Genomic DNA, 53,684 nt, shown 5'->3' on the forward strand with positions numbered 1-53,684 from the left:
GCCGGCGAAGTCGAACGCCACGCGACCGTATCCGGTGGCGCTCATGCGGGGGCCTCCCGCCGGGCGTCCTGCCCGGCGTCGCTCTGGTTGATCGATGCGACGATCGCGGCCTTGGTCGCCTCGCCGAGGCAGTCGTCGACGTGCTCTCCATTCCGGCGCCGTTCGAGGGCCCGCTCGGCGAGCGTCCGCCGGTCGAGGGTGACGCCCTTGTGCTCGAGCGTCCGGATGGTTGCCCGGATGAGCTCGCGGAAGCGCTCGTCATCGACCTCGTCTTCGGCGTCGTTCCAGATGCGGTCGTACGGCGACTCAGTGCCGCAGCGCTCGCAGAACACGCCCTTCTCTTCGCTGACTGACCGGGCCGGCCCGTAGCCGATCTCGGTGTGGTCGCGATGGCGCTCGTAGTGCGACTCGAACTCCCGGGTGAGCCCGCCACGCGTCGGGTCCTGCCGCTCGACGCGGATGACTCTGTGACAGGAGTTACACACGTCCGATGCGTCGAGCAGGTGCTCGTGGTAGGCTGGTGCTTCAGTCATGGATTCGCGCAGAAGGGTCCAGGGCGACCGTCTCTCCGGCCCTGTCGTTCCGACCCCCGCGTGCGAGGCGTGGGGTCGCCCGTCGCCGGGCTGTCGTCACCCGTGTGTTGCTTGGCCACAGCCTTAAGTGGTCCATCGACCGCCATTCTGTCGGTCACCCGTCGACCCTCCATTCAGACGACGGCGGATCGGTAGACCGCGGCGAGCAGGAGACGAGGTCCTCGTCGTGGAGCTGGCGGAGCGCCCGGAGGATTGACCGTTCGGGGCGCGCCATCTGGTAGGTGAGTTGGCGGAGGGTCCGGGGCCCGCTCGCGTTGTGGAGTTCGAGGTAGACGAGCGACGCCGTCGGCGGGAGGTCGGCGAGGCGCTCTCGTTTTCGGGTGTCGAGGTCGCTTAGGGTGGCGTCACTCATCGGTCCGACCTCCGTGGCCTTCGAAGAGGTTCCGTCTCGCCCACTTGGCGATGTAGCGACGGTCGGCCGCACGGAGACGACGGTCGCTCCCGACAGCGGAGATCTCTACTTCTCCGCGACCGCCGAGCGGATACTCGACATCATTCATCTCACAGCGGTGGTGTAACTGCGGGACAACGATGTCCACACCCAGAACCCTCGTGTGCGTACTAATCGGGACGTCTCCAACCTGCCCTTTCAGCTCCTCCGACGGAAACTTCGAGCTCATCGACTCGCCCCCACGACGGCGCCGGACTGTCTGCTCCACGGGACCTCCTCACCGCCCTCGTCGACGAGCACCGCCACCGACTCGGCGTTGCGTTCGGCGGCCGCTTCCCGGCGCTCCGCCGGCGTCATCCCGGCCTGATCGAGCCCGTTGCCGCGCTCTTCGAGTTCCTCGCGACGCTCCTGGAGTGCGTCGAGGACGTCCTCGCGAGGGGCGCGACCCTCACGACGGGCCAGCCAGCGCTCGACGCCCTCCCAGTAGTCGACGAGACCGCGCGTCGCGATGCCGCGGATGCGGGCGAAGATGAGCTCGCCGCTCGTGCCGGCGCCGGTGTCGATGTCGATCTCCTCGACAAGGAACCGCGCCGGGTTCTCCCCGAGCCGGCCGGACTCCTCGGCGTTGAGGTTCGGGACCGTGGTCGCCTGCTCGTTGTGCTGGGCGGTCGCCGGCATCAGGCATCACCCACCCAGCGGATGCCGCCACCACCCGGTTCGTAGGCGCGACCGTCTTCCTTGGCGGCCTCGATGAGGTCCCACGGCGACTGGATTCCCTCGTCTTCGAGCTCGGCGACGACCTCCTCGAGGTCGGCCCCGCCCGAGGTCGCCGGCTGGAGCTCGGTGACTGTGTCCTCGAGCAGCTTGATCTTCTGCTTCTGACTCATCGAGCGGCCCGTCTCCTGGACGTCAGCGTCGTAGACGCCTTCCTGGTCGGTGCCGTAGTCGCGCATCGACTCGCCGACGACGTTCGTCGCGAACTGGACGTGCCGCATCTCGATCGTCTCGGAGAACTCGAACTTCGCTGCCGCCTCGGCGATGCGGACGATCCCCTCCAGCTTCCGGAACGTCACCGGGACGGGCGACTCCTCGTCGTAGCCGTTGAGCGACCGGAGATCGGTGAAGCTCTCGTCGAGCCACTCTTTGACGTCGTCGTTCGCGAACACCGGCTCGGGCTGCTGCTTCGCGAGGGCGATCCACTTCCGCAGGAGATCGCGGTCCACGGGCGTCGCGATGGTGTCGGCAGCCTCCTCGTCGACGTCCATCCCAGCCATCTCGCGCTTCGCGGCGTCGCGAGCGTCGAGAATGTGCTGGGTGATCGTGCTGTCCCGGTCCGGATCGGGCTGGTCCGTGAGCGTGAACACGAGGTCGAACCGGCTCAGGAGGTTCGACTCCAGGTCGAACTGGTCCTGGACGTTCTCGTAGGGATCGAACCGGCCGTACTTCGGGTTGCCCGCAGCGACGACCGCGGTCTCGGTCCGGAGGGTCGCGTTGATCCCCCACTTGTTGACGGAGATCCGCTGCTTGCTCATCGGGTCGAGCATCGCCGCCCGGACCTCGGCCGGCATGTCGTCGAGCTCGTCGATACAGACGGCGCCCTTGTGCGCCTTCACGAACGCGCCGGCCTCGAGGGCGGAGCCGCCGTCGCCGAAGTCGTCCTGGACGGCGCTCGCCGTGACGCCGGCGACGGTCGCGCCCTTCCCGCTCACGCCGACGGTGCGCCAGCCGAGGTCCTCAACTCGGTCGATGAGCTTCGACTTCGCCGTCCCCGGATCACCGAGGAGGAGGACGTGGAACTCGCCGCGGTCGTGGGTGCCGTCAGGGTAGACCGTCTTCGACCCACCCACCTGCGCGAGGATGAGCACTCGCTTGATCTTGTCGTTGCCGTAGATCTTCGGGGCGAGCGAGGATGCCGCCACGTCGAGCGGGTCGCCCTCGGCGCCGTTCACGAGCTCGTGGATCTCCTCGCGCTCATCGGGCGTGACGTCGACGTCGGTGTGGTCGGTCTCGTCGACGGCGAGCGCGCCGGCGTCGACGTACGGCTCGAACTTCCCTGTCTTCTCGTTGCCCTGCGTCTTCTGCTCGAGGTGGATCGTCCCGGCGACGGTGACGCGGTCACCGGCGGTGACGACGTCGGCGAGGTCGTCCTCGACGAACACGTCGATCTCGGTGCCGCTTCCCTCGGCGATCTCGGGCGGCGTCGCGAGGCGGAGCTGCTGGGCGTCGACGAACGCCGACTGGTCGAAGTTGACGTCGAACGGGCCCTGTCGCTCACACCCCTGACACTCGTGCGGTTCCTGGAAGCCCGAGTCGGTCTGGGGGATGTAGGAGAACGTCCCGCAGCGGCGGCACTCGAACGCCGCCTCGACGATCTTCGAGTACTGGTCGGTGACCTTCGACACCTCGCCCGTTATCGCCCGGTAGTTGCTCGCCTGGTCGGTCGGGGAGAACCCGCCCGGGTAGTAGGTGTGTTCGGACGGGAGGTTCGACACGCGGACGTGCGCGTTCGCGAGGTCGACGTCGGCCGGGAGGTCGAACGCACGGAGCCCCTCCTCGAAGATCTCCCGCATCTGCCCCGGCTTGTTGAGGCAGTCCTCGGCGATGTCGTGGTCGAACTCGAAGAGCTCGTCGTAGTCGATGACGAGCGACCGCTGTTCGTTCGGGTAGCGCTGGGCGAGGGTGCCGACCTCATCTCGGTACCGCTCCCGGAGGAAGCGGGTCAGCGTCTCGGTTAGCGTCTCGTTCTCCTTTCGTCGGTCGTGGGTGGTGGACATCGTGGGTTTTCGTCCGCGAATAAAGTCCGTCGAACCACTCGGACCGCCGGACGACGTCGGCCAGACGTCGGCCAGAACGACGGCCCAGTGGCTAACGGACAGTTGCTTACACAGCGCTGCTTGTGGTGATCTACAGGGAGTACAAGCGGAGGCGGAATCCCACGAGTGAAGACCGCCATCGCTACCGCACCTCCTCCGTCTCGGTTTTATTCGCGGACGAAAACACGGCGCCGCGTTTCGCCTCGCTGGCGTCGACGGTGAGACTGCGGTTGCCGCTGGCCGGCGTCTTCACCTCGAAGCCGCGGACGTCCGCGGCGAGCTCCATCAGCGTGTAGCAGTGGTCGGCCGACGGCTCGCCGTCGAATACCTCCCACCGGATGTCGTCGTAGTCAAGCGCGGCGACACCGGAGCCACGAGTCGCCTTCTGGAAGGCGTGCTCGCGGACCATCCCGACCTTGTCGTCACGGGTGAGCTGGGCGTAGTCGCGATCGTCGTCGTGTTCGGAGAGCCGCAGCTCGAGTGAGGTGACGTCCTCGTGGAGCTGCTCGATCTCGGCGGTCGCCTCGTCGAGGTCGGCCTCGAGGCCATTCGCCTTCGCGAGCGCTCGCTGCGCGATGGCGAGGGCGTCACGGGCGGAGACGTCATCGTCCTCAGGCATCGCCGACCACCTCGCCGTCGTCGGCGTGCTCGTCGCACGCGTACCGCTTCCCGTAGCGGTTCTCGATGACGACCTCGGCGTCTTCGCGACAGCCGAGCGCTCCGCAGAACGGTCCAGACGAGACCGCCATCTACGCGGTCACCTCCGTTCCAGCCGCTGACGAGCGACTCGCTATTGCGGCATGTGGTGTAACTACCTGACTCTCGACAGGACACACAACCCCACCGGGGTGCGGATCCGCGTGGGATTGTTCAGAAACTTGATAGAGCCAGGGCAGGGATTTGAACCCCGGAAGTCTCGATTACAAGTCGAGTGCATGAACCACCCATGCTCCCCTGGCGCGTGCGGCCGTACTCGGTCCTCCTATGAGTGCGTGTCGCTTTCCGCGAACCCGGCCGGGGTCAGCCGCTTTCGCCGGTCGCGCCGTCGCCCTCGCCGCCGTCGCCCTCGTCGCCCCTATCGCCGTCATCGCCGCCGCCGTCATCGTCGTCGCCGTCGCGAAGCGGCTTCGTCAACTCGACGCGGTGGCGGTCGTAGCCGCGGTCCGCGTAGAACTCTCGGGCGCGGTCGTTGGCCGCCAGCGCCTCCAGCGCCACGCGGTCGGCACCCTCCCCGGCGAGCGCGCGTTCGGCGGCGTCGAGCAGCGCCGCGCCGATTCCCTCGCCGCGCCACTCAGGGCTCACGTAGAGATTGCTCACGGTGCCGCGAACGCCGTCGCGCTCGTAGCCGCCGCGTTCGACCGAAAATCCCACGAACCCGATCAGACCGGGTTCTCTCTCGCTTTCCCCGTTCGGAGCGCGGGCGACGAGCAGTTCGCCGGTGACGGCCGACTGCGCCGCCCACTCCCGGACCGCCGCGCGGTTCGCCTCGGCGCGAAGCGTGGCGCCGTACTCGCGCTGTCCCGCGGCGAGCGCGACCCACATGTCGGTGACTGCGTCGACGTCGTCGGCGGTCGCCGGCTCGATCCGCGCGCCCGTCTCGGCCATGCGGAGGCCTTCGGCTCGGGGCCTGTTGAGGCTGCCGGCCGGGGAATTGTTCGCTTCGAGGCCGAAGCGGATTTCGCGGCGGTTCGCTCAGATCTCGCGGCAGTTCGGGCAGACGGCCTGCCCGTTGGCGGTGACGAGGTCGGGGACGAGCGCGCCGCAGTTCTCGCAGACGCCCTGCGTCGACGACCCGCTCGGCGCTCCCGCGGCGGGGCCGGCGACGCCGCCGTCGCCCTCGACGGGCCCGTCCCGCGAGCCGGCCGTTTCGCGGTCCGGAGACGCGTCCGGGTTCATCGTCGCCGCGGCGGTCCGCTCCGCGTCGGAGTCGGCGGCGGCCGCGGCCGACAGCACGGCCTCTTTCGGTCGGGACTCACCCGTCCCGGTCTCGTCGCCGAATCCGCCCGCTCCGGTCCCCGCTCGCGGCGCGCCCGCGGCGAGCACGTCGCCGTCCGTGACGACACCGACCGCCTCGCCGTCGTCGACGGCGACGACCCGGTCCGCCCCATCCGCGACGAGGCGCTCCTCGACCGCCGTCAGCGAGTCGTTCGGCGACACCGCCGGGAGCGGCGGTCCCATCGCGTCGGCGACGGCCAACTCGGGGGCGTCCGCCTCCGCGACCGACCCGTCGGCGTCCAACAGCGCGTCGAGCGCGTCGCGCGACTCCAGCCGGCCGATCGGCTGGCCGCCGCGGACGACGACCACGCAGTTCGTCTCCTCTTCGACCAGCAACGCCGCCGCCTCCGAGAGCGAGTCCGACTCGCTGACGCCGAGGAACTCGCGGTGCATCACGTCACGGACCGTGGTGTCTGTTCGCATACGCCACGAATTTGCTCCGAGCGGCTAAAAGGTGCCCCCGATACCGTTATGTCGGCACCGGTCGTACGGTTGCGATCGGTTCGCATACGCGCCGGCGACCACGGACAGGTGCGTGCCTCATCCGTCCGCGCCGAGGCCGCGATCGCGCGCGGTGACGGCGACGAGCGTCGGCGGCGGCGCCCCCCACGGTCCGCAGCCACGCTGTGGATCGCCAGCGGGGACGAAAGGGAGCGTTCAAACCCTCGGCCGTTCGAACTGCGGTATGACCATTCCCTCGTTCGTGATCGGGATCGCGGGGGGGACGGGCGCCGGGAAGACGACGGTCTCCCGCCTCGTCACTCGCGACCTCGGCGACAGCGTCACCCGTATCCCGCTCGACAACTACTACCAGGACCTCTCGCACCTCGACTTCGAGGAGCGGCAGGAGGTCAACTACGACCACCCCTCGGCGTTCGAGTGGGAACTGCTGCGAGACCACCTCGAGGCCCTGTTACAGGGGCAGTCCGTCGATATGCCGCAGTACGACTTCGAGATACACAACCGCAAGGAGGAGCGCGTCACGGTCGAACCGACCGACGTGATCGTGTTGGAGGGAATTCTGTCGCTGTACGACGAGGAGATAAACGACATGATGGACCTCCGGCTGTTCGTCGAGACGGACGCCGACGTCCGCATCCTGCGGCGGATCCGCCGCGACGTCATCGAACGCGGCCGCGACCTGGAGGGCGTCATCGACCAGTACCTCTCGACCGTGAAGCCGATGCACGAGCAGTTCATCGAGCCGTCGAAGAAACACGCCGACGTGATCATCCCGGAGGGCGCCAACAGCGTGGCGGTGAACCTCCTCGAAGAGAAGCTCCGCGCCGAGGTCGAGGGCGACGCGGTCAGGAGCTGGGAGCGCGGGAGCCTCGAACAGGAGCTCGGCGAGAAGCGCTCGCTCGACCTCGACGGCGACGACTGAATCGAGCTGTCCGAGTGCGTTCCGCGGCGTCGACGGCGCTCCGCCGACGAACTCGCTCCGCTCCCGTCGACACCGCCGTCGGCGAGGGCTTCGCCCCGCAGTGAGGTCAGTGGAGACGGAGCGACTCGCTCGCGGGGTCGATCTCGACTTCACCGCCGATCGGGATCGGACAGGTCGGGTACGTGTGGCCGAACTCGCAGTCGAAGACGACGGGAGCGTTCGGAACGTACCTCTCGAGGACATCGGCGATCGCGTCGCGCTGGCGCTCTCGATAGTCCTCCCGCCACTTCGGCGGGTGGGCCTCGGCGTGTGAGCGCGCGGCGGCGCGCCCGACGAGCACGCCGTCGAACCGTTCGAGGAGCCCGCGCTCGCCGAGCGCCCGGAGGTTCGCGCCGACGACGGCGGGGTCGGGGACCAGCTCGCTCGTCTCTACGGCGAGAACGGCCCCCTCCAGCGCCTCGGGGTCGGGCAGGTACCGGCCGGCGAGGAACTGCTCGACGAGGACCGCGTGGCAGCCGCCCCAGATCCGACCCGAGACGGTCGCCTCCCCACCTCGCCAGGTCCGGCCGTCGGACCGTTCGATATCGCGCGTGGTCTCGACCGACTCCGAGTCCTCCCAGTCGCCGGCCTCGTCCGTGAAGACCGCCGCCTCGGTCCACTCGCCGATCGAGTCCTCGAAGAGCGCGCGCCGCAGGTACTCCTCGGTGTAGTCGAACATCTCGCCGTCCATCGCGTACTCGAGCAGCGTCGACCCGCCGTAGTACGAGACGATCCCCTGATTCCAGAGGAACAGGGCCAGGTTGGTGTTGTCCGAGTAGCCGTAGAACCGCGTCGGATGATCGCGGAGGACGTCGCCGTCGAGATGCGGGAGGACGGAGATCTGATCGTGCCCTCCAATGTTGGCGATCACGGCCGAGACGTCCGGATCGCGGAAGGCGTCCATGACGTCTCGAGCGCGCGCCTCCGGACTGTCCGCGAGCCACTCCGGGTCGGCGGTCGCGGTGGGGTACTCGACCGGGTCGAGGTCGAAGCCCTCGCGCATTCGTTCGAGACCGAGTTCGTAGACGAACCGAGCGGACTCGGGGGCGTTCGACGCCGGGGCGACGACCGCGACCCGGTCGCCGGGGTCGACGGGCGGTGGGGTGACGAAATCGGCCATGACGGACTCCCCACCGCGGCGCCGGATAATTCTTCCTCGGCCGTGTGAGACCGTCTCGGACGCGTCGGGCGGCCGCCGGGATGTCAGCGTCGCCGGCCGGCCACTCTCTCCTCGGCGGTCTCGGCGCTGACGAGTTCGTAGAGGGTCGCCCGCCCGCCGTCGTCTTTCGGCCGGAGGACGCGGCCGAGCCGCTGGGTGAACTCCCGTTCGCTGCCCGATCCAGACAGCACGACCGCGACGTTCGCGTCGGGCACGTCGACGCCCTCGTCTAAGACGTTCGCGGCGACGACTCGCCCGTAGGTGCCGTCGCGGAAGCGGGAGAGGATCTCGCGCCGCTCTTTCGCGCCCGTTTCGGCGGTTATCGCGGGCAGCAGGAACCGCTCGGAGAGGCGGTATACGAGGTCGGTGTGGGCCGTGAACACGATCACGCGGTCGTCGCGGTGACGGTCGAGGATCGCCGCGAGCCGGTCGACCTTGCGGCTCGCGTTCATCATGATCTCGCGGGCGTCCTGTTTCGCCAAGAGCGCCTCCCGCGCGGCCGGGTCGTTGCCGGAGCGTTTGACCAGTTCCTGATAGTCGCTCCCGCTCGTGAACGTGATCCCGGCGTCGCGGACGTACTCGACGAACGTGCCCTGCTTCTCGTCGTAGCGCTCGCGTTCAGCGTCGGTCAGTTCCACCTCGATCCGCCGGATATCGTAGGCGGCGAGGTGGTCGCCGGCCAGGTCGTCGACGTCGAGCGCGTAGACGCGGTCGCCGATCAGCTCCGCGACCGCCTCGTGAGCGCCGTCGGGGCGCTCGAAGGTGGCGGTGAGCCCGAGTCGGGCGGGCGCGGCGAGCAGTCGCGCCGCGTCGCGGTACCCCTCGCCGCCGAGGTGGTGGGCCTCGTCGAAGACGACGAACTCGAAGGCGTCGCCGACGCCGTCGGCCTTGAGGTACGCCGAGTCGTACGTCGATACCGTGATCGCCTCGCGGCGCTGTTCGCCGCCGCCGAACCGGCCGATCGGCACGTCGAACTCGCGTTCCAACTCGCGTTGCCACTGGTCTAAGAGGTCGACCGTGGGGACGACGACGAGCGTCGGCACGCCGAGTTCGACCATCGCGCGGATCGCGATCACGGTCTTGCCCGCGCCGGTCGGCAGTTCGATCACGCCGCGGTCGCCGGCGTCGCGCCACGCGTCGAGCGCCTCGCGCTGGTACTCCCGGAGCTCGTAGTCGGTGGCGAGCGCGTCCGGCAGCCCGGCCTCGGTCGCGGCGCGGTCGCTCGCGTCGAGGACGCGGTCGTCGACGGAGACGCCGGCCACCCGGAGCGCCCGCCGGAGCTCCGCGTACCGGTACGCCGGCGCGCGGCCGGTCCCCGAGCGCGGGTCGGTCTCGACGCCGGGCAGCGGCGGCAGCGCGTCGGGGTCGAGGTCGGCGTCCGCGTCGACCCGGACCGTGCCGTTCTCGTAGGTCAACCGGACGTCCATCGCCCGACGTTGCCGACCGACTTACAAAGGCCCACCGCCTCGGTCCGCCATGCGCGCGGACGCACTCGACCCGGACCTCGCGGCGGCCGTCGACGAGATCGAGTCGCTGGGGCTGCCGGGCTGGAGCGACCTCTCGGTCGACGCCGCCCGCCGCCTCGAAGACGACCTGTTCTCCGGGCCGCCCGAACCGCCCGTGGCCGATGTCCGCGACTTCGCGTTCGACGGGCCTCACGGCGAGGTGCCCGTCCGGGTGTACCGCCCCGAGGAAACGCTCGGCGACCCGACCGCGAGGAGCCGAGCGCTCGTCCACCTCCACGGCGGCGGGTGGACGCTGGGCACGCTCGACTCGGTCGACGGCATCTGTCGCGAACTCGCGGTCCGTTCGGGTGCGGTCGTGGTCTCGGTTGACTATCGCCTCGCGCCCGAACACCCGTTCCCGGTCCCCGTCGACGAGGCGACCGCGGCGGTCGAATGGGTCGTCGAGACGGCGGACGCGCTCGGCGTCGACCCGGACCGTGTCGGTGTTTCCGGAACCAGCGCGGGCGGGGCGCTCGCGGTCGCGGCGTCGCTCCGGGCTCGCGAGCTCGACGACTCGCCGACCCCGGCCGGTCAGTTCCTCCTGTATCCGATCGCGGGCCGCGACTTCGAGACGGACTCCTACCGGGAGAACGCGGACGGTCCGCTGCTCACCCGGGCTGACATGCGGTGGTTCTACGAGCGGTACCTGCGGAGCCCGGTCGACGCCGCGAACCCCTACGCCGTCCCGCTCCGGGCGTCGGACCTCGGTGACCTGCCGCCCGCGACGGTCGTCACGGCGGGGTTCGACCCGCTCAGAGACGACGGCGTCGCGCTCGCGGACCGGTTCGAGCGCGAGGGGACTCCCGTCCGGAACCGGCACTACCCGGCGATGGCGCACGGCTTCTGTAGTCTCGCCGACCGGGTGCCGACGGCGGAAACGGCGCTCGCCGCGGTCGCGGACGACGTGCGTGAGCGGCTGTAGGGCGGTCGCGGCTCAGCCCTCGACGGTCGTCTTCACGATGCTCACCGGCGCGGTCGACTGCCGGGAGACGCGCTCGGTGACGGAGCCGAGCATCCGCCGGTAGTCGCCGGACCGCGTCTTCGATCCCATCACGGTGAGGTCGACGGTCTCCTCGTCTGCGTACCGAAGGATCTCCTCGTGCGGGACGCCGTACCGCAGCGCGGTCACCGTCTCCACGCCGGCCTCGCGAGCCCGGTCGGCAACCGCGTCGAGGGCCTCGCGACCCGTCTCTTCGAGCGTCTCTCCCGCGCCCTCGGCGCCGTCGACGAACTCGTCGCCGGAGTAGGCGTTCACCACGTCGCTGTCGACGACGTAGAGGACGTGGAGCGTCGCGCCGTAGCGGTCGGCGGCGTCGATCGCGTGGTCGATCGCGCGGTCGACGCCGGGGCTTCCGTCTGTGGGGAGGAGCACGTGGTCGTACATACGCGGCGGTTCTCCGGGCGAGCGAATAAAACGATCGCCGTTTCCCGAACGGTTAACAGGCTGTGTCTCCGCCGAATTGCCATGACAGAGGCCGCGGATCGGATCTTCGTCGACGGGGAGGTACACACGCTCGCGGACCCCGACGACGGCGGCGACACGGTCCACGAGGCCGTCGCCGTGCGCGACGGCGAGATCGTTCGGACCGGGCGGACCCGCGACGTGAAGCGGCTCGCTGGCGTCGCCACCGACGTGGTTGACCTCGACGGGCGCGTCCTCCTCCCCGGGTTCGTCGACGCGCACACGCACCTGACGACCGTGGGACGGTACCTCGTCCACGCCGACCTCTCGGCCGCCGACTCGCCGAGAGGGGCCGTCGACCTGCTGGCCGACCGGGCCGTCGAGGTCGAAGAGGCCGAAGAAGCGGAGCGGGCGGACCCCGACGGAAACTCGTCGGGCGGTGACGGGAACGCGGCCGGCGACGGATGGATTCTCGGCTACGGCTACGACGAGTCGACGTGGACGGAGTCGCGGTACCTCACCCGCGAGGACCTCGACCGCGTCTCGACCGAGCGTCCGGTCGCGGCGTTCCGCGAGGACATGCACGTCGCCGCGGTCAACGGCGTCGCGCTCGATCGGTTCGCGGACGAACTCGCCGACGCGCCGGCGGAGACGGTGCCGACCGACGCCGACGGCGAACCGACCGGCGTCCTCCTCGAAGCCGCCATCGACCCGATCTACCGGGCGGTCGAGCCGGGCCCCGACGAGACGCGCGCGGTCGTCGAGGCGGCCCTCGACCACTGCGCGGCCCGCGGGATCACGGGGTTCCACGACATGGTTCGCGACTCGCAAGCCCCGCGCGTCTACCGCGACCTCGACGCGGCCGGGGAGCTGACCGCCCGCGTCCGGATCAACTACTGGACCGACCACCTCGACGCGGCCCGCGAGGTCGGCCTCGCCACGAACGCCGGGAGCGACCGCGTCGAGACCGGCGCGATCAAGTCGTACACGGACGGGAGTTTCGGCGGACGGACCGCCCGCCTCTCGGAGCCGTACGCGGACGACGACGAGGCGACCGGACAGTGGGTCGTCGACCCCGCGGAACTGCGTGAGGCCGTCGCGAAAGCGACCGAGGCGGGCTTCCAATTCACCGCCCACGCGATCGGCGACGAGGCGGTCGCGGCCGTGTTAGACGCCTACGAGGACGCCTCTGAGACCGATCCGGGAGACGCGCGCCACCGGATCGAACACGTCGAGCTGGCCGACGACGCGGCGATCGAGCGGCTCGCCGAGAGCGGCGTCGTCGCCAGCGTCCAACCGAACTTCCTCAAGTGGGCCGGCGAGGACGGGCTCTACGAGTCGCGGCTCGGCCCCGATCGCACCGCCGAGACGAACCGCTACCGCGACATGCTCGACGCCGGGGTCCGGCTCGCGTTCGGCTCCGACGGGATGCCGATGGACCCGCTGTTCGGCGTCCACCACGCGGTCAACGCCCCGGCCGACGCCCAGCGGCTCACCGTCACCGAGGCGCTGCGAGCGTACCCAACCGGCGCCGCCTACGCCGGCTTCGACGAGGACCGACTCGGGACGATCGAACCGGGCAAGCGCGCGGACTTCGTCGCGCTCGACGCGTCGCCGTGGGAGAACGCCGACGAGATCGACGAGATCGACGTCGCCGCGACCGTCGTCGACGGCGAGGTCGTGTTCGACGACAGGTGACGTTCGGCGGGAGCGACCGCGGAACCCGCAATCGCTGCCAGAAAACAGTAGTTATTAATCATGTAGTTCCAACGCGAGGGTATGACGGAGATTGCCATCGAGTACGCCGCGGGCGACCGGCTTCGCTCGGAAGCGGAGACCGCCCGTCGACTCATCGACGCGTATCTCGGCGACCGGTCCGAGGTCGACCGAGTCACGCTCTCGCCCTCCAGCGAATCGGTGTTCTGCGTGAGCGTCGAAGGAGACCGCATCTGGTGTACCGACCCTCGCGAGTGGATCGACGCGATGGAAGCGGTAACCGCCGCACGGCGACGGCTCTCCGAGCTTTGAGCGCCCGTCGCCCGTCAGTTGACCCGCCCGTCGGCGGCCGACGCGCGGGCGTGAACGAACTCCCGCAGTAGCTTCCCGGCCAGCGCCGCCGACTGCCCGTCGTCGCGGTCGTTCACCTCGACGACGTCGAACCCATCCGCGTGGGGGGCGGCCGCCCGAACGAGGTCGCGAACCTCGCGGGGTTCCAGTCCGAACGGCTCCATCGTTCCGGTTCCGGGGGCGTAGGCCGGATCGAGGGCGTCGATGTCGACGGAGCAGTACACCGACTCGTCGGCGAATGAGTCGCCGTCGAGCGCGTCGATCCACGCCCTCGCGTCCTCGGGTCGGACGACCTCGACGTCGGCGTCGGCCGCGCGCTCCCACTCCGCCTCGGAGCCCGTCCGAGCGCCGACGATCACGGCGCGGTCGACCCCGAGGTCGTCGAGACAGCGGCGCGTGACGCAGGCGTGGTTCATGGGGTTCCCGTCGTACTCCGCACGGAGGTCGAGGTGCGCGTCACAGACGACGAGGGCGTCTGGGTCGACGGCGTCGACGCCGGCGTAGGTGACGGTGTGCTCGCCGCCGACGAGCAGGGGGACGGCGCCGTCGTAGGCGACGCTCCGCAGTTCGGCGGCGAGGTGATCGAGGTACGCCGGCACGTCGTCCCACGGGCGCACGTCGCCCGCGTCGTGGACGCCGAGCGCGGAGAAGCGACTGTCGGTGCGTCGGTCGTAGTCGTCGTAGCTCTCCGAGAAGCGCCGGACCCGGTCCGGTCCGAACCGGGTGCCCGGCTGAAAAGTGGTCGTGGCGTCGAGCGGAGCGCCGACGACCACGTACGAAGCAGCTTCGCGGTCCGTCGTCGCTCCGGGGAACATTCCCGACTACCCGAGGATCTTTCGCTGGCCCTCGTAATCGAGGTACTCGATGTTCTCGTCCGAGGTGAAGTCCTCGCCCTCGGGGATCCGCATCGTGAAGGTGTCGTAGGTGTCGAGATCCATCACCTGAACCTCGTCACCGCTGACGTTGACGACCTGGCCCTGCTTCCGTTCGACGATGGGGACCCACACCTTCGCGTCGACCGGCTGCGAGAGCGAGCGCTTCCTGTCGTCGAAGACGCCCTTGCCCTCGACGCGGGCCTTCGCGCTGCCGTGTTTTCCGGGTTTGGCGGTGCTGTAATGGTTGATCTTACAGGGCACGTCGTCCATCATCACGTAGCTGCCCTCCTGGAGTTCGCGAACCTGCTTCTGCTCTCGCGGCATAAGCGGTATTTCCGGAGGCGCGGGTATAAACGGTTTGGAACGCCGCCGCTCCGCGTGTCGAGACGCGCTCGGGCCGCGCTTGGCACTCGGAGAGCGGCGTCCGCCTCGACGAACGGATCGTGAACGACGCCGCGACCGTGCTCGGTGGAAACACGTAAGTCGAATCCGTTTGGATCGCCCGACGTGTCCCCGACTCTACCTTCCCTCACGCTCGACGCATCGGTTTCGACCGCCGTTTCGGCCGGCAGTCCCGCGTCTCTCGGTCCGGTCGCGCTCCCGCTGACGGCCGGCGGACTCGCGTTCGCCGCAGCGGTCGCGACCGGCGGCCTCATGTTACTCGGAGGGATCGCCGTGTACGCGTTCAGATCGAGTGACGAGCGGGTCGACCGCGTCGCCGACGCGCTCGACGGCGACCTCCCCGCACCGACCGACGCGCCGGTCCGCGAGGGCGCCGACGTCCCGGCGGACGCCGGACTTCACGAGGTCGCCACCCACGACGACGGCGCCCCCGTGTACGTCCCCGTCGTGCGGATCCCGCTGGCGACGACCGACCCCGGCATGGACGGGGTGTACCGCCACGCCGCCGCCGCGGTCGCGGCGCTCCACGACGAGTTTGACGACGCCCACGTCCGCGGCTACGACGTCGATTTCGGACTCGACGACGGGTCGCTGGGCGGGATCGGGCGGACGGTGAAACGAGTCGCGGTCCCGCCGGCGCTCGCCGAACGGCTCCGCGACCCAGACTACGACCATCGAGACCTGCGGGGAGACGTCGCCGAGCGCGACGACGGCGACCCCGGCGTCCCGCCCGTCGACTGGGGCGAGCCGCTGAGCTACGCCGGCGGGGGCGGGTCGGCAGCGGCGGCGACGGCCGCGACGACGTAGCACGGATCGGACTGCTTTCGAAAAGCGGCTTACGGGTCGAGTTCGTCGACGTACTCCTCGGGCTCGTCCTCGTCGTCGACGTTGCCGTCCGGCGGGACGAAGCTCCCCGTGTAGAGGTAGCTGACGAGGAACATGACGACGAACCCGACGCCGACCGCGGCCGTCGTCCGGACGACGAACGGGAAGTCGACGAAGTAGAGCGCGCGGTCCGCGATCGCGATGGCGACGACCGTGACCAGCAGTATCTTCTGTTCGTCGGTCGGGTTGCGGACGAACTCGACCACGTCGTCTTTGAGGTCGCCGAACAGCCCCATCAGTCGTCACCTCCCGTCGTCGCCGTCGCGTCGGACTCGGCTGCCGCCTCGATCACGTCGCTCACGCGGTCGAGCCCCTCTTCGAGCTCGTCGGTCGGGAGTCCGAACCCGATCCGGAAGCGGTTCGGGAAGCCGAACAGGTGGCCGGGCGCGAGGACGACGCTCGCCTCCTCGACGACCGTCCGGCAGAACGACTCGGCGCCGTCGAAGCCGTCGGGGACCGTCACGAACGCGTTGACGCCGACCGGGTCGAGCCAGTCGAGGTCGTGACCGTCGACCCACGCCGCGACGGTCTCGCGGTGCGCGGCGGCCAACTCTCGGTTCTCCCGGAGGATGCCGTCCTCGCGCCGGCCGAGCGCCTGCTTCGCGACGTGTTGGCCGAACAGGCTCGGCGAGATGGTCGTGTAGTCCTTCCAGCGCCACGCGCGCTCGACCACGGGCTCGGGGCCGGCGATCCAGCCGAACCGGAGACCGGCGAGCCCGTACGCCTTCGTGAGGCTCGTCGTCGAGATGCCGTGTGCCCCGTAGCTCGCGACCGGCGACTGCGGGTCCTCGGCGAGCAGGCGGTACACCTCGTCACAGAGGAGGTACGCGTCGCGGTCGACGGCGACGTCGTACACCGCCCGCATCGCGTCCTCGTCGTGGTACCGTCCGGTGGGATTGTTCGGGTTGTTGACGACGATCACCGCGGTGTCGTCGCGGGCCGCTTCGGCGACCGCCTCGGGGTCGAGTTCCCACTCCGGCGGCTCGAGCTCGACGCGCGTCACGTCGCCGAACGCGTCCGGGACGGCGTGGAGCGCCTGATACGTCGGCGTGACGACGACCGCGTGCGCGCCGGAGCCGACGCCCGCCTCGCCGCCGTCGCCGTCGACGGCGTGCTCGTCGCCGAGCAGCGAGAGGAAGGTCAGGAAGTTCGCCTCCTGGGTGCCGCAGGTGAACAGGACCTCGTCGGCGGACCGGTCGTAGCGGTCGCCGACGGACGCCCGGAACTCGGGGTCGCCGTTCGTCGGGATCACGTAGCCGAGTTTCCCCGGGTCGAGGTCGAACCGACTCGCGTCGAGCGACCGGATGCCGCTCTCGGCCAGCATGATGTCGGCCTCGTGCTCGTACTCCGCGAACCAGCGTTCGAGGCCGAACGGGTCGATGCGCATACCCCTCATCGGACCGGCGCGAGGTTAGGTGCTACGGTCCCTAACGGCGGCGGCGAGTCCGAGCGGCACGACCCGGCACGCGGCGGTTCGGGTCCCGGTCGTCTCGCGCCGTCGACCGCGGCCGGCTCCGAGAATCGACGACCGCGGGACCGCGGGGCCGCGATCCCTCGCGACGACGCCACCGCAACGACTTTTGCCACCGATTGCGACCCGGTACCATGGTACTGAACCGACGGCGACTGTTGAGCGCGTTACTCTTCGCGATGGCCGCGCTCGCAGCCGTCGTATTGGCGGAGGTGCTGCGAACCGTCGTCTTCGCCGTCACCCTCGCGTACGTCCTCTACCCCGTCCGCCAACGGCTCGTCCGCCACGGCCTCTCCCGTCGGATCGCGTGTGCCGCGACCACGGTCATCGCCTTCCTCGCCGCCGCGCTCCTCGTGGCCCCGCTCCTGTACGTGCTGTATCAGCGCCGGTCGGAGCTGATCGTCATCCTCGAACGGATTCCCGACGTCGTCCCGATCAGCGTCGGCGACTTCGAGACGGTCATCGAGATCGCGCCGTACGCGGCGGCCGCCGAGGCGTGGGTCCGACAGGTCGCGATCGCCGTCGCGAGCGCGGCGCCCGTCCTCGTCTTGGAGCTGGTCGTGTTCACGTTCCTCGTCTACGGGATCCTGTACCGGCCGGTGGCGGTCGAGACGGCCGTCTTCAGCATCGTTCCCCCGGAGTATCAGGACATTCCGATGCGGCTCCACGAGCGCACGCGGGAGACGCTGTACTCGATCTACGTCCTCCAGGCCGCGACGGCGGCGGCGACGTTCGTCCTCGCGCTCTCGGTGTTCCGGGTGCTCGGGTACTCCTCGCCGATCCTGTTGGCCGTCATCGCCGGCGTCTTCCAGTTCATCCCCGTGGTCGGCCCCAGCATCCTCGTCGTCGGCCTGGCCACCGGCGACTTCCTGGTCGGCGAGCCCGGGCGTGCCGTCGCCGTGCTGGTGTTGGGCCTCGTCATCGTCTCCTTCGTCCCCGACGCGGTGATCCGGACGCAACTCGCGGGCTGGGCCGGCAAGATATCGCCGGGACTGTACTTCGTCGGGTTCGTCGGCGGGATACTCTCGCTCGGCGCGGTCGGGCTCATCGTCGGCCCCCTCGTCGTGTCGCTGCTCGTCGAAGTGATCGACATGCTCTCCGAGGGAGAGGAGCCGCCGGCCGCCGAACCGGCGGTGGAGACGACCGACGCGACGGACTGACCCGCGTTCACCCGCTGCGACCGGTTACCCACCGGCACGACTTTCCCCGCTCCGCTCCTGATCTGAGTAACGGATGGCTTTCACGGACTCTTCCGAGGCAGGCGCCCCCGACGCACCTGAGACCCCCGACGCGTTCACGGGCGCGGCCTCGCTCGCCCCGCGCCGGCTGTCGACGCTCGCCGACCGAGTCGCACAGGGATCCGGGGCCGACGCCGACTCGTCGGCCGCCGTCATCGAGGTCGCCGCGCCCGCGACGGGCGAGCGGATCGGTGCCGTTCCGGCCTCTGACGCCGCCGACGTCGAGGCCGCGGTCGAGCGCGCCCGCGAGGCGCAGGCCGAGTGGGCCGACACGCCCGCGACGGAGCGCGCGCGGATCGTCGACCGGTTCGGCGACCTCGTCGCGGACCGCCGCGGGGAGCTGCTCGACCTCCTCCAGTTGGAGACCGGGAAGTCGCGGCGCACCGCGGTCGAGGAACTGTTCGACGTGCCCACGGGCTGTTCGTACGTCGCCGGCGAGGCGCCCGACGTGCTCGCCGAGGAGCGGCGCCGCGGCGTGGCGCCCGGACTCTCGACCGCGACGGTGACCCGCGAACCGACCGGGGTCGTCGGGGTCATCTCGCCGTGGAACTACCCCCTGACGCTGTCGATGGCGGACGCGATCCCCGCGCTGGCCGCCGGCAACGCCGTCGTCCTCAAACCGGACGAGAAGACGCCGTACGGCGCGCTGCTGCTCGACGAACTGCTGGAGGTCGCGGGGCTCCCGGACGGCCTCTTTCAGGTCGTCACCGGCGAGGGGCCGACCGTCGGCCCGCCGCTGATCGACGCGGTCGACCACGTCGCGTTCACCGGCAGCACGGCGACCGGCCGGGTCATCGCCGAGCGCGCGGGCCGGAACCTGATCGAGTGCTCGCTGGAACTCGGCGGCAACAACCCGCTCGTCGTCTGCGGCGACGCGGACGTGGACGAGGCCGCGCGGGGCGCGGTCCAAGCGTGCTTCTCGAACGCGGGGCAGCTCTGCCTGTCGGCGGAGCGGCTCTACGTCGTCGAGTCCGCGTACGAGGAGTTCCTCGACGCCTTCGTCCGGGAGACCGAGGCGCTGACGCTCGGGACCGGCTACGACTACGACGCCGACCTCGGGTCGCTCGTCGACGCGGACCAGCTGGCGCGGGTCGAGTCGCACGTCGCGGACGCCCGCGAGCGCGGCGCGACCGTCGAGACTGGCGGACGCGCGCGCCCGGACGTCGCCCCGTACTGCTACGAGCCGACGATCCTGACCGGCGTCGACCCGGACGCGACGGTCGCCTGCGAGGAGACGTTCGGCCCCGTCGTCGCGGTGACGCCGGTGCCCGACGAGGCCGCGGCGGTCGCGGCCGCCAACGACTCGCCGTACGGCCTCAACGCGAGCGTCTGGACCGCCGACCGCGAGCGCGGCGCCGAACTCGCCCGCGAGATCGACTGCGGGACGGTGAACGTCAACGACGCGTTCCTCGCCACGTGGGGCGCCGTCGACGCGCCGATGGGCGGGTTCGGCGACTCCGGGATCGGCCGCCGGCACGGGCCGGAGGGAATTCGCAAGTACACCGAGACCCGGACGGTCGGCGTCTCGCGGATCGGACCACTGACCTTCCCGGACCGGATCCCGACCGACTGGTTCGTCGGCGGCGCGTTCGCCGCGCTGCGGGTCGCCGGCCGGGTGCGCCGCGGCGTCGACGCGGTCCGGCGGCGACTGTCACGCCGCTGAGCGACGCTGGCCGGTCGAAATACGAAGGAAACGCTGCGACCGCTGCGGCCGGCGTTACGCGTCGTCGTCGATCAGGTCGCCGAACACCGACGCCGCGGTGTCGGGCACGTCGAAGTCGTGGTAGTGCTCGCCCTTCTCGTTCGAGAGGATGTTGAGCGCGGCCGCGGCGCCGTCGCCGGCGGAGATGGCCGCCTGCCACTCCTCGGCGCGGGCCATCGCGCCGGTGGCGTAGACGCCGTCGACGCTGGTCTCCGTCGAGAGGTCGACGCTCACGGTGTCGTCGTCGTCGAACTCGCAGCCGAGCGACTCGGCGAGGTCGCGGTTCGCGCCCGTCGCGAGGACGACGTAGTCGGCCTCGTACTCCTCGTCCTCGGTCGTCACGGTGAAACCGTCGCCGACCGCTTCGACGCCCGTGACCTTCTCGCCCTGGTGCCGGTCGACGCCGAAGTCGTCGACCTGCTGGCGGGCGGTGGCCATGAACTCGCTGCCGCCGACCGATCCCACGCCGAGGTAGTTGAACAGGTGCGCCTTGTGCATCCACGTCCCGTCCGTGTCGAAGAGGACGGTGTCGAGTCCGTTCTTGCTCGCGAACAGCCCCGCGCTCAGGCCCGCCGGTCCACCGCCGACAATTGCGACGTTCGTCATGGCCCCGATAACGCGGCTGATCGGATAAGCGTTGGCGGAAGCGGGGATCGACGAGACCGGTCGAGAGCGGGGGTTCGCGGGCGGCGACGGTCCGCCGGGCGCGCTCCGGTCGGCGGGCCGGAGTCGAATCGGAATGCAAATACCCGAACGGGGCTAAGAGTATATATCCAAATGACAGAGAGTAACGGTTCCGGCCGGGTTCCCAGTCAGCCGGTCGTCGTTCAGGAAGACTCCCATCAAAACGAGATTCCGGACAACATCGACTCGGAGCTGTATTCGGCGGACAGCCCCACCAACTCGTTCCACGAGTTCACGATCGAACCCGGAGACGACCTCGTCGAAGCGCTCCGTAACAACGGCTACACGGTCGAGTTCAGAGACCGGTAGCGGGCCGGTCGTCCGCTCGCTGCTCCCGTCTCGCGGCCCCGATTCTCGTCTCACTCCGTCGAGCGGTACCCCTTCAGAGCCGGTTTTTCACCGACCGATCGTCACTCCGCGAAGTCGGTGAGCGATCCGGAACCGCTGTCTCCTGACTCGTCGTCTTCCGATTCGTCGTCTCCCGATTCGTCGTCTCCAGGTTCATCGTCTCCCGAATCATCGGTTTCCGACTCGTCCGCGTCCGAATCCCCCCACGGGTCGTCGGGGTCAACCGGTTCGACGGCGCGGTCGAGTTCGGACTCGTCGTACTCGGCGTCCCCGTCGAGCAGCATCGCGAGCCGCTGCCAGCGGGCGCTCTGCTCGTCTTCGCCCTCCGGGCCGACCCGCGCGCCGTGAGTCTTGAAGAATCGGGTGCCGCGGCCGCGCTTGGACCCCTCGCCGGTGTGGCCGTCGAAGACGGCGTCGAACGCGCCCTCCGGTTCGAGGTCGCCGACCGGGAAGTCGTGGGCGGGCTCCTCGCCGCGCTCGCGGGCCTCGGCCCTGATCTCGGCGACCGCGCCGAAGTAGGCGTCCGCGTTCGACGCCTCGCGGGTCGAGCGGGCGCGGGCGGCCGCGAGGGCGGCGTGGATCCCGCAGAGTCGGCCTTTCCACGCGTCCGGCTCCCAGCGCTCGGTGGCGAGTTCCTCGTAGCGCTCGATGGTGAGCGCGACCTCGTCGCCCGCGCGGAGGTCCTCGACGACGTAGAGGTTGAGGCGGTCCCAGAGGTTCCAGGCGTAGCCGGAGCGGGCCAGCTCCCACGCGGCCCACGCGGCGACCTCCTCGTCCGAGCGGCGGACCGCCTTCTGGAGGAGGCTGGAGACGACGTAGCGGCTGTAGCCGCCGTCGGTCTCGTTCGCCTCCTTCTGCTCGCCGAAGTCGTTCTCGCCCGTCGCGTCCGGCGTCGTCTCGGTTTCGAGGCTCCCGTCCGACCCGAACGTCGCCTGTCTGTCGTCGCCGTCGGCCATGGTCTCGCTCCCGGCGGGAACGACTTAACTGCCGCGCGGCGAGGGCGGTCCGGTCGCGACGCGAGCGTGGGCTTCGAGTCCGGCGATCGGGGCCGCGGTACGGCGGATCACACCGGATTTGAAAGGGAACCCTTAAGTCGAATCCGGCGGCTATGTTTCGGTAACCGCCCTTAGCTCAGCCTGGTAGAGCAGTCGACTGTAGATCGACTTGTCCCCCGTTCAATTCGGGGAGGGCGGACTGAACCTCAGCAACCGTGAGCGACCGCGAGCGGTTGGCAGCTTTACTTTCGCCGAGGGATTAACTCGGGTTCGTCGGTCCCGAACCGCTTCTACGTGGGGGTAGCGCTGTCGCTGTCCGGCTTCGTGTTGATCTGGCCGTACTACCCGGCTACGGGCGCGGTTTCGCGTTTATCCGCTTGCTCGCCACGTTCGACGACGCGATCGAACATATGAGGTCGTATCCGACGCCGCTTGATCAGGTGTGGAGGCGATTGGTCCACCCAATCGTCATTCCCATCGGGGTGAAAGGCAGGCGCTAATCCTCCCGAAATCTCTTGACTGGGAAGTACTTCCACACGAGACTGTTAATTTTGGCCTGAATAGGAGACAAGAACGAGACAATAAGCCCCGTCAAAAATGATCCCAATGCGATTGTAGCATAGATCAGCGCTGGAATCTCAGACTCCTGTGTGATACTTAGTGAGAATCCAACATAGAAGGCAAAAACAACCAACGCACCAAGAATCAACGTAGCTCCGAGTAACGCAAAGGTACCTGGCACTGTCTCAGAGTGCTTTTTTATAATGCTCCACACATCTGCGTAGAAGATTCTTAGCGCAGTTGTTCCCTCCGTACTAGCGGGATTGTGTTCGTCTGTATCCCAAGCAAATACTGTCTGACCTTTGCGACGGTAGAGCCACTCCGAATCTTCCATATCGGTAACATGGTTACTGACCACCGTGGTCGAACAATCCATTTTCTCGGCAAGCTCTTCCTGCGTAAATCGCCGATTCGGATTATAATAAAGAAGCTCTGCTATCTCAAAAAAAGTATCCCCCTTTTGCTCGAATTCTTCATGGAATTCTTTTGGAAGTGTTCTCATGAATTCGTATAAGATAACAGGGAATAAAAATCATTGAGTCGGTGTTTACGAGTATTAATACCCCTGTTTATGTCGATAAACGGGTTTAGAAGGCCTGTGAAAGATGTTTCCGGTTTTTACATATGGCTCCTCTCTTACTATTCGCAATGTCAGAAAAAGAAGAAAGTCCGACTCCACGGTCGGAGTCAGAGGTCGATAAGCGAAAGTATAGACACAACAATCGAGCGCAGATTGATCCACGATTGGTCTTGGGAGGTGGTGTGCTCCTGATCCTCGCGGGGCCACTGCTAGTGGTGGCTGTCGACATCCAATCAGCACTAGCCTCAACTCCGGCATTCACAGGCGTGTCTGCTGCGATAATTGCGATACTGTTAGTAACAGCGATAGCCGCAGCAGCACTCGGTTTAGACTAAACTCGCCGAAATCGCTTGATTGCCGCCGACCGCGAGACTGACGCCGCCATCACCCGACTTTTCACAGCTCCCGGCGACGAGTACGTATGAGCGTTCGCTGGCGGCCGATCGCCGTCGTCCTCCTCGTCGTGCTGGCCGGCTGTGCCGGCGCGTCGGTCCCGGATGTCGGCTCCGACTCGCCGCCCGCCGATCTCGAATCACCACCCGACAACCCCGACGGCGTCGACCCAGACGATCCGGACGACACCGCCTGGACGGGCACCGTCGTGCGTGTCGTCGACGGCGACACGATGGAGGTCGAGTTCCCGAACGGCGAGGTCGACACCGTGAGGCTCCTCGGCGTCGACACGCCCGAGACGAGCGCCGAGTCGACGTCGCCCGGCGAGTTCGAGCGGATTCCCGACACCGACGCCGGCCGGGCACACCTCCGGACGTGGGGCGGCGAGGCGTCGGCGTTCGCGGAGTCGGAGCTCGCCGGCGAGGAGGTCACGGTCGTCACCGGCGGCGACCGCCGAGGGGGCTACGGGCGCCTGCTCGCGGTGCTGTACGTCGACGGCGAGGACTTCAACGAGCGTCTGCTCACGGAGGGGTACGCTCGGCTGTACGACACGGAATTCGCGAAGCGGGACGCGTACGCCGCGGCGGAGTCCGAGGCGCGGGAGCGCAAGGTCGGGCTCTGGGGCTTCGAGGAGTCGGGGTGAGCGACTGCGCGGCGCGAACGGGACCGACCGATTCGATCCGCAGACACGCGTTGCGGGCCGATTAGCGGTCGTCCGCGAGTCGGGCGTCAACCCTTCGGAGGGGAACCGATTCCCCCCGCGTCTGCCGGGTCGGGACGTTTTATTCCACCCGTGACCGACAGGGCTCACATGGAGTACACGACGCTCGGCGGGACGGGGGCGACGGTAAGCCGGCTCGCGCTCGGCTGTATGAGCTTCGGTAGCGGTCACGACTGGATGCTCGACGCCGAGGAGGGTCGCGAGCTGGTCGAGCGCGCGATCGAACTCGGAATCACCTTCTTCGACACGGCGAACGTCTACTCGAACGGCGAGAGCGAGGAGATCCTCGGCGACGTCCTCGCCGAGTACGACCGCGACGAGTTCGTCGTCGCCACGAAGGTGTACGGCGAGATGGACGAGTCGAACCCGAACTCCGGGGGCCTCTCCCGGAAGGCGATCGAACAGGAGCTGTCGAACTCCCTCGACCGGCTGGGGATGGACACGGTCGACCTCTACCAGATCCACCGGTGGGACGACGACACGCCGATCGAGGAGACGCTCGCGGCGCTCGACGACGCCGTGCGTCGCGGTGACGTGCGGTACCTCGGCGCCTCCTCGATGTGGGCCCACCAGTTCGCGGAGTCGCTTCACGTCAGCGAGCGCGAGGGGTACGAGCGGTTCGTCACCATGCAGAACCTCTACAACCTCGCGTACCGCGAGGAGGAGCGCGAGATGGCCCCCCTCTGCCGAAAGAAGGACGTTGGGATGATCCCGTGGAGCCCGGTCGGCGCGGGGTACCTCGCGCGCCCCTACGAAGATGACGACGCGACGACCCGCGGCGAACACGAGACGGAGCTCGGCCGTCCGTACCGCGAGGGCGGCGGCGAGGAGATCAACCGCCGCGTCGAGGAGCTCGCCGACGAGAAGGGGGTGAAGATGGCGCAGATCGCGCTCCGATGGGTCGCGGGCAAGGAGGTCGTGGACGCGCCCATCGTCGGCACCTCGAGCGTCGAGCACCTCGAGGACGCGGTCGAGGCGCTCGACGTCGACCTCACCGACTCGGACGTCGAGTGGCTCGAAGAGCCGTACGAGCCGGTCCGCGTCTCCGGACACGAGTAGCGCGGCGCGCCCCCGTTTCGAACGCCGATAGCGGCGCGACTACGCATCGCGGCGATCGCCACGCGGTCGTCACGCACGGGCCCTCGCGTCAGGTCACTCGTCGAAGCGGGCCGCGACCTCGCGTTTCGTCTCCTCGATCACGCGTCGCTCGGCCCGCCGCATCGCCCGCGTCGCCTCGTCGGTGTACGCCACCGAGACGCTCGGAAGCGCGCCCGCGAACGGCCCGCCCAGTACCTCTTCGGGGTCGATTCGGACCTCGAAGGCGAACGCGGATGGGAACTCCCGCAACACGCCGGTGAAGGGGAAGGCGTCCTCGACCAGCTCCGTCGCCTCGTCGCGGTCGAAGGCCCCGAGCGCCGCCGGCCAGAACGCGTCTTCCGGCCGGGCGACGATCGGTCGGAGCGCGTCGCCGAGCCGTCGGCAGCGCTCGACGACGGCCGCCTCGACGGCCGTCGCGGTTTCCGCCGACACGTCGTCCGCGAGCGCGTCGTGGAACCCGTCTTTCGCCACCAGTTCGTCGGCGTACGCGTCGACGGGGTCGTCGCCGCTCGCGTACCGGAGGATCACGTCGAACTGCGCGAGCGCGTCGTCGCGGTAGGCCGCGAGCTCCGGTTCGACGACGCGGCGCTCCAAGGCGTCGGCGCGGCTTCGGAGCCGGTCGACGACCGCGCCGCCCGGGCCGAGCCCGGTCCCGCGGAGCGCCCGCTCGACGCTGAACTCGGCTCTGGTCGCGTCCACGGCGTCGGTGAGGAAGGCGTCGAAGCCAGATCTCGCGGCGGCACGCGTCATAGGTTGAATACGGAGCGACCGGCAAAGTGGCTTCCGCGGCCCGCGACTGCCCCCGGCCGGCCGGTCTCACACCCTGTGTCGCCGTAACACACTTAAGAGCGCGCTCGGTACGGTGTCGTAGTGGCATCCCGACAGGGCGGGTCGGGGGACGCGGAGCCCCTCGGGCCCGGATCGACGGAGCGTCGGACCGCTTCCACGACCGCCGCCGCGAGCCGGCAGGCCGACGCGCGGCCCCGGTCGCCGCCGGAGTCGCCAGCGCGTCGCCGCGCTCGGGCCGGCCGAACCGATCAAAACGCGGAGTATCGATCGGTCGATCCGACACACGGCGGAGACGCCGCCACGCGAACCCCGGAGGACCCGCCGGTCCGCGACCCCGGGCTGTACGCGCTGACGGATCACTTCCGCGAGCGTCTCGAACAGCCGGGTCGGTACGTCTCGACGCGCACCGTGAGCGACGCGATCCGCGAGGGACAGCTCCGCTGGAACAGCACCGACGGGTGGCGGTTCGCCCTGGTCGAGGGCGGCGTGCGCTTCGTCGTCGTCGTGAGCGACACGGAGACGAACTCCCCCGTCGTCGTCACGGGCTGGACCGAGGTCGCCGACCGAGAGGCCGCGCTGGAGGCGACGCGCTGGGACGGCGTCGACGTCGACACCATCGCCGTGCGGGCGGCGCTCTCGGAGTCGGCGTCGACGCCGATCCCGGACCGGATCCGCCCTCGGACCGTGACCCGACCGTTCGAGGTCGGCGAACACCGCCTCGAAACGGCTCCCGGCGACCCGTTCGTGCGCTGTACCGACTGCGGCTGTCGGTTCCGCTCGAAGGAGGGGATCACCTCGCGCCGCTGTCGAAAGCAGTCGCCGGGGCGGTAGTTCGCGACGCTATTTATAAACGAAATCCGACTTTTCACGCGATTTATGAGTGGCGACACGATGCGGCGGCGCGTGCCCCCGAGCGTCCGAAGGATGCGAGGCGCACGCGCGAGGGAGTCGCTGGCGCCGGCGGCGCCAGCGACGAGGCTTTGGAGGCGTTCGGCACCGATCCGCAGTCAACAATTTATACCCGAGCGGCTGGGGCTTCGGCGGTGTTCACCCCGGTAGCCACCCGTCGCGATCTAGCGACCGTCTCCGACTCCTCTCGTCCGGTGACGCTATCCATTTCCGCGTCGCGGCCGAAGCGATGGTGATGACCGACGACACCGGCGACGACGCCGGCGACGCTCCCACAGAGGACGCGGCTACCGACGACGCGGCTACCGACCCAGACAGCTCTGACGCCGAACTCTCCTTGGAGCGCTTCCACGAGGCGCTCGAAGCCGAGGAGCGACCGGTCGCGACCGCGAGCGAGGTCGCCCGACGGCTCGGAACCACGCAGGCGGCGGCCCGCGACGCGCTCGGCGCGCTCGCCGACCGCGGCGACGTTGACCGCCTCGACGTCGAGGCCGACCCCGTCGTCTTCTACCCGCGCGACTGGGGCGCGCTGGCGACCCGGGAGCGCGTCGTGGTCTTCCCCGAGCGCCGAGAGATCGTCGTCGACCGACCGACGCAGTACACTCGCGCGCGACTGTCGCAGTTCGCGCACCTCGTGGACACCTCCGGGACCGAGCCGGGTACGCGCGGGTATCTCTACCGGGTCAGACAGGAGGACGTGTGGGCCGCGCCGTACGACGACGCCGACGCGCTCGTCGGGGCGCTCCGCTCGGTGCTGCCGCGGCGGTTCGAACACCTCGAAGAGTGGGTCCGCGACCAGTGGCGTCGGGCGCACCGCTTCAGGCTGTACACGCACGCGGACGGCTACGTCGTCCTCGAAGCCGCCTCGGAGAACCTGATGGGGAACGTCGCCGACCAACACCTCGACGACGAGCACCTCCGCGCTCCGATATCCGACACCGAGGCGTGGGTCAACGAGGGCGCGGTCGCCGCGATCAAACGCGCGCTCTACGACGCCGGCTACCCCGTCGAGGACGACCGCGACCTAGAGACCGGCGACCCCGTCGAGATCGAACTCACGACCGACCTGCGCGACTACCAGGAGACGTGGGTGGAGACGTTCCTTGACCGCAAGTCGGGCGTGTACGTCGGGCCGCCGGGCTCCGGCAAGACGGTCGCCGCCATCGCGACGATCGCCGCGGTCGGGGGCGAGACCCTCGTGTTGGTCCCCTCCCGCGAACTGGCCGACCAGTGGCGCGACGAGCTGCTCGAACACTCGACGATCGACCCCGGGGACATCGGGCTGTACCACGGCGGGACCAAGGAGATCAGACCGGTCACGATCGCGACCTACCAGATCGCCGGGATGGACCGCCACCGCTCGCTGTTCGACTCCCGGAAGTGGGGCCTGATCTGCTTCGACGAGGCACATCACATCACCGCCCCCGTGTTCTCCCGCTCCGCGGAGCTACAGGCCAAACATCGGCTCGGGCTCTCGGCGACCCCGGTCAGCGAGACCGACAGCGAAGAGGAGATCTACACCCTGATCGGGGGACCGATCGGCGCCGACTGGGACGCGCTCTTCGAGGCCGGCTTCGTCCAGGAGCCCGAGGTGGAGATCCGGTACGTCCCGTGGCGCGACGAGATGGCGCAAAGCGAGTACGCCGCCGCGGACGGTCGGGAGCGCAGACGCGTCGCGTCGGAGAACCCCGCGAAAGTCGAGGAGATCCGTTACCTGCTGGCGGCTCACCGCGACAAGAAGGCGCTCGTGTTCGTCGAGTACCTCGACCACGGCGAGGCCATCGCGGACGCGCTCGGAGCCCCCTTCATCAGCGGCGAGACCCCCCACCACGAACGCGCCGAACTGTTCCGGCGATTCCGTGCGGACGGCGAGGCGGGCAGCGATCGCGGCGGCGAAACCGCCCACGACGACGAGTCGCTCGACGTCCTCGTCGTCTCCCGCGTCGGCGACGAGGGGATCGACCTCCCGAACGCCGAACTCGCGGTCGTCGCGAGCGGGCTCGGCGGCTCCCGGCGTCAGGGGTCACAGCGGGCGGGCCGAACGATGCGACCGACCGGCTCCGCGCTCGTGTACGTCCTCGCGACCCGCGGCTCCAGCGAGGAGGAGTTCGCCCAGCGACAGATGCGCCACCTCGGTCGGAAGGGCGTCCGCGTCCGCGAGACCAACGTCGCTGAGTAGTCCGCGGGGCGGTGCTGCTCGTCCCGCTCGCCCGGCCGGCGGTTTCGCTCGTCAAGGCCGGCCCATCGCGATCGGCAGTTCAGAGCGCGTCAGCCAAGCGCTCGGCCGCGTCCTCGAGTTCGCCCTCGTTCTCGATGAACCGGACGGGCGCGTTCTGGTCTCTCGCGTACTGGAGCGCCGCGGATCGGTTGAGGTCCTGTTCGAAGTCGATCTGTCGCTCTGTGACCCCGTCGAGGTCGCGGTCGCTCTCTCGACGGCGTTCGAGGATCGTCTCCGGGTCGGCTTCCACGAGGACGAACGCGTCCGGCGAGACGTCGTGGAGCACTTCCGCGGGGAGCCCTTGGACGTACCCGGTCAGGGTTTCGACCGCGAGGTGCGTCGAGAGGAGCACGTTCGTCTGCTCCGCCTCCTCGGCGACGAACTCGCCCGCGCGACGCTGGAGCCGGCGCGTCTCGGTCTGCGAGATCCGGCCGAGTTGCGCCCGTTCGGTCGTGATCCCCATCGTCGCCGCCTGTTCGAGCATCACGTCGCCGAAGTTGATCAGCTTGTACCCGTCTCCGAGCCCGCGCCTGACCGCCTGACAGACGCTGGAGAGACCGACGCCGTTGACCCCCGACACGAGCGTGACGGACATCAGAAACTCACCTCGTTCTCCTCGTCTCCCGGCATTCCGCCGCGGTCGTCGTAGTAGCGGCGGCCGATGAACTGGGCGCCGACGAGCATCATCAGGGTGTCATAGAGGTCGTCGGCCGAGTCGAACGTCTCGACGTCGGACCGCTCGATGACCGCTCGAATCGTCGTTGACTCTCCGTCCGGCGGTGAGAGCTCAGTCTCACCGACCGTCTCCAACACCGCGCTTCTGGGCGCCGGAAACTGTAGTTTCCTCGCGAACAGGTCACGGGTCTCTGGTAAGCGCATACATACCATTTGACAGCTCACGCGAACATAAGTGTACATGTACACGCGGTAAGGCCGGCTCTCTCGTCGGTCTGCCCTCGACCGCGTCGGGCCCGCTGGTCCGGCCGCGACTCGCCGGAGGGCGAAGCTTTCAACACGCATTCCGGTGACTTCGCGACATGGACGCCCACGAGCCCTCGCCCGACGCCGACAGCGAAGACGGCCCGACCCCGACCGTCGCAGAGGCGGTCGTCGACGCCATGCTCGACCGCGGCGTCGACACCGTCTTCGGCATCCCGGGAAAACAGACCCTCCCGCTGAATCGGGCGCTCGCCGACCGCGACGCGCGCTTCGTCGTCGCCCGCCACGAGACCGCGGTCACCCACCAGGCGTGGGGATACGCCGAAACGAGCGACGCGGACGGCATGGCGGCCACCTGCGTCGTTCCCGGCCCCGGTGACACGAACGCGATGAACGGGCTGAAAAACGCCGCCAACGACTGCGTCCCCCTCCTCCACCTCGCCGTCGAGACGGAGCGGTCGGTCCGCGGCGGCGACGGGATTCACGAGACGCCGCCGGAGACCTACGACACCGTCGTCAAGGAGAACGTCCTCGTCGACTCGCCCGCGGGCGCGGTCCCGGCGGTCGCCGAGGCGATCCGGACCGCCCGCGAACACCCGCAGGGACCGGTCCGAGTCGGGATTCCGAAGGACGTGCTCGCGAGCCGGACCCGCCAGCCGGCCGTCGGCGACCGCGACCCGACCCCGTCCCCCGCACCGCCCGCGGAGGCGGTGAGCGAGGCAGCTGCGTTGCTCGACGACGCGGCGACCCCCGTCGTCCTCGCCGGCGGCGGCGTCCGGCGGTCGGGCGCGAGCGACGCCCTGCGGTCGGTCGCGGAGGGGCTGGACGCGCCGGTCGTGACGACGTACAAGGGGAAGGGGACGCTCCCGGAGAGCCACCCGCTCTCGGCCGGCGTCCTCTGCGGGGGCGCGAGCACCGAACTCCGCGACCTCCTCGCGGGGGCGGACGTGGGGCTCGTCGTCGGCTCCGACCTCGACGCGGTCGCGACCGCCTCGTGGTCCGTCTCGATGCCCGAGACGCTGGCCCACGTCACGCTCGACGGCGACGACATCGGGTTCGGCTACGAGGCCGACCTCGGAGTCGTCGCCGACGCCGACCGCTTCCTCCGGGCGCTCGACGAGCGACTGACCGAAGGCGCGATCGGCGGAGGGACCGAGTCCGGGGTCCGCTCCGGCGCGGAGCGCGCGGAGTCAGTTCGCGCGGCCGATCGAGAACGCTTCGCGGCGCTCACGGAGGCGGCCGACGATCGCGACGACGGCGGGGAGACCGCCGACCCCCGTCGGCTCCGCTCCGTCGAGGTCCTCTCGGCGGTGCGCGACGCGGTTCCCGAGGAAGCGGTCGTCACCGCCGACGCGGGGGGGTTCAGGCTCTGGACGCTGGTCTCCTTCCCCGCGTCGGGGCCTCGCTCGTACGTCAACCCCGGCTCGTGGGCCACGATGGGAACCGGGCTCCCCTCGGCGATCGGGGCGAAGCTGGCGAACCCCGACCGCGACGTCGTCGCGCTCACCGGCGACGGCGGGCTCATGATGTGCGTCCACGAGCTCCACACGCTGGCGAGCGAGGGCATAGATGTCACGGTCGTCGCGCTCAACAACGACGACTACGCGATCATCAGCGAGGAGGCGTCGCGCTCGTACGGGTTCCCCGACGCGAGCTACGGCTGGCAGGAGACCGGGCTCGACCTCGTCGCGGTCGCGTCGGGGATGGGCGTGCCCGCGGAGCGCGTCCGCGACCGCGACGCCGTCGCCGAGGCGGTCGAACGGGCCCGGGACCGAGACGGCCCGGCGCTCGTCGAGGTCGTCACCGATCCGACAGAGCCGCAGGCGAGCGAGTGGATGACCGGACGGCTACCCGACGAGTGACTCTCGGGGCCGATCTATCCGTCGACTCCTTCGGGGCCGATCCGGCCGCCGACTCTCCCGGAATCGCTCCGCCACTCCGTTTCACGCCGAGCGTTTCCGAGATCTGAAGCGATCTATATCAACGCCGACCGCCGAGTGCGAGTATGCGCAACCCGTGGGTTCACGACGACGTTCCGGACGACGCCGGGAAAGGGTACGACGGCGGCGTCGGCCTGCTGGCGGCGACCATGTGGGGGGCGTTGGTCCTGTTCGTCGGCGGGTTCGTCCTCCTCTCGGGGGCCGGCGTCGTCGACCTCTCGCTCGCCGAGTCGATCGGCTCGGTGGTGACGGGGGTCGTCGCCGCGCTCGCGCTCGCGTTGGCCCTCCCGATCCTGTTGAAGCTGCTCGCGATCTCGCGGGCCCTCGCCGCGCTGGCGTTCTTCGTCACCGCGGCCTCGGTCGGGCGGTTCGTGGTCGCCCGCGAACCGGAGCAGTTCCGGGCCCTCGTCGACGCGGGCAACGGACTCGCCGAGAACGCCGGCGCGCTCGGTGGCCTCTTCGACTTCGTCGACTCGATGGCGCCGGCGGCGGTCGACGCCGCGCTCGCGGCCGTCCTCGCGACGCCGATCGCGTGAACCTGCGGAAGCGGCGCTGAAACTCTATCTCCGTCCGCGTTCGGATGACGTGAGCCTTAACACCGACCGTCGTGAACGCCGCCCATGACGCATCCGAACGACGTCGCCGTCGGGATCGTCGGTCTCGGCGGGATCGGGTCCCACCACGCGACGAAGCTCACCGAGCGAGGCGCGAACCTCGTCGGCGGAATGGACATCGACGCAGACGCCCGGGCGCGGTTCCACGAGGAGTTCGGCCTCCACGCATACGAGGACGAGGACGACCTCTACGACGACTGCGACGCCGTGTTGATCACCACGCCGAACCGCTTCCACGAGGAGTACGCGACCTCGGCGCTTTCGGCCGGCCTCGACGTACTCTTGGAGAAGCCGCTGGCGCACACGCTCGAGAGCGCCGAGCGCATCGCGGAGGCCGCCCGCGCCGCCGAGGGGTTCTGTATGGTCGGGTTCAACAACCGGTTCGCGGAGCCGGTCCAGGTGGTCAAACACTACCAGGACGAGGACCGGTTCGGCGAGACGACCCACGTCGAGGCGAACTACGTGCGCCGGCGCGGCGTGCCCGGCCGCGGGTCGTGGTTCACGTCCGCGGACGTCGCCGGCGGCGGCGCGCTCATCGACATCGGTGTCCACGCGATCGATCTGGCCCTCTACTTCCTCGATCACCCCGAGGTCGTGGAGGTCTCCGGCGAGACGCGCTCGGAGTTCGGCGGCCGCGACGACTACGCGTACGTCCACATGTGGGGCGACGACGCCGGCCCCGAGGGGTTCGACGTGGACGACTCCGCGTCGGCATTCATCCGGGCCGAAGACGGCTCCACGGTCTCGCTGGAGGTCGCTTGGGCCACGAACCGGCCCGCGACCGACGAGTTCGTGGTCCGCGGCACCGAGGCGGGGGCGACGTTCGACCGCGGCAGCGACGACCTCACGATCCACGAGGCGGGCGTCGGCGGCGGCCACCACCTCACCGACGCGAGCGTCGAGACGCGCGAGGGCAACGGCCACGCCGCCGAGCAGGCGACGTTCCTCGAAGCGGTCGCCGAGGGGGAGCAGCCCGCGATCAACACCGTCGAGGAGGGGCTGCGCGTCCAGCGCGTCATCGACGCCATCTACCGGTCCTCCGAGACCGGGGCGGCGGTCCGGCTGGACTGAGTCGACCGCGATGGGAACCTATTCGGTGCTGGGGGTCGTTTCGCCGCACAACTCGTGACCAGCGATCCCGGCCCGACGCCGCCCTCCGAACGGATCACCAGCCTCGACGCGCTCCGGGGGTTCGCGCTGCTCGGTATCCTCGTCATCAACATTCGCGTCTTCTCGATGCCGGAGGCGACGCTGTTGAACCCCAACGTGTACGGCGATTTCACCGGCGCGAACTACTGGACGTGGTTCGTCGGACACGTCTTCGCGCAGTCGAAGTTCATCACCGTCTTCTCGGCGTTGTTCGGCGCCGGCGTCCTGCTTTTCATCGAGAGCAAAGAGGACAAGGGCCAAGACGCCGCGCGGCTTCACCTCCGCCGGACCGCGGTGCTGATCGCGATCGGGCTCCTCCACGCGTACCTCCTGTGGTACGGCGACATCCTCGTGACATACGGGCTCTGCGGGCTGTTCCTGCTGTTCGTCCGCGATCTCGACGCGCGCCGGCTCGCCGGGCTCGCCGGGATCTTTCTGCTGTTCGTGCCCGCGATCGAGCTGTTCGCCGCGGTGTCTATCGGCGGCGAGGCGATCGCCGGTCAGTGGATGCCCGCGGAGACGGCGATCCGCCAGGAGGTGGCCGCCTACCGCGGCGGGTGGCTCGAGCAGATGAGCCACCGCGTCGACTCGTCGCTCCAGCGACAGACGAGCGGCTTCATCGGGGCCAGCTTCTGGCGGGTCGGCGGCGTCATGCTGCTCGGCATGGCGCTGTACCGGTGGGGCGTGTTGACCGGCGAGCGCTCGACGCGGTTCTACCGGCGACTCGTCGCGGGCGGCGTCGTCGGCGTCGCGGTCGTCGTGGCCGGGGTCGCGTACATCGAAGCGAACGACTGGAGCGCCGGCGCCGCGCTGTTCTGGCGGCAGTTCAACTACGTCGGGAGCCTGCTCGTCGCCGGCGGGTACGTCGGGGGGGTCACCCTGTTCGTCCGCTGGCGCGGCGAGGGGTTCGTGACTACGGCGCTCACCGCGGTCGGTCGGACCGCGTTCACGAACTACTTGCTCCAGACCGTCATCGCGACCACGATATTCTACGGGCACGGCCTCCGCCTGTTCGGATACGTCAGCCGCGTCGAGGCGATCGGGATCGTCGTCGCGGTCTGGGCAGTCCAGATTCCCCTGTCGGTGGTCTGGCTGCGGTACTTCCGGTTCGGGCCCGTCGAGTGGGCGTGGCGGACGCTCACCTACGGCGAGGCGCAGCCGATGCGGATCGACGGATAGCCCCCGCTCGGACGGCCCGCCCGAAGCGGTCGCTCGTCCGCTCACGTTCTCCGAACTGAGACTCGCGAGGACACGTTCAACACCCTTCCGCCGAACGCTCGCCCATGACTGACTTCGACGTTCACGACCACCGCCACGAACTGAAACAGCTCCGCGACGCGGGTGCGACGAGCCTCTGGGAGAACCGCGAGGACGTGCCCTGCCCGGTGTGTGACGGCGTTTTCTCGCGGTTGTTCGTCAGCCGACAGCGGGGGACGACGTTCCCCGAGAACGACGGCGCGCGCTTCTGTCTCCTTCGCGACGACGACGCGGTGTACCTGTTCAGGCACTGAGTTCGACCGAGCGACTCAGTCGTCGCCGACGGGGTCGTCGCTCACGGGGTCGACGTCGATGTCGGGCTCGTCGATGTACCGCTCGGTCCACGTGCCACGGGAGAACCAGATGACGCCGACGATGGCCCCGAGGACGTTTCCGAGCGCCATCCCGACCCACACCCCGGTCTCGCCCCAGTCGGCCACGAAGACGAGATACGCCACGCTCGCGACCCGCCCCACCCAGAGAGTGAGAATCGAGATGACCATCGCGGTCTTGGTGTTGCCGGCGCCGCGGAAGGCGCCGAGGATAACCTGCGAGACGCCGATGAAGGCGAACTCGACCGACCGGATGCGGACGTACTCGACCGCGTAGCCGATCGTCGCCGGGGCGTCCGGCACGTCGCCGAGGAAGACACCCACGATCGGTTCGGTGAACGCCACGGCGACGACCGCGACGAGGAACATCACGCCCGCGCCGGTCGTGGCGGCGAACTTCACGGCCTTGGCGGCGCGGTCGGCCCGGTTCGCGCCGAGGTTCTGGCCGACCATCGTGTCGATGGCGCGGCCGAGTCCCATCGCGGGGAGGAAGACGAGCGAGATGAGGCGGTTCCCGAGCCCGTAGGCGGCGACGACGGGCGGCGAGAACGTGACGATCATCGCGGTGAGCGTGATCATCGCGAGCGCGCTCGTCGTCTGCTCGACGCTGGACGGGAGCCCGAGCCGGAAGATGTCGCGGATGAAATCCGGGTCCGGAATCAGGTGACCGAAGTTCACGTCGGGGCCGTACCCGGTTCCGAACAGGACCCAGAGCCCGATGGCGGTCGCGACGCCCCGCGAGAGGATCGTCGCGAGCGCGGCGCCCTGGATGCCGATCCCGGTGATCCCCGTCGCCGAGAGCAGGGTCGCCTCCAGTGCGACCGGGTCGAGCGCGGCGAGCCCCGGAACCGCCGCGAGCCACTCGAACAGCGGGTTCCCCTCGAAGCCGAAGATGAAGAACGGGTCGAGGAGGACGTTCAGAAGGACGGAGACGAACATGACCGCCATCGGCGTCCGCGTGTCGCCGTAGCCGCGCATCAGCGCCGAGAAGACGAAGAAGCCGAACATCAGGGGGATCCCGAGGAAGATCACTTCCATGTAGTCGGCCGCGAGCGGGATCACCGTCGCCGCGGTCTCCGCGTCGCTGGGCAGGAGTTCGAGGGCCGGCCGGGTGTAGAAGTAGCCGCCGATCCCGATGAGCACGGACAGCACCGAGACGGTGAAGATCGTCTGCCCGGCCACGAGCCCTGCCGAGCCGTCGCCGTCGGCGCCGGTGTACTGCGCGACGAGGATCGCCCCCGCGGTCGTGAAGCCGCCGGCGACCGCGATCAGCAGGAATATGAGCGGGAACGCGAGGCTGATCGCGCCGACGGCCTCGGCCGACAGCCGACCGAGGTAGAGGGTGTCGACGATGTTGTACGTCACCTGTAACAGCTGAATGACGACGATCGGCCACGCGAGGCGGAACAGCGGGCGGAGGAGGCTTCCCTCGGTGATCGACTCCTCGTCGACGTGGTCGGGAGACGCGTCGCTCGGCTCGTCGTCGCGTCCGTCGCTCGGTTCGCCGTCGGGTCCGTCGCTCGGCTCGCCGTCGGGTCCGTCGTCCGGACCGTCGTCAGAGGGGTCTGTCGGGTCTTCAGCGGGCTCGTCGCTCACTGCTGTAGCAACGCTTCGCGGGCGCTATCAGACTTCCGATCCCGTCACCGCTCCGACCTGTCGCTTTCGCGATCCGGGGAGAGATCGCTCCGCTGACCGGCTGTGGAGTCAGATCCTGACTGGTCGCGATCGGTTCCGCCGTTCTCGGGGACGGTCCCCGTTCCGGGCGTGTTGCCGCCCTCCGAGGGCGCGGGAGTCTCGTCGCCGGCGGGGACTCCCGTCGGTTCGTCGGGCTCGGGGCGTCCGGTCGACTCATCGAAGCCGGCGGCCGGGACGGGGTCGGGGTTCGGATCGGCGTCGACGCGCGCGACGCCGGAGGTGTCGTCGAAGACCAGGTGCCGGTGCGGGTACGCCATCTCGACGTCCGCGTCCGCGAGTCGCTCGCGGATCAGCGTGTTCACGTCGGACTGGACCTTCGCCAGCTTGTAGGGTTTCTCGACCCAGTATCGGAGCCGTAACAGGACCCCGTCGTCGCCGAACTCGTGGAGGCGACAGTCCGGGCCCGCCATGTACCGCGCCACGCCGATGCGGATGTCGGGCCCGCCGTCGATGACGGCGTCGCAGTCGCGCGCCGCGCGCTCGATGAGCCGCCGCGCCTCCGGGATGTCGCTCTCGTAGGTGACGAGCACGTCGATCGACCGGCGGGTCCGCTCGTCCTCCGCCGAGAGGTTCGTCACGTCGCGTTCGCGCATCGTCCCGTTCGGCACGACGAGGAAGGTGTTGTCCAGCGTGAATATCTTCGTGTACCGGATCGTGATGTCCTCGACGAATCCCGCCGTCCCGTCTTCCAACTCGATCATGTCGCCGATCTCGAACGGCTGGTCGGCGAGGACGAACACGCCGTTGATGAAGTTCCCGACGATCGGCGCGAGAATGATACCGATGACGGCCGAGAACACCGCGGTCCCCAAGAGGAGGTCCGCGAACTGGAACCCGACGGCGTCGAGGCCCACGAACAGCGCAATGCCGATCGTCCCCGCTCGCACGCTGCGCACGATCGTCTGCGCGACGCTCTGTCGCGACACGCGGCGAGCCACCGGTCGGCCGATCAGCCTGACGAGGAAGTTCGCGACGACGACTCCGGTGGCCACCGCCAAAGCGACCGTCAGAACCTCCGCCCCCGGAAGGTCCGCGAACCGAGAAACCAACCCGCCGAGTCGCGAGAGAACCCCCGCGGTCGCCGCACCCTCCGGAACGGTCATAGGAATTCGCCGTCGGCCATCCGAAAAAGCGTTTCTGCCTGTCGGCGTTCACGGGTGCGGAGGCAGCGGCCGGCGGGGCGAGAAGCGGGGGAACCACTAACAGGCCGCTGAGCGAAGGGACGGTATGTCACGACCGCCAGCGGACTCGACGACGCCGCGGTTCAGCGTCGAACACGATTCACAGCCCGGAGACGTACTGATAGCCGGCTTCTCGTCGTTCGGACTCGCCGGCCTGACCGCGGTCGACTACCTGGTCGACGACCTCGACCTCGAACCGACCGGCCACGTCGCGGTCGACGGGATCCCGTCTATCACGCCGTTCACGAAGGGCGTCCCCCGGCACCCGATCCGCCTGTACTCCGCACCGGACCTCGACGTCACCGTCCTGATCGCAGAGCAGTTCGTCCCGCCGTTCTTGGGCGCACTGCTCGCGGACTCCCTCCTCGACTGGACCGAGGCCGACGGCGTCTCCGAGATCGCCGTGCTGGCCGGGGTCCCGATCGCCCACGGCCCCGACGCCCACCGGACGTTCCACGTCGCCACCGAGGACTACCGCGAAGCCCGCCTCGACGACCGCGACGTGCCCGCGATGGAGTCCGGTTTCCTCGACGGGGCGAACGCCGCTCTGCTCGAACGCGGACTGGACTCGCCGCTCGGCGTCGGGGTGTTCGTCACCCCGGTTCACGCGCAGGCGCCCGACGTCGACGCCGCGGTGCGACTCGTCGACACCGTGAACGCGGTCTACGACCTCGGCGTCGACGCGGCCCCACTCAAGGAGTTCGCCGCCGAGATCCAGCGCCGCTACGAGGACTTGGCCGAGCGGATGGAAGAACGGGAGCCCGAAGGCGGCTACGACCGCATGTACATGTAGCCCGGCCGGTCGGCGTCGACGTTTGCCGTCACGCCCGGCGTCGACGTTTGCCGTCGCACTCCGCGGCCCACCGGACTCGCAGGAGCCGGATATGAAAACGCGTACAACTCGGCTCATAGTAAAAAGCTAAATCCCCACCCCTCATTCGTCGTGACATGACTGACGATCTCCGCGACACGCTCGATCGCGTCGGGGACCGGTTCAACCTCGGCGAGTACGAGATCGACGCGTACCTCGCCGTGCTGGAACACGGTGAACTGACCGCGAGCGACATCGCCGATCGGACCGACATTCCACAGCCGCGGGTGTACGACACCGTCCGGAGCCTCTCCGACCGCGGTCTCGTCGAACTGCGCGAGTCGCGGCCGATGAAGATCGTCGCCGTCGACCCCGAGGACGCCTTCGGCGACCTGCGCTCCTCGTTCACCGAGATGGTCGACGAACTGGAGGCGCGCTACACGGCCCCGACCCGAGAGACCGAGGCGGTGTCGCTCGTGAAGTCGCGCTCGACGATCCTCCGCTACCTCGAAGAGGTTATCGCCAACGCCGAGTACGAGCTCGCGGTCTCGCTCACGCCGGGGCTCCTCCGCCGGTTCCGCGACGAACTCGCCGCGAAGGTCGCCGAGGGCGTCAGCGTCGAACTGCTCGTCACGCCCGCGTCGAACGCGCCGAACCCCGCGGAGTTCGACTACCTCGAAGTCTCGACTATCGCGCGGGCCCGCCGCGGGATCACTACGCCGGTCCTCGCGGTCGGCGACGGCGAGTACTCGGTGTACGCCACGCAGGACGCCCTGCGCGACGACCGCGAGCGCTACGGCGTCATCTTCAACCGCTCCGCGCTCGGCTTCCTCGTCTCCGGCTTCTTCGGGACGGTGCTGTGGACGACCGCCGAGACGCTCGCCACCGACGGCGCGGAACGACCGTTCCCCCGACGCTACGCCTCGATCCGGCGCGCCGTGAAGGACATCCGCGAGTTCGACGCCGAGGAGTTCTACGCGACCGTCGAGGGGCGCGACATCGAGACGGGCGCCGACGTGACCGTCCGCGGGAAGGTCGTCGACGTCGCGTTCGTCGACACCGAGGAGGTGGCGTCGCTGGTCGTCGAGACGGAGGACGGTCGCGTCGAGATCGGTGGCCGCGTCGCCGCCCTGGAGGACGTCGAGGGACAGAAGATCGTGATCGGCCGCGGGGAACCGCCGGCGCTGTAAAGCGGGGTGAGACGCGCCGTCGACCGGGTCGGGAGTCGGCACCCGCGACGCCCGCACCGACAGCGTATTTACGCCCCGGCTCTCATCGGTTCGACATGACCCTCGTCGTGGTGCCGGTCCGGTTTCCCCCCTCGTCGCACTCGGCGGCGACGCTCCGAGAGGCGGCTCGCGTCGCCGAGGAGCGCGACGCCGACCTCACGATCCTCCACGTCGATCTGTACCAGCGCTCGGGGGGCGTCTCGCGCAGCGACCTCAAGCGCGCGGTCGAGGAGCGCATCGGCCGACTCGACCGCGCGCGCTACGTCGTCCGCCGCGGCTTCCTCGTCGAGGAAACGATACTGGAGGAAGTCGTCGCCGAGGGGGCCGACGTCGTCGTCATCGGCTCGAAACAGGCCGGCCGCTGGCGGCGGATGGTCCAGAAGCTCCTCTCCGACCCCGACATCGACTCGTTCCTCCGCGGAGAGCTCGACTGTACCGTGATCACCGTCGACGCCGACGGCGAGACCACGCGCAGCGAGGCGGGCGGCGACGACGCCGCGCCGCTCCCGGACGACGGCGACGACGACTGAGCGCTTTCGCGGACCGGCGGCGTCTCTCCGACCGTTTCACTCGGTCGGATCGGTCGCTGCCGTGTCGATCGCTTCCGCGTCCTCCGCCGCCGCGACCTCGTACCGTCGCTCGTACTCGATGACGGTCGCGACGCGGTCGGCGACCGCTGCGCCGAACTCGCGCTCGACCGCGTACAGCGCCAGATCGATGCCGGAAGTGACGCCGCCGGCGGTAAGCAAGTCGCCGTCGTCGACGACGCGCGCGTCGACGACTCGCGCGCCGGACTCCCGTAGCTCCTCGACCGCGGACGCGTGTGTGACGGCGCGGCGGCCGTCGGTGACGCCCGCCTCGGCGAGCAGCATCGAGCCGGTACACACCGAGGCGATCCGGGTGCCCGACGCGTGGTGCGCGGCGAGCGCGCGGGGCACGTCGCCCTTCTGCGCTTCCGCCCACGCGCTCGCCTCCTCGTCACGCGCGCTCCAGCCGCCGCCGGGGACGACCAGCAGGTCCGGTGCGTCGTCGGCCTCGGGGTCCGAAAGCGTCCCGTCGACGCCGATCCGGGTCCCGTGACTCGCGGTCACCGCGTCCCGGTCGTCGAGCGTGACGTACCGGACGCGCCCGGCGCGGTCCTCACCGTCGGCGGCGTACTCGAGCGCGTAGTCGAACACCTCGTAGGGGCCGATCCCGTCCAGTTCGTCGAACCCGTCGTACACCAGCACGTCGACGTTCATACCGACTCGGAGGCGGGCGGGCGGCTTGTGCGTTCCCCTCGGAAACGACGGCGGAGGTGTCGCCTCCGCCCGACGCTCACTCGCTCGCGCCCCAGTCCTCGACGCGCTTCGGGCGGTCGGAGACCGCCATCACGTCGAGGTCGTCGCCCGCGTGGTCGAGCGCCTCCAGCGCCGCCTTGGCCGACGCGTGCGTCGAGAAGTAGGTGATCTCCTCTTCGACCGCGACTTCGAGGAGGTCGCGCTGGCGCGAGACGATGAGATCGAGTTCACCGCGCTTGGCAGCCTCGATGAGGTCCGTCGCCTCGCTCAGTTCGAAGTGCTCGGCGTACCCCGCGACGAGCGCCTCGCCCGCCTCGGTGTCCGGGTCCGGGAACTCCTCGGCGGAGAGGTCGACGACGGCGGTGCCGGACTCCGGGATCGGCTTGCCCGTCGAGTCCTGCGCCTTGTCGTACGCCTTGCCGAAGGAGGTGGCCGTGCCCATCACTTCGCCGGTCGACTTCATCTCCGGGCCGAGCCGCGGGTCCGAGCCCGGGAGGCGGTCGAACGGGAGGACGACCTCCTTCACGCTGCGGTGTTCGGGAATCTGCTCGTCGACGTCGAGGTCGGCGAGCGTGAGGTCGTCGGTCATCACCTTCGCGGCGAGCTTCGCGATCGGGACGCCCGTCGCCTTCGAGACGAACGGGACCGTCCGCGAGGAGCGCGGATTCGCCTCTAACACGAACACCTCGCTTTCCGCCTCGGGGTCGTCGACCCCGGTCACCGCGAGTTGGACGTTGAGCAGGCCGACCGTGTCGAGCGCGCGGGCGATGTCCTCCGTGACCTCCCGCACCCGGCCCAGCGTCTCGTCGTCGAGCGAGCGCGGCGGGATCATACACGCCGAGTCGCCGGAGTGGACGCCGGCGCTCTCGACGTGTTCCATCACGCCGCCCAACAGTACGTCCTCGCCGTCGGCGACCGCGTCGACGTCCAGTTCGACCGCGTCGTCGAGGAACTGGTCGACTAAGATCGGCTTGTCGGGCGAGACGCGGACCGCCTCCTCGATGTACTCTTCGAGCTCGGCGTCGTCCTCGACGACCCGCATCGCGCGCCCGCCGAGGACGTACGAAGGCCGCACGAGGACCGGGTAGCCGATCCCGTGAGCGAGTTCGAGCGCCTCGGCCTCGCTCGTCGCGGTGCCGCCCTCGGGCTGGGCGATCCCCATCTCGTCCATCAGGACGTTGAACCGGTCGCGGTCCTCCGCGAGGTCCATCGCCTCGACGCTCGTCCCCATGATTTCGCAGTCGAGCCCGCGGCGTTCGAGCTCCGCCTCGAGCGGTTCGCCGATGTTCACCGAGGTCTGCCCGCCGAACTGGACCATCACGCCGTCGGCGCCGGTCGCCTCGGCCACGTCGGCGACCTCCTCGGCGGTGATCGGGTCGAAGAACAGCCCGTCGGAGGTGTCGTAGTCCGTCGAGACGGTCTCGGGGTTGTTGTTGACGACGTGGGCCTCGATGCCGAGCTCGCGGAGCGCTTGGATCGCGTGGACCGAGCAGTAGTCGAACTCGACGCCCTGCCCGATCCGGATCGGACCGCCCCCGACGACGACCACGCTGTCGACGCTCTTGTCGACGACCAGTTCGCCGGCCGCGGCGTCGCCCTTGAGCGGCCCGCGCTCGAACTCCGACTGGCGGGCCGAGTAGTAGTAGGGCGTCTCGGCGGCGAACTCGCCGGCGCAGGTGTCGACCTGCTTGTACGAGCGGCCGGGAACGTCCTGCTCGACCGCGCCGACGTCGACCTCGCCGCCGGCGAGCGCGGCTATCTCCGCGTTCGTGTGACCCGCGGTGGCCGCCTGCGTGAACTCGCCGTCCTGCGCGGCCTGCGCGGAGTCGCTGACCCGCTTGAACCGTTCGAGGTACCACGGCTTGATCCCCGTCAGTTCCTCGATGTCCTCGACGGTGTAGCCGCGGTCGAACGCCTCGAAGGTCGCGTACGGGCGGTCGGGGGAGGGGCGCTCGAGGTACTCGGTCTCGAGGGTGTCGTCGTCGACCGCCTCCCAGTCGACGGCCGGGTCGTACTCGGAGGAACGGAGCGACTTCAGCAGGCTCTCCTCGAAGTTCCGACCGATCGACATCGCCTCGCCGGTGGACTTCATCGCCGTCCCGAGCTCGAAGTCGACGTCGTCGAACTTGTCGATCGGCCACCGCGGCACCTTCGTCACCACGTAGTCGATGGCGGGCTCGAAGGCGGCGGTCGTCTCGCCGGTGATCTCGTTGTCTATCTCGTGGAGGCGCTTGCCCAGCGCGACCTTCGCGGTGACGCGGGCGATCGGGTAGCCGGTCGCCTTGGAGGCGAGCGCGGAGGAGCGGGAGACGCGGGGGTTCACCTCGACGACGCGGTACTCGCCGCCCGGCGTGCCGTCGTCGTGCCACGCGAACTGGATGTTACAGCCGCCCTGAATGCCCAGGTCGCGGATCACTTCGAGCGCCGCGTCGCGCATCTCCTGGTGCCCGTCGTCGGGGATCACCTGCGACGGGGTGACGACCGTCGACTCGCCGGTGTGGATCCCCATCGGGTCGATGTTCTCCATGTTACAGATGATGATACAGGAGTCGTCGGCGTCCCGCATCACCTCGTACTCCAGCTCGACCCAGCCCGCGATGGACTCGGTGATCAGCACCTCGCTGTTGCGCGAGAGCCGGAGTCCCTTGCGGACGCGCTCGACGAGCTCCTCGAACTCGTCGACGACGCCCGAGCCGGAGCCGCCGAGGGTGTACGTCGTCCGCGCGATGACAGGGAGACCGCCGACCGAGTCGACCGCCTCCTGGACGCGGCCGCGGAAGGCCTCCTCGTCGAAGTCGGTGACCGACTCGTCCTCGTCTAAGGAGATGGTGGTCGACTTCGGGACGGGCTGGCCGAGTCCCTCCATCCGCTGGCGGAACAGGTCGCGGTCTTCCGTCGCGTAGATGGTGTCGAGCGGCGTCCCCATCACTTCGACGTCGTGCTCCTCTAAGATTCCCTCCTCGGCGAGTTCGGCGGTGACGTTGAGTCCTGTCTGTCCGCCGAGTCCGGCGATGACGCCGTCGGGCTCTTCGATCCGGATAACCTCCGCGATTGCCTCGGGGGTGATCGGCTCGATGTACACCCGGTCGGCCGTCTCGGGATCGGTCATGATCGTCGCGGGGTTCGAATTCACTAAGACGACGCGGGCGCCCTCCTCCTGAAGGGCCCGACACGCCTGTGCGCCTGAGTAGTCGAACTCGGCCGCCTGTCCGATCTGAATCGGTCCGCTCCCGATAAGTAGAATCGTCCGGTCCTCGCTCATTACGCGGACGGAATACGCTCATCGTAATAAGGTCGGCGGTAGAGTACGAATCTCGCAGCAGTTTTTCGATTTTCGCAAGCTACAGCGTACCACGGTGGGCGGTGATCCGTGTCACTGTCGCGGATGAACCGAACCGACGGTCCGAGGCGTTCACCACAAGGAATTTACCGAGAACGGAGGCATTTCGACGCGACTATGCCCTGTTCCCGCCGCCGCGCCCTCCATCTGCTCGGCGCCGCCGCCGCGACCGCCGCCACCGCCGCCACCGCCGGGTGCTTCAGTTCCGGAAACCTCGAGGCGTACGCGCTCATCGCCGACGAGGCGGACCTCTCGCCCGTCGGGCGGCCGTACGTACGGCCCGACCCGAGCGAGATCAGCGCCGTGACCCGGATCGACTTCGCGACCGAGACCAAGGAGGCGCACGTCTCGGAGCTGTTCGAGACCGGCAGCACGACCGTGAAACAGTGGCCGCTCGTCGGCCGAGACCGGTGGGGAAAGGAGACGCGACCGCGACCGACGTTCCTCAGCCGGGACGGCAGTTACTACGAGGTCAGTATCGCCGACGAGCGGGTCCTCGAACGGGAGCGGTGGCACTTCGCCGTCGAACGGGTCGACGAGAGCCCGCCCGACGACGCGAGGGTCGCACGATCCCCGTTCGATCTCTCTGCGCAGGACGAGCGGGTACTGAACGCGGCGCTCGACGCGGTGTACGCGGACAGCGACGGCTTCCTCGGCACGCCCGAGTTCGACGAGCTACAGACCGTCGAGTTCCACCACGAGATAGACGTCGAGGCCAGCGAACTCGTTCCGGCGCCCCCCTTCGAGTTCGTCGAGTACAGCGACGAGCACTTCCGGCCGTTCACGGAACGACGGACCGTGCGCGTCCCCGAGTGGACGTACTCCGTCGAGAAAGTCGCGGACACGCGCAGCGAGCTCACCGAGTACACGAGGGACGTGATCGTCGAACGCGACCTGAACGCGTCCGGACTCACGGACGCCGCCCGCGGCGTCGTGGACGACGCGCTCGCCGAGGACCCGCGCCGCTACGAGGAGGGCGCCCCGCCCTCGGACGGGCTCCTCGCCGTGCTCGACGCGCTCGGCATCGCCGACGACCTCGAACCGATAGACAGCTACGACGATCGCGTCGACTTCCGGAACGTCGTCGCCGAGTACGAGGACGGGACCTACCGGTTCGACCTGATCGTCACGCCGTAACGTCGCCCTCGAGAGTAAGCCGCGTCGTCGCCGGATCGGTCGACCGCACACCCGCCGCTGACCGCGTACAGAGTTCGGAGTTCGGCGGTGCGTCGAGCCGACCGTCAGGTCCGGAGTCGGTACCGGTACGGCTGGTCCGCGATGACCTCGACCTCGCCGCGCTCGGCCCAGCGCCCTAACACCGTCGCGACCCGGTGCGGGCTGTCGATCGCTTCGCACTCCTCGCACTCCTCGACGAGCCCGAGGATCTCTCGCGCCGTCAACGGCTCGTCGGCCTCGGCGAGCACGCCGCGGAGCCGGTCGTACCGGTCGTATTCGCCGGCGCTCATACGTCTTACGTACGCACCCCGAATATATAGGGTTCAGTGAGACAGGAGTCGGACGACTGTCTGACAGGGAGTGACACGGACCGAGTTCGGGGGGCCAGGCCGGCTATCGGCGGCAGTCGCGAGTCGGGTCGCGACCGCGCCTACGCGTACGGGTCCTCGGCTTCGAGGTCGCGCTCGGCGCGGTACTGCTCGACGAACTCGGTCACGTCGAACTCGACCATCTCCCGCTCGAACGCCGAGAGCGCCTCGTCGTCGTCGGCGTGGCTCACGGCGTGTTCCATCAGTTCGACGACGAGTTCGACGACGATCTCGTGGAGGCGGCGAGAGTCGAAGTCGGTCACCCACGCCATCGCGTACCCGACGTCGGCGTTCTCGCTGGCGTCGTGCGCGACGACGGCCTCAGGGAACTCCTCTAACACGACGCCCAACAGGTGCGGCGTGTCGAACTCGGGCATCTCCTCGCTGGTCGTGTCGATCGCCTCCCTGAGCACGTCGACCAGGAAGTCCGGCAGGAACCGCTCGGGCGGGTGGACGTCCATCACGACCGCGTGCGTCTCGCCGCAGGCGCAGTCGTACTCGCGCATCCCGAGGTCCAGATCGCCGACGCCGACCGTCTCCCCGCAGGGCAGCTCCAGCGCGTTCTCGTCGCCGCCGGGGACGCGGGGTTGAGACATACCCGCCTTACGCCGTTCGCGTGGTTAAAAGACGCGGAACTGCTCGCTGCGTCACCCCGCTCACTCGGGGTTCTCGGCGCTCGGGTCGTCTCCTGTGTCTGCCTCGCCGCTCGCGCCGTCGGCGTCAGCATCCTCGTCTGTCTCGGCGCCCGCTTCCTCGTCGGCCTCGGCGCCCGCTTCCTCGTCGGCCTCGGCGCCCGCTTCCTCGTCGCCGCCGTGGGCCTCGACCTCCGCTTCCACCTCGATCTCGATCCCGTTCGCCTCGTAGGTCGCCTCGATCGCCTCGGCGTCCTCGCGTTCGATCTCTAGCTCGTCCCGGTCGACCTCGACCTCGACCTCCACGTCGACGGTGACATCGTCTGGCATACTCGATTCTCGGTACGGGTCGCGCCCTCAAAAGCGGTCGGTAGCGCGAGCCGGGTGCGTGGTGACCGCTGTCCCCGAGCGGGACCGCGCCTACTGGAACCCGATCCGGCCGCCGGTGTCGCGAAGCGACTCGCCGCCGCCGCCCTTGAACTGCTCTCTGACGTCCTCGTAGTACGCGAGGATGTCGTCGTTTATCGTCGGCCGCACCGACTCCATGGCGCGCCGGAAGTGCTTCATCTCCACCTCTTCGGCGTCGTCGTCGTCACGGAGCGCCTCGATGGCGGCCTCGCGGGCGATCCCCTCGAGGTCGGAGCCGACGTAGCCGTCGGTGATCTCGGCGATCTCGCGGAGGCTCACGTCGGGCGCGAGCGGCGTGTTCTCGGTGTGGATGTCGAGGATCTGCTCGCGGCCCTCCTGGTCGGGCTGGCCGATCATCACCAGGCGGTCGAACCGGCCCGAGCGCAACAGGGCGGGGTCGATCATGTCCGGCCGGTTGGTCGCGCCGATCACCATCACGTCGCCCATGTCCTCGAGCCCGTCGAGCTCGGTCAACAGCTGGTTGACGACGCGCTCGGAGACGTTGTTCCCCATCTCCTGCCCCCGAGACGGCGCGAGGCTGTCGAGCTCGTCGAAGAAGATGATCGTCGGGCTGACCTGGCGGGCCTTCCGGAAGGTCTGCCGGATCGCTTTCTCGGACTCGCCGACCCACTTCGAGAGCAGCTGCGGGCCGCGGACCGAGATGAAGTTCGCGTTCGTCTCGTTGGCGACGGCTTTCGCCATCAGGGTCTTCCCGGTGCCGGGCGGGCCGTACAGCAGCACCCCCTTGGGCGCGTCCACCCCCATCCGGTCGAACTTCTCCGGGGAGGTGAGCGGCCACTCCACGGACTCTTGGACCTGCTGTTTGGCCTCTTCGAGCCCGCCGACGTTGTCCCACGATATCTTCGGCAGCTCGACCAGCACCTCCCGCATCGCCGAGGGCTCCACCTCGTTTAACGCGCCCGAGAAGTCGTCGCGCTTGACGATCATCCGGTCGATCAGGCTCGGTGGCACCTCCTCCTCGTCGAGATCGATCTCGGGGAGGTAGCGGCGCAGCGCCTTCATCGCGGCCTCTTTCGTGAGGCTCTCGATGTCGGCGCCGACGAACCCGTGCGTCTCGTCGGCGAGGTGGTCTAAGCTCACGTCGTCCGACAGCGGCATCCCGCGGGTGTGAATCTGGAGTATCTCCTTGCGGCCCACCTCGTCGGGGACGCCGATCTCGATCTCGCGGTCGAACCGACCGGGACGGCGGAGCGCGGGGTCGACGCTGTCGACGCGGTTCGTCGCCCCGATGACGATCACCTGTCCGCGCGTCTCCAGCCCGTCCATCATCGTCAGCAGCTGCGCGACGACGCGTCGCTCGACCTCGCCGGTGACGTCTTCGCGCTTGGGCGCGATCGAGTCCAACTCGTCGATGAAGATGATCGAGGGCGACTCCTCTTTCGCGTCCTCGAATATCTCGCGGAGCTGCTGTTCGGACTCGCCGTAGTACTTCGAGATGATCTCCGGCCCGGCGATCGAGAAGAACGACGCCGAGGTCTCGTTGGCGACGGCCTTCGCGAGCAGCGTCTTCCCGGTGCCCGGCGGCCCGTGGAGCAGGACGCCCTGCGGCGGCTCGATCCCGAGCTTCGAGAAGATCTGCGGGTGTTTCATCGGCAGCTCGACCATCTCGCGGACGCGCTGGATCTCCGACTGGAGCCCGCCGATGTCCTCGTACGTGATTCCGCCGCCCGTCTTCTCGAAGCCGGAGATCGGCTCCTCGCGCAGTTCGACCTCCGTGTCCTCGGTGATGAGACAGACGCCGTCGGGCTCCGTCTCGACCGCGATCAGCGGGATCGCCTGTCCGGGCGACCGCATGAACGGGTGGTTCGTCGACGACATCACGGGCACGATGTCGCGCTCGACGACCGGCCGCTTGAGGATCTGGCGTTTCACCATGCCCGCGGCGTCGGAACCGAACTGCACCGACGCCTCCTCGGGCGGGGCCAAGACGAGCTTGTCGGCCTTCTCGGCCTCCGCCTTCCGGATGGTGACCCGCTCGCCGATGCCGACGTCGGCGTTCTGTCGGGTGAATCCGTCGACGCGGACGGTGTCGGTGTTCCAGTCCTGGCGGTCGGCGCGCCAGACCTTCGCGGCGGTGGTCTCCGCGCCCTCGATCTCGATGATGTCGCCGGGCGAGAGCTTCAAGTGTAGGAGCGTGTCGGGGTCGAGCCGGGCGATACCGCGCCCCGAGTCGTTGGGGTACGCCTTCGCCACTTCGAGTTGAACTTCGTTCATGATTCCTCGCGGGGGATGGTCGTATCTGGATCCGGTCCGGGAATAAGCCTGTTGCCCGCATCGGGACGGCCGGTTCGCGCCGGGCGATCGGCGACCGCGAAAGACTGTGCCATCATATAGCACGGTACGGAGTCTGGTCTTAAAACCCCGTCGTAAGTGTGCGTATTCGCCGTCGATCGGGGGGGCCCGTTCGTATCGACCCTGGCCACCGATCCGGAGGTATTTGTCCGGCAGTCGCCTCGGGGGAGCCATGCGAACGCTCGTCTTCGACGGTCGGACCGGGGCCGCCGGCGACATGATCTGCGCCGCGCTGATCGCGGCCGGTGCCGACCCCGCGGTCCTCGACCCCGTGCGCGAAGCCCTCCCCGTCCGGTACGAGATCGGCGAGACCGAGAAGAACGGGATCCGCGCGACGACCGTCGACGTCCTCGTCGACGGCGGCGACGAGGCAGACTCCGGGTCGGAGCGCGACGGCGGCGGTGACACCGGGCACGGTCACACTCACAGTCACGGTCACACTCACAGTCACGACCACGGGCACGAAGACGGGGACGACCACGCTCGCGCACGCGATCACGACGACACGTCCGACGGAGACATCGCGGCCGACGGAGACGTCGCGGCCGAGGGCGCCGGCGTCCACCGGAGCTACCCCGAAGTCGTCGCCCTCGTCGAGTCGATGGGCCTCCCCGACGCGGTCGAGTCGACCGCGCTCGACGCCTTCGAACTGCTCGGTCGCGCCGAGGCGTCGGTTCACGGCACCGACCTCGACGAGACGCACTTCCACGAGGTGGGCGCGGACGACGCGATCGCCGACGTGGTCGGCGCGGCGCTGTTGGTCGCCGACCTCGATTCCGAACGCGTGGTCACGACGCCCGTCGCCGCCGGCGGCGGAACGGTCGATATGAGCCACGGAACGTATCCGGTTCCGGCCCCGGCGACGACCGAGATAGCGACCCGGTGCGGATTCCGGATCGCCGGAGGCCCGATCGATCGCGAACTCCTGACGCCGACCGGGGCGGCGATCCTCGGCGCGGTCGCCGACGGCGTCGACGCGGTACCGGACCTCGCGGTCGAGACCGCGGGCTACGGCGCTGGCGACGCCGACTTCGACCGTCACCCGAACGTCCTCCGCGCGCTCGTCGGCGACGGCGGACAGGGGGACCCCGAAGACGAGGGGGACCGTGCGGGCGCCGCCGACGGCCGACTCGTCCACGACGACATCGCCGTGCTGGAAACGAACCTCGACGACGCCGCGCCCGAGGTCCTCGGCGGGCTCCAAGAGACCCTCAAACGCGCCGGCGCGCGGGACGTGACGGTCGTCCCGACGACGATGAAGAAGTCCCGGCCCGGACACCTCGTGAAGGTGGTCTGTAAGCCGGCAGACGCCGAGGCGGTCGCCGAGCGTCTCGCCCGCGAGACCGGAACGCTCGGCGTGCGCCAGTCGGGCGCGAGCCACCGCTGGATCGCCGAGCGCGACTTCGAGACGGCGACGCTCCGGATCGACGGCGCGAACCGCGAGGTGGCCGTGAAGGTCGCCTCGACGACGGACGGGGACCTGTACGACGTCAGCGCGGAGTACGACGACGCGGCCGCCGTCGCCGAGGCCACGGGCCTCCCGATCCGCGAGGTTCTCCGCCGGGCCGAAGCGGACGTGTGGGAGGGGCTTACGAACGAGTGACTGGCCGCAACGGGCACTCGCTCGCCCCTCACCGTCGCCCGGTCAGTCGGGCGGGTCGACCCGCTCGACGCGCTCGGGGTCGACGCCGAAACCGTCGGCGAGCCGGTCGGCCACCAGCTCCGGAGCCACCGCCTCGGGGTCGACGGCCGCGTCCGCGACGCGGGCCTGTTCGTCGACCGCGAGGGTCGCGACGGCCTCGACCGTTGTGTCGTTGAGGCCGGGCTGGAGCCCGGCGATCTCTAGTTCTTCGACGCTGATGCCGTCGATTCGCTCGATCTGTGCTCTCGCGCCGGCGACGAGGTCGCCGGTCGCCGCCTGCGAGACGCGGACGGAGACCGTCGCCTCGACGGACGGCACGTGGTTGGCTGCTGCCATACTCCCCCGCCGCGAATCGAACGCGGCGCGGACGTCGTCACGGCTCGGCCGGCCGCTGCGGCCGGCGAGCCGGCGAGTCCGCGTCCCCGAGCGCGGGGCGACGAGGTCGCCGCCGGCGCTCGCGAGGGACACGGTCGTCGCTCGAGGCGCGTGACCGACAGCGACGGCTGGAGAGAACGGGGGTCTGGTCCGTCCCGCAGGGAAACTCCCCAGCCGACGCGCGCGTCACGCGGTCGGGCGGACGGACCGTGGGTTCGGAGTCCCGTAGCCGATCCCGTTCCACCCGAGAGGCGCGACGCTCGCGGACCGCGCGAGCATCGAGCGGGTGGAACGGGTCATCGTGGGTCTCCGGCGGCGCGGAGGGCGCCGTTGACGAGACAGTGTGCGGATTTCGTATTAAAATTATGCTCGTCACGAGACACCATGACACGCTCGAGTCGAACGAGCAGGTGTCGGCCGAGAACGCGTTCGAGACGGCCACACCATCGGGTTCCGCCGACGCTGAGACGACAAGCCTATGCCGGCCGCCCGACCAGTTTGTCCTAACACACGTCTCCATGATCGAGCGCATTCACACGTCGGACGTCGAACCGGACGCGGACGAGGTCGCCATCGCCGGCCACGTCCACGAGATCCGCGACCTGGGTGGCCTCGTCTTCCTCATCGTACGCGACCGCGAGGGCCTCATCCAGATCGTTTTCAAGGAGGAGCGCGAGCCGGAGCTGTTCGAGGCCGTTCAAGATGTCGGCGCGGAAGACGTCGTCCGCGTCGTCGGCGAGCCGCTCGAAAGCGATCAGGCCCCCGGCGGCGTCGAGATCGCGCCGACCGAGTACGAGGTCATCGACGAGGCGGACTCGCCGCTCCCGCTCGAGATCTCGAAGGACATCGAGGTCGACCTCTCCACCCGACTCGACAACCGCGCGCTCGACCTCCGGAAGCCGGAGACGCTCGCCGTCTTCACGCTGCGGTCGGAGCTCATCACGGCGATGGAGGAGTGGTTCGACGACGAGGGGTTCGTCGACATCAAGACCCCGCTCATCTCGAAGGGCGGCGCCGAGGGCGGTGCCGAACTGTTCCCCATCCTCTACTACAACCAGGACGCGTTCCTCTCGCAGAGCCCGCAGCTGTACAAGCAGATGCTGATGGCCTCCGGCTACGAGGCCGTCTACGAGACCGGCACGGCGTTCCGCGCGGAGGACTTCGCGACCTCTCGACACGTCTCCGAGATCGCGATGTTCGACGTGGAGCTGGCGTACATCGACGACCACGACGACGTGATGGACGTCCAAGAGGAGTCGCTGCGGTACGCGCTCCGTGAGGTCGCGGAGAACGCCGAACGCGAGCTCGACTTGCTCGATGTCGACCTCGAAGTCCCCGAGGACGACTTCCCGCGGATCACCTTCGACGAGGCCCTCGACATCCTCGAGACCGAGTACGGTCACTTCCCGGACGACCCGACCGACCTCGACACGAAAGGCGAGAAGCTGCTCGGCGAGCACTTCGAGGAGCAGGGCCATCCCGCGTTCTTCGTCGTCGGCTACCCCGACGAGAAGTTCTACTACATGCAGGACGTGCCGGACGACGATATCGCCTCCCGGAAGTTCGACCTCATCTACAAGGGCCAAGAGCTCTCCTCGGGCGGCCAGCGCGAACACGACGTCGAGCGCATGGTCGAGGAGATGGAGTCCGAGGGCGTCGAGACCGCTAACTTCGAGTTCTACATCGAGGCGCTGAGTTACGGCACGCCCCCGCACGGCGGCTACGGGCTCGGTATCGACCGCCTCGTTCAGAAGGTCGCCGGCCTCGACAACATCAAGGAGGCGAT

General features: G+C 69.2%; 56 protein-coding genes and 2 tRNA genes (2 of these 58 running past the window's edge). 25 read left to right on the forward strand and 33 right to left on the reverse strand.

The features are described 5' to 3' along the window. The 11 genes from ABDZ89_RS06895 to ABDZ89_RS06945 all read right to left on the reverse strand — a co-directional run. A protein-coding gene (locus ABDZ89_RS06895) for a hypothetical protein (protein WP_343777743.1) crosses the window boundary here: on the reverse strand, window positions 1–45 show its 5' end (the start). 135 nt of this gene lie to the left of the window's left edge; only the first 45 of its 180 coding nucleotides appear in the window; the start codon lies at window positions 43–45; its stop codon lies off the left edge, out of view. Continuing rightward, window positions 42–533: a peptide ABC transporter substrate-binding protein gene (locus ABDZ89_RS06900; RefSeq protein WP_343777744.1), complete on the reverse strand. Its 492-nt coding sequence runs from the start codon at window positions 531–533 to the stop codon at window positions 42–44. The genes ABDZ89_RS06895 and ABDZ89_RS06900 overlap by 4 nt, the downstream gene beginning before the upstream one ends. 154 nt (window positions 534–687) lie before the next feature. After that, the gene (locus ABDZ89_RS06905; RefSeq protein ID WP_343777746.1) at window positions 688–945 is read right to left on the reverse strand and encodes a MarR family transcriptional regulator; all 258 of its coding nucleotides are present in this window, start codon (window positions 943–945) and stop codon (window positions 688–690) included. Next, window positions 938–1,213: a hypothetical protein gene (locus tag ABDZ89_RS06910; protein ID WP_343777748.1), complete on the reverse strand. Its 276-nt coding sequence runs from the start codon at window positions 1,211–1,213 to the stop codon at window positions 938–940. The genes ABDZ89_RS06905 and ABDZ89_RS06910 overlap by 8 nt, the downstream gene beginning before the upstream one ends. Then, on the reverse strand, window positions 1,210–1,662 hold the full coding sequence (locus ABDZ89_RS06915) for a DUF8129 domain-containing protein (RefSeq protein WP_343777749.1): 453 nt from the start codon (window positions 1,660–1,662) through the stop codon (window positions 1,210–1,212). Before ABDZ89_RS06915 ends, ABDZ89_RS06910 begins: the two co-directional genes overlap by 4 nt. Continuing rightward, window positions 1,662–3,758: a minichromosome maintenance protein MCM gene (locus ABDZ89_RS06920; RefSeq protein WP_343777751.1), complete on the reverse strand. Its 2,097-nt coding sequence runs from the start codon at window positions 3,756–3,758 to the stop codon at window positions 1,662–1,664. The genes ABDZ89_RS06915 and ABDZ89_RS06920 overlap by 1 nt, the downstream gene beginning before the upstream one ends. 181 nt (window positions 3,759–3,939) lie before the next feature. Next, window positions 3,940–4,416, reverse strand: coding sequence for a hypothetical protein (locus tag ABDZ89_RS06925; RefSeq protein WP_343777753.1), 477 nt, complete (start codon window positions 4,414–4,416; stop codon window positions 3,940–3,942). Next, window positions 4,409–4,546 carry a hypothetical protein gene (locus ABDZ89_RS06930; RefSeq protein WP_343777755.1) on the reverse strand — a complete coding sequence of 46 codons (138 nt, stop codon included), beginning with the start codon at window positions 4,544–4,546 and terminating at the stop codon, window positions 4,409–4,411. The genes ABDZ89_RS06925 and ABDZ89_RS06930 overlap by 8 nt, the downstream gene beginning before the upstream one ends. A 136-nt stretch (window positions 4,547–4,682) precedes the next feature. Beyond that, window positions 4,683–4,756: transfer RNA gene (locus ABDZ89_RS06935), tRNA-Thr, on the reverse strand. Between the two features lie 61 nt (window positions 4,757–4,817). Beyond that, the gene (locus ABDZ89_RS06940; protein ID WP_343777757.1) at window positions 4,818–5,402 is read right to left on the reverse strand and encodes a GNAT family N-acetyltransferase; all 585 of its coding nucleotides are present in this window, start codon (window positions 5,400–5,402) and stop codon (window positions 4,818–4,820) included. Between the two features lie 87 nt (window positions 5,403–5,489). After that, window positions 5,490–6,215, reverse strand: coding sequence for a CBS domain-containing protein (locus ABDZ89_RS06945; protein ID WP_343777758.1), 726 nt, complete (start codon window positions 6,213–6,215; stop codon window positions 5,490–5,492). Window positions 6,216–6,477: 262 nt separating this feature from the next. Here ABDZ89_RS06945 and udk point away from each other — a divergent pair, with 262 nt between their 5' ends. Continuing rightward, window positions 6,478–7,176, forward strand: a complete 699-nt coding sequence (udk, locus tag ABDZ89_RS06950) for a uridine kinase (RefSeq protein WP_343777759.1) — start codon at window positions 6,478–6,480, stop codon at window positions 7,174–7,176. A gap of 106 nt (window positions 7,177–7,282) precedes the next feature. On the opposite strand, the gene ABDZ89_RS06955 is transcribed toward udk, so the two are convergent. Continuing rightward, the gene (locus ABDZ89_RS06955; protein WP_343777761.1) at window positions 7,283–8,335 is read right to left on the reverse strand and encodes a S66 family peptidase; all 1,053 of its coding nucleotides are present in this window, start codon (window positions 8,333–8,335) and stop codon (window positions 7,283–7,285) included. 83 nt (window positions 8,336–8,418) lie between these two features. Beyond that, complete coding sequence (locus tag ABDZ89_RS06960; protein WP_343777763.1) at window positions 8,419–9,801, reverse strand: DEAD/DEAH box helicase family protein; 1,383 nt, start codon at window positions 9,799–9,801, stop codon at window positions 8,419–8,421. Between the two features lie 49 nt (window positions 9,802–9,850). Between ABDZ89_RS06960 and ABDZ89_RS06965 the strand changes: the two genes are divergently transcribed. Next, window positions 9,851–10,801, forward strand: a complete 951-nt coding sequence (locus tag ABDZ89_RS06965) for an alpha/beta hydrolase (protein WP_343777765.1) — start codon at window positions 9,851–9,853, stop codon at window positions 10,799–10,801. A 12-nt stretch (window positions 10,802–10,813) separates the two neighbouring features. On the opposite strand, the gene ABDZ89_RS06970 is transcribed toward ABDZ89_RS06965, so the two are convergent. Then, the gene (locus ABDZ89_RS06970; RefSeq protein WP_343777766.1) at window positions 10,814–11,263 is read right to left on the reverse strand and encodes a universal stress protein; all 450 of its coding nucleotides are present in this window, start codon (window positions 11,261–11,263) and stop codon (window positions 10,814–10,816) included. A gap of 81 nt (window positions 11,264–11,344) precedes the next feature. Here ABDZ89_RS06970 and ABDZ89_RS06975 point away from each other — a divergent pair, with 81 nt between their 5' ends. After that, a complete protein-coding gene (locus ABDZ89_RS06975; RefSeq protein WP_343777767.1) occupies window positions 11,345–12,979 on the forward strand; it encodes an amidohydrolase in 1,635 nt (544 codons plus the stop codon). A gap of 81 nt (window positions 12,980–13,060) precedes the next feature. Beyond that, window positions 13,061–13,309, forward strand: a complete 249-nt coding sequence (locus ABDZ89_RS06980) for a SelT/SelW/SelH family protein (RefSeq protein WP_343777769.1) — start codon at window positions 13,061–13,063, stop codon at window positions 13,307–13,309. A 14-nt stretch (window positions 13,310–13,323) separates the two neighbouring features. Here the strand turns inward: ABDZ89_RS06980 and speB are convergent, their stop codons facing one another. Together speB and ABDZ89_RS06990 are read right to left on the reverse strand one after the other, a co-directional pair. Continuing rightward, window positions 13,324–14,163, reverse strand: coding sequence for an agmatinase (gene speB / locus ABDZ89_RS06985; RefSeq protein ID WP_343777771.1), 840 nt, complete (start codon window positions 14,161–14,163; stop codon window positions 13,324–13,326). A 6-nt stretch (window positions 14,164–14,169) separates the two neighbouring features. Further along, entirely contained in the window at window positions 14,170–14,547 is a 378-nt protein-coding gene (locus tag ABDZ89_RS06990; protein WP_343777772.1) for a translation initiation factor IF-5A, read from the reverse strand. Between the two features lie 183 nt (window positions 14,548–14,730). On the opposite strand from ABDZ89_RS06990, the gene ABDZ89_RS06995 reads away from it, so the two are divergent. Continuing rightward, window positions 14,731–15,432, forward strand: a complete 702-nt coding sequence (locus ABDZ89_RS06995; RefSeq protein ID WP_343777774.1) for a hypothetical protein — start codon at window positions 14,731–14,733, stop codon at window positions 15,430–15,432. A gap of 29 nt (window positions 15,433–15,461) precedes the next feature. Here the strand turns inward: ABDZ89_RS06995 and ABDZ89_RS07000 are convergent, their stop codons facing one another. Beyond that, window positions 15,462–15,746 (reverse strand): hypothetical protein, encoded by a 285-nt coding sequence (locus ABDZ89_RS07000; protein ID WP_343777776.1) that lies wholly within the window; start codon window positions 15,744–15,746, stop codon window positions 15,462–15,464. Further along, entirely contained in the window at window positions 15,746–16,897 is a 1,152-nt protein-coding gene (locus ABDZ89_RS07005; RefSeq protein ID WP_343777778.1) for an aminotransferase class I/II-fold pyridoxal phosphate-dependent enzyme, read from the reverse strand. The genes ABDZ89_RS07000 and ABDZ89_RS07005 overlap by 1 nt, the downstream gene beginning before the upstream one ends. A gap of 218 nt (window positions 16,898–17,115) precedes the next feature. Here ABDZ89_RS07005 and ABDZ89_RS07010 point away from each other — a divergent pair, with 218 nt between their 5' ends. After that, window positions 17,116–18,141 (forward strand): AI-2E family transporter, encoded by a 1,026-nt coding sequence (locus ABDZ89_RS07010; protein WP_343777779.1) that lies wholly within the window; start codon window positions 17,116–17,118, stop codon window positions 18,139–18,141. A gap of 73 nt (window positions 18,142–18,214) precedes the next feature. Further along, complete coding sequence (locus ABDZ89_RS07015; protein ID WP_343777781.1) at window positions 18,215–19,882, forward strand: succinic semialdehyde dehydrogenase; 1,668 nt, start codon at window positions 18,215–18,217, stop codon at window positions 19,880–19,882. Between the two features lie 54 nt (window positions 19,883–19,936). Here the strand turns inward: ABDZ89_RS07015 and ABDZ89_RS07020 are convergent, their stop codons facing one another. Continuing rightward, a complete protein-coding gene (locus ABDZ89_RS07020) occupies window positions 19,937–20,527 on the reverse strand; it encodes an NAD(P)/FAD-dependent oxidoreductase (protein WP_343777783.1) in 591 nt (196 codons plus the stop codon). Window positions 20,528–20,698: 171 nt separating this feature from the next. Between ABDZ89_RS07020 and ABDZ89_RS07025 the strand changes: the two genes are divergently transcribed. After that, the gene (locus ABDZ89_RS07025) at window positions 20,699–20,914 is read left to right on the forward strand and encodes a hypothetical protein (RefSeq protein WP_343777785.1); all 216 of its coding nucleotides are present in this window, start codon (window positions 20,699–20,701) and stop codon (window positions 20,912–20,914) included. A gap of 101 nt (window positions 20,915–21,015) precedes the next feature. On the opposite strand, the gene ABDZ89_RS07030 is transcribed toward ABDZ89_RS07025, so the two are convergent. Continuing rightward, complete coding sequence (locus ABDZ89_RS07030; protein ID WP_343777787.1) at window positions 21,016–21,909, reverse strand: hypothetical protein; 894 nt, start codon at window positions 21,907–21,909, stop codon at window positions 21,016–21,018. Between the two features lie 164 nt (window positions 21,910–22,073). Between ABDZ89_RS07030 and ABDZ89_RS07035 the strand changes: the two genes are divergently transcribed. Beyond that, a tRNA-Tyr gene (locus ABDZ89_RS07035) sits at window positions 22,074–22,147 on the forward strand. A 297-nt stretch (window positions 22,148–22,444) separates the two neighbouring features. Here the strand turns inward: ABDZ89_RS07035 and ABDZ89_RS07040 are convergent. Then, window positions 22,445–23,011 (reverse strand): MarR family transcriptional regulator, encoded by a 567-nt coding sequence (locus tag ABDZ89_RS07040; RefSeq protein ID WP_343777789.1) that lies wholly within the window; start codon window positions 23,009–23,011, stop codon window positions 22,445–22,447. A gap of 260 nt (window positions 23,012–23,271) precedes the next feature. On the opposite strand from ABDZ89_RS07040, the gene ABDZ89_RS07045 reads away from it, so the two are divergent. From ABDZ89_RS07045 to ABDZ89_RS07055, 3 genes are all read left to right on the forward strand, one after another. Next, on the forward strand, window positions 23,272–23,424 hold the full coding sequence (locus tag ABDZ89_RS07045; RefSeq protein WP_343777791.1) for a hypothetical protein: 153 nt from the start codon (window positions 23,272–23,274) through the stop codon (window positions 23,422–23,424). Window positions 23,425–23,510: 86 nt separating this feature from the next. Beyond that, window positions 23,511–24,125, forward strand: coding sequence for a thermonuclease family protein (locus ABDZ89_RS07050; protein WP_343777793.1), 615 nt, complete (start codon window positions 23,511–23,513; stop codon window positions 24,123–24,125). Between the two features lie 168 nt (window positions 24,126–24,293). Beyond that, window positions 24,294–25,262, forward strand: a complete 969-nt coding sequence (locus ABDZ89_RS07055; protein WP_343777795.1) for an aldo/keto reductase — start codon at window positions 24,294–24,296, stop codon at window positions 25,260–25,262. 93 nt (window positions 25,263–25,355) lie between these two features. Here the strand turns inward: ABDZ89_RS07055 and ABDZ89_RS07060 are convergent, their stop codons facing one another. Further along, window positions 25,356–26,051, reverse strand: a complete 696-nt coding sequence (locus ABDZ89_RS07060) for a hypothetical protein (protein ID WP_343777797.1) — start codon at window positions 26,049–26,051, stop codon at window positions 25,356–25,358. Window positions 26,052–26,171: 120 nt separating this feature from the next. Here ABDZ89_RS07060 and ABDZ89_RS07065 point away from each other — a divergent pair, with 120 nt between their 5' ends. Continuing rightward, window positions 26,172–26,921, forward strand: a complete 750-nt coding sequence (locus tag ABDZ89_RS07065) for a hypothetical protein (RefSeq protein WP_343777798.1) — start codon at window positions 26,172–26,174, stop codon at window positions 26,919–26,921. Window positions 26,922–27,234: 313 nt separating this feature from the next. Further along, complete coding sequence (locus ABDZ89_RS07070) at window positions 27,235–29,178, forward strand: DEAD/DEAH box helicase family protein (protein ID WP_343777800.1); 1,944 nt, start codon at window positions 27,235–27,237, stop codon at window positions 29,176–29,178. A 79-nt stretch (window positions 29,179–29,257) separates the two neighbouring features. On the opposite strand, the gene ABDZ89_RS07075 is transcribed toward ABDZ89_RS07070, so the two are convergent. Then, complete coding sequence (locus tag ABDZ89_RS07075) at window positions 29,258–29,812, reverse strand: adenylate kinase (RefSeq protein WP_343777802.1); 555 nt, start codon at window positions 29,810–29,812, stop codon at window positions 29,258–29,260. Next, on the reverse strand, window positions 29,812–30,096 hold the full coding sequence (locus ABDZ89_RS07080; protein ID WP_343777804.1) for a DUF5789 family protein: 285 nt from the start codon (window positions 30,094–30,096) through the stop codon (window positions 29,812–29,814). Before ABDZ89_RS07080 ends, ABDZ89_RS07075 begins: the two co-directional genes overlap by 1 nt. A 158-nt stretch (window positions 30,097–30,254) precedes the next feature. On the opposite strand from ABDZ89_RS07080, the gene ABDZ89_RS07085 reads away from it, so the two are divergent. The 5 genes from ABDZ89_RS07085 to ABDZ89_RS07105 all read left to right on the forward strand — a co-directional run bounded on the left by ABDZ89_RS07085 (window position 30,255) and on the right by ABDZ89_RS07105 (window position 35,370). Next, a complete protein-coding gene (locus tag ABDZ89_RS07085; protein WP_343777806.1) occupies window positions 30,255–32,018 on the forward strand; it encodes a thiamine pyrophosphate-binding protein in 1,764 nt (587 codons plus the stop codon). A gap of 143 nt (window positions 32,019–32,161) precedes the next feature. Continuing rightward, window positions 32,162–32,632, forward strand: a complete 471-nt coding sequence (locus ABDZ89_RS07090) for a hypothetical protein (RefSeq protein ID WP_343777808.1) — start codon at window positions 32,162–32,164, stop codon at window positions 32,630–32,632. Between the two features lie 84 nt (window positions 32,633–32,716). Beyond that, a complete protein-coding gene (locus tag ABDZ89_RS07095; RefSeq protein WP_343777810.1) occupies window positions 32,717–33,781 on the forward strand; it encodes a Gfo/Idh/MocA family protein in 1,065 nt (354 codons plus the stop codon). Window positions 33,782–33,835: 54 nt separating this feature from the next. Then, window positions 33,836–35,038, forward strand: coding sequence for a DUF418 domain-containing protein (locus ABDZ89_RS07100; RefSeq protein WP_343777812.1), 1,203 nt, complete (start codon window positions 33,836–33,838; stop codon window positions 35,036–35,038). A 104-nt stretch (window positions 35,039–35,142) separates the two neighbouring features. Continuing rightward, the gene (locus ABDZ89_RS07105; protein ID WP_343777814.1) at window positions 35,143–35,370 is read left to right on the forward strand and encodes a DUF7385 family protein; all 228 of its coding nucleotides are present in this window, start codon (window positions 35,143–35,145) and stop codon (window positions 35,368–35,370) included. Between the two features lie 15 nt (window positions 35,371–35,385). Here the strand turns inward: ABDZ89_RS07105 and ABDZ89_RS07110 are convergent, their stop codons facing one another. Together ABDZ89_RS07110 and ABDZ89_RS07115 are read right to left on the reverse strand one after the other, a co-directional pair. Continuing rightward, window positions 35,386–37,044 (reverse strand): MATE family efflux transporter, encoded by a 1,659-nt coding sequence (locus tag ABDZ89_RS07110; RefSeq protein ID WP_343777816.1) that lies wholly within the window; start codon window positions 37,042–37,044, stop codon window positions 35,386–35,388. A 44-nt stretch (window positions 37,045–37,088) separates the two neighbouring features. Then, window positions 37,089–38,246 carry a mechanosensitive ion channel family protein gene (locus ABDZ89_RS07115; protein ID WP_343777818.1) on the reverse strand — a complete coding sequence of 386 codons (1,158 nt, stop codon included), beginning with the start codon at window positions 38,244–38,246 and terminating at the stop codon, window positions 37,089–37,091. 124 nt (window positions 38,247–38,370) lie between these two features. On the opposite strand from ABDZ89_RS07115, the gene ABDZ89_RS07120 reads away from it, so the two are divergent. The 3 genes from ABDZ89_RS07120 (at window position 38,371) to ABDZ89_RS07130 (ending at window position 40,894) form a co-directional block, all read left to right on the forward strand. Beyond that, window positions 38,371–39,117, forward strand: coding sequence for a proteasome assembly chaperone family protein (locus tag ABDZ89_RS07120; RefSeq protein ID WP_343777820.1), 747 nt, complete (start codon window positions 38,371–38,373; stop codon window positions 39,115–39,117). A gap of 155 nt (window positions 39,118–39,272) precedes the next feature. After that, complete coding sequence (gene trmB, locus ABDZ89_RS07125; RefSeq protein ID WP_343777822.1) at window positions 39,273–40,325, forward strand: HTH-type sugar sensing transcriptional regulator TrmB; 1,053 nt, start codon at window positions 39,273–39,275, stop codon at window positions 40,323–40,325. A gap of 95 nt (window positions 40,326–40,420) precedes the next feature. Next, window positions 40,421–40,894, forward strand: a complete 474-nt coding sequence (locus tag ABDZ89_RS07130) for a universal stress protein (RefSeq protein ID WP_343777824.1) — start codon at window positions 40,421–40,423, stop codon at window positions 40,892–40,894. 36 nt (window positions 40,895–40,930) lie between these two features. On the opposite strand, the gene ABDZ89_RS07135 is transcribed toward ABDZ89_RS07130, so the two are convergent. Both ABDZ89_RS07135 and carB read right to left on the reverse strand, forming a co-directional pair. Continuing rightward, window positions 40,931–41,605, reverse strand: coding sequence for a DJ-1/PfpI family protein (locus tag ABDZ89_RS07135; protein WP_343777826.1), 675 nt, complete (start codon window positions 41,603–41,605; stop codon window positions 40,931–40,933). Window positions 41,606–41,681: 76 nt separating this feature from the next. Continuing rightward, on the reverse strand, window positions 41,682–44,906 hold the full coding sequence (gene carB / locus ABDZ89_RS07140; protein WP_343777827.1) for a carbamoyl-phosphate synthase large subunit: 3,225 nt from the start codon (window positions 44,904–44,906) through the stop codon (window positions 41,682–41,684). Between the two features lie 195 nt (window positions 44,907–45,101). Here carB and ABDZ89_RS07145 point away from each other — a divergent pair, with 195 nt between their 5' ends. Then, complete coding sequence (locus tag ABDZ89_RS07145) at window positions 45,102–46,121, forward strand: hypothetical protein (RefSeq protein WP_343777829.1); 1,020 nt, start codon at window positions 45,102–45,104, stop codon at window positions 46,119–46,121. Window positions 46,122–46,225: 104 nt separating this feature from the next. Here ABDZ89_RS07145 and ABDZ89_RS07150 read toward each other — a convergent pair whose 3' ends face one another. The 4 genes from ABDZ89_RS07150 to ABDZ89_RS07165 form a co-directional block, all read right to left on the reverse strand. Continuing rightward, entirely contained in the window at window positions 46,226–46,450 is a 225-nt protein-coding gene (locus ABDZ89_RS07150) for a hypothetical protein (protein ID WP_343777831.1), read from the reverse strand. Window positions 46,451–46,590: 140 nt separating this feature from the next. Continuing rightward, the gene (locus ABDZ89_RS07155; protein WP_343777832.1) at window positions 46,591–47,124 is read right to left on the reverse strand and encodes a DUF5815 family protein; all 534 of its coding nucleotides are present in this window, start codon (window positions 47,122–47,124) and stop codon (window positions 46,591–46,593) included. A 60-nt stretch (window positions 47,125–47,184) separates the two neighbouring features. After that, window positions 47,185–47,490 (reverse strand): hypothetical protein, encoded by a 306-nt coding sequence (locus ABDZ89_RS07160; protein ID WP_343777834.1) that lies wholly within the window; start codon window positions 47,488–47,490, stop codon window positions 47,185–47,187. A 90-nt stretch (window positions 47,491–47,580) separates the two neighbouring features. After that, window positions 47,581–49,803, reverse strand: a complete 2,223-nt coding sequence (locus ABDZ89_RS07165) for a CDC48 family AAA ATPase (protein ID WP_343777835.1) — start codon at window positions 49,801–49,803, stop codon at window positions 47,581–47,583. Between the two features lie 250 nt (window positions 49,804–50,053). Here ABDZ89_RS07165 and larC point away from each other — a divergent pair, with 250 nt between their 5' ends. Next, window positions 50,054–51,484, forward strand: coding sequence for a nickel pincer cofactor biosynthesis protein LarC (gene larC / locus ABDZ89_RS07170; protein ID WP_343777837.1), 1,431 nt, complete (start codon window positions 50,054–50,056; stop codon window positions 51,482–51,484). A 42-nt stretch (window positions 51,485–51,526) separates the two neighbouring features. Here the strand turns inward: larC and ABDZ89_RS07175 are convergent, their stop codons facing one another. Further along, entirely contained in the window at window positions 51,527–51,859 is a 333-nt protein-coding gene (locus ABDZ89_RS07175; RefSeq protein ID WP_343777839.1) for a hypothetical protein, read from the reverse strand. Between the two features lie 557 nt (window positions 51,860–52,416). On the opposite strand from ABDZ89_RS07175, the gene aspS reads away from it, so the two are divergent. Beyond that, on the forward strand, window positions 52,417–53,684 hold the 5' portion of the coding sequence (gene aspS / locus ABDZ89_RS07180) for an aspartate--tRNA(Asn) ligase (RefSeq protein ID WP_343777840.1). 37 nt of this gene lie beyond the right edge of the window; the window shows 1,268 of its 1,305 coding nt (coding positions 1–1,268); the start codon lies at window positions 52,417–52,419; its stop codon lies off the right edge, out of view.

The organism is Halorubrum ejinorense (genome assembly GCF_039522565.1).
Classification (GTDB): domain Archaea; phylum Halobacteriota; class Halobacteria; order Halobacteriales; family Haloferacaceae; genus Halorubrum; species Halorubrum ejinorense.

Excerpts from the sequence above, each read along its gene's own strand:
- ABDZ89_RS07130 (WP_343777824.1), top strand. The coding sequence starts at position 40,421 with ATGACCCTCGTCGTGGTGCCGGTCCGGTTTCCCCCCTCGTCGCACTCG.
- ABDZ89_RS07175 (WP_343777839.1), bottom strand. The coding sequence starts at position 51,859 with ATGGCAGCAGCCAACCACGTGCCGTCCGTCGAGGCGACGGTCTCCGTC.
- ABDZ89_RS07015 (WP_343777781.1), top strand. The coding sequence starts at position 18,215 with ATGGCTTTCACGGACTCTTCCGAGGCAGGCGCCCCCGACGCACCTGAG.
- ABDZ89_RS06975 (WP_343777767.1), top strand. The coding sequence starts at position 11,345 with ATGACAGAGGCCGCGGATCGGATCTTCGTCGACGGGGAGGTACACACG.
- ABDZ89_RS06930 (WP_343777755.1), bottom strand. The coding sequence starts at position 4,546 with ATGGCGGTCTCGTCTGGACCGTTCTGCGGAGCGCTCGGCTGTCGCGAA.
- ABDZ89_RS07160 (WP_343777834.1), bottom strand. The coding sequence starts at position 47,490 with ATGCCAGACGATGTCACCGTCGACGTGGAGGTCGAGGTCGAGGTCGAC.
- ABDZ89_RS07135 (WP_343777826.1), bottom strand. The coding sequence starts at position 41,605 with ATGAACGTCGACGTGCTGGTGTACGACGGGTTCGACGAACTGGACGGG.
- ABDZ89_RS06915 (WP_343777749.1), bottom strand. The coding sequence starts at position 1,662 with ATGCCGGCGACCGCCCAGCACAACGAGCAGGCGACCACGGTCCCGAAC.
- udk (WP_343777759.1), top strand. The coding sequence starts at position 6,478 with ATGACCATTCCCTCGTTCGTGATCGGGATCGCGGGGGGGACGGGCGCC.
- ABDZ89_RS06965 (WP_343777765.1), top strand. The coding sequence starts at position 9,851 with ATGCGCGCGGACGCACTCGACCCGGACCTCGCGGCGGCCGTCGACGAG.
- ABDZ89_RS07165 (WP_343777835.1), bottom strand. The coding sequence starts at position 49,803 with ATGAACGAAGTTCAACTCGAAGTGGCGAAGGCGTACCCCAACGACTCG.
- ABDZ89_RS06970 (WP_343777766.1), bottom strand. The coding sequence starts at position 11,263 with ATGTACGACCACGTGCTCCTCCCCACAGACGGAAGCCCCGGCGTCGAC.
- ABDZ89_RS07095 (WP_343777810.1), top strand. The coding sequence starts at position 32,717 with ATGACGCATCCGAACGACGTCGCCGTCGGGATCGTCGGTCTCGGCGGG.
- ABDZ89_RS07020 (WP_343777783.1), bottom strand. The coding sequence starts at position 20,527 with ATGACGAACGTCGCAATTGTCGGCGGTGGACCGGCGGGCCTGAGCGCG.
- ABDZ89_RS06925 (WP_343777753.1), bottom strand. The coding sequence starts at position 4,416 with ATGCCTGAGGACGATGACGTCTCCGCCCGTGACGCCCTCGCCATCGCG.
- ABDZ89_RS07090 (WP_343777808.1), top strand. The coding sequence starts at position 32,162 with ATGCGCAACCCGTGGGTTCACGACGACGTTCCGGACGACGCCGGGAAA.
- ABDZ89_RS06945 (WP_343777758.1), bottom strand. The coding sequence starts at position 6,215 with ATGCGAACAGACACCACGGTCCGTGACGTGATGCACCGCGAGTTCCTC.
- ABDZ89_RS07010 (WP_343777779.1), top strand. The coding sequence starts at position 17,116 with ATGGTACTGAACCGACGGCGACTGTTGAGCGCGTTACTCTTCGCGATG.
- ABDZ89_RS07120 (WP_343777820.1), top strand. The coding sequence starts at position 38,371 with ATGTCACGACCGCCAGCGGACTCGACGACGCCGCGGTTCAGCGTCGAA.
- ABDZ89_RS07040 (WP_343777789.1), bottom strand. The coding sequence starts at position 23,011 with ATGAGAACACTTCCAAAAGAATTCCATGAAGAATTCGAGCAAAAGGGG.
- ABDZ89_RS07115 (WP_343777818.1), bottom strand. The coding sequence starts at position 38,246 with ATGACCGTTCCGGAGGGTGCGGCGACCGCGGGGGTTCTCTCGCGACTC.
- ABDZ89_RS07070 (WP_343777800.1), top strand. The coding sequence starts at position 27,235 with ATGACCGACGACACCGGCGACGACGCCGGCGACGCTCCCACAGAGGAC.
- trmB (WP_343777822.1), top strand. The coding sequence starts at position 39,273 with ATGACTGACGATCTCCGCGACACGCTCGATCGCGTCGGGGACCGGTTC.
- ABDZ89_RS06990 (WP_343777772.1), bottom strand. The coding sequence starts at position 14,547 with ATGCCGCGAGAGCAGAAGCAGGTTCGCGAACTCCAGGAGGGCAGCTAC.
- ABDZ89_RS06905 (WP_343777746.1), bottom strand. The coding sequence starts at position 945 with ATGAGTGACGCCACCCTAAGCGACCTCGACACCCGAAAACGAGAGCGC.
- ABDZ89_RS07030 (WP_343777787.1), bottom strand. The coding sequence starts at position 21,909 with ATGGCCGACGGCGACGACAGACAGGCGACGTTCGGGTCGGACGGGAGC.
- ABDZ89_RS06955 (WP_343777761.1), bottom strand. The coding sequence starts at position 8,335 with ATGGCCGATTTCGTCACCCCACCGCCCGTCGACCCCGGCGACCGGGTC.
- ABDZ89_RS07085 (WP_343777806.1), top strand. The coding sequence starts at position 30,255 with ATGGACGCCCACGAGCCCTCGCCCGACGCCGACAGCGAAGACGGCCCG.
- speB (WP_343777771.1), bottom strand. The coding sequence starts at position 14,163 with ATGTTCCCCGGAGCGACGACGGACCGCGAAGCTGCTTCGTACGTGGTC.
- ABDZ89_RS07025 (WP_343777785.1), top strand. The coding sequence starts at position 20,699 with ATGACAGAGAGTAACGGTTCCGGCCGGGTTCCCAGTCAGCCGGTCGTC.
- ABDZ89_RS07000 (WP_343777776.1), bottom strand. The coding sequence starts at position 15,746 with ATGGGGCTGTTCGGCGACCTCAAAGACGACGTGGTCGAGTTCGTCCGC.
- ABDZ89_RS07155 (WP_343777832.1), bottom strand. The coding sequence starts at position 47,124 with ATGTCTCAACCCCGCGTCCCCGGCGGCGACGAGAACGCGCTGGAGCTG.
- ABDZ89_RS06900 (WP_343777744.1), bottom strand. The coding sequence starts at position 533 with ATGACTGAAGCACCAGCCTACCACGAGCACCTGCTCGACGCATCGGAC.
- ABDZ89_RS07145 (WP_343777829.1), top strand. The coding sequence starts at position 45,102 with ATGCCCTGTTCCCGCCGCCGCGCCCTCCATCTGCTCGGCGCCGCCGCC.
- larC (WP_343777837.1), top strand. The coding sequence starts at position 50,054 with ATGCGAACGCTCGTCTTCGACGGTCGGACCGGGGCCGCCGGCGACATG.
- ABDZ89_RS07105 (WP_343777814.1), top strand. The coding sequence starts at position 35,143 with ATGACTGACTTCGACGTTCACGACCACCGCCACGAACTGAAACAGCTC.
- ABDZ89_RS07055 (WP_343777795.1), top strand. The coding sequence starts at position 24,294 with ATGGAGTACACGACGCTCGGCGGGACGGGGGCGACGGTAAGCCGGCTC.
- ABDZ89_RS07075 (WP_343777802.1), bottom strand. The coding sequence starts at position 29,812 with ATGTCCGTCACGCTCGTGTCGGGGGTCAACGGCGTCGGTCTCTCCAGC.
- ABDZ89_RS07060 (WP_343777797.1), bottom strand. The coding sequence starts at position 26,051 with ATGACGCGTGCCGCCGCGAGATCTGGCTTCGACGCCTTCCTCACCGAC.
- ABDZ89_RS07005 (WP_343777778.1), bottom strand. The coding sequence starts at position 16,897 with ATGCGCATCGACCCGTTCGGCCTCGAACGCTGGTTCGCGGAGTACGAG.
- carB (WP_343777827.1), bottom strand. The coding sequence starts at position 44,906 with ATGAGCGAGGACCGGACGATTCTACTTATCGGGAGCGGACCGATTCAG.
- ABDZ89_RS07080 (WP_343777804.1), bottom strand. The coding sequence starts at position 30,096 with ATGCGCTTACCAGAGACCCGTGACCTGTTCGCGAGGAAACTACAGTTT.
- ABDZ89_RS07150 (WP_343777831.1), bottom strand. The coding sequence starts at position 46,450 with ATGAGCGCCGGCGAATACGACCGGTACGACCGGCTCCGCGGCGTGCTC.
- ABDZ89_RS07050 (WP_343777793.1), top strand. The coding sequence starts at position 23,511 with ATGAGCGTTCGCTGGCGGCCGATCGCCGTCGTCCTCCTCGTCGTGCTG.
- ABDZ89_RS06960 (WP_343777763.1), bottom strand. The coding sequence starts at position 9,801 with ATGGACGTCCGGTTGACCTACGAGAACGGCACGGTCCGGGTCGACGCG.
- ABDZ89_RS06910 (WP_343777748.1), bottom strand. The coding sequence starts at position 1,213 with ATGAGCTCGAAGTTTCCGTCGGAGGAGCTGAAAGGGCAGGTTGGAGAC.
- ABDZ89_RS06980 (WP_343777769.1), top strand. The coding sequence starts at position 13,061 with ATGACGGAGATTGCCATCGAGTACGCCGCGGGCGACCGGCTTCGCTCG.
- ABDZ89_RS06920 (WP_343777751.1), bottom strand. The coding sequence starts at position 3,758 with ATGTCCACCACCCACGACCGACGAAAGGAGAACGAGACGCTAACCGAG.
- ABDZ89_RS06940 (WP_343777757.1), bottom strand. The coding sequence starts at position 5,402 with ATGGCCGAGACGGGCGCGCGGATCGAGCCGGCGACCGCCGACGACGTC.